We start from the raw sequence: 57,157 nt of genomic DNA on the forward strand, positions 1-57,157 counted from the left end.
CTGCCAGCCGGCGCCGTTCTCGTCCTGCGCGGCGACGAGGTCGCCTTCGGCGTCGTGGGTGTAGGCGGCGAGCTGGCGCACGGGCTGGCCGTCCTTGATTTCCCACAGGCTTTCGATGAGTCCGCTGTGGGCGTGGGGGCGAGTGCCGACATGGGCGAGCGTGGCGTCGCCCTGCTTGCTGATGATGTCGCTGAGCACTTGTTCGCCGGTGGCCGCGATCACATGGTCGTAGCGCAGGCCGATGGCAAGGCCGTTGCTGGTGTGCTGCGCCACCAGGCGGAAGTGCTGCTTGCCCTGGGTCCTGGCCTTGCCCGCCACGGTGTCGACGAGCTCGTAGGTTTCGCGCCAGTTGCTGGGCGTGCCGGCGGGCATGGGTTTGCCGAAGTCCAGCGTCAACAGGCTCGGGCTCAGGCGGGTGAGGGTGACCTCCTCGATGGAGTCGCGGTGGTGCTGTCCCACGGCGAGCAGGGGGTAGGCATGGCTGCGGCCGTCCGAGCCATGATGGATCAGGCTCAGCTTCCCGCGGCGTTTGCCCCTGGTGCTCACCGCGACATCCACGCGGGTACTGTAGGGCGTGAGCCAGCGTGCGCCGAAGCTGTCTTGGTCGAAAGCGCCGAGATTGCTGCGATAGGTGCGCGCCCATGCAATGGGCAGCGGCGCGGACAGCACGAAGTCGGTGTGTGTGAAGGTCTCGCAGCCCATCGCGAAGCTGATGGCGCCGCCGCCTTTCGCCCGCGCGGGGCAGTTCTTGCAGTCGTTGGGATCGCCCGTGACAGGCGCGTTGGTCGCCAAGGCCACATGCTCGCCGCCAGGATTCTTCTTGGCGACCTCCGCGCCTTTGACCGCCGACACATTGCCCGCCAGCTTGGCCTTGCGCTTGGCCAGGGCAGTTTTCAGGATCACGATCATCCACGCGATGCCGTACTGGAGGCCTTCGTCGGCAAGCCTCATGATCCGGTCTCTTGCCAGGCTCTTGAGGTCGGTCAGGCTGGCAATGGCTTCGTTGATCTTCGTCCTTGCGATCTCGGGCATCGCATACTTGGACGAGGTGGCGATCGCATAGTTGGCCGCAGCTCGATAAGCCAAATTGGCTAAAAACAATTCAAAAAATAAGATTATTGTTTTCAAATTGAGCTTCATGCTCACCTCCCCTTGCTCTCTTATGCAATTATTTTAAGTGTTGATTTATCGTAAGAGGCAATACCGGATTTATGAGTCAATTGCTCAAGGTAGGTTTGTTTTTCCTCGCCACAGTGAAAAAGGTCACACGAATGAGCCTCACGGCCCTCCAGGAAGAAGGAGCCGTGATCGACATCGAGGAATTGAAAAAAGCGCCAGCCGAATTGCGCTGCCGCGCATCGCGCGCGGCAAGCCGGCAAAGGCAGGCGGGGAAGCGGCAGCCCCCGGGCCTCATCTGTTCTGGATCAACCCGCGCGCGCCGTCAGCCACTGGCCAGGCGCCAGCGCAGCAGCCACCACGCGCACTTCCCCGATGTTGCCGAAGAAGCCGTCGGCCCGGGCGCCGTCCCATGAGCCGCCGCCCACCACCCAGGGCGAGCTGGCCGAGAGCGTGGCCAGTCCGGGTGCATTGCCGATGTTGCGCAGCACCGGCGCGCCTTCGACGTACATCGTGGTGTCGTGCGACACCGGGTCGTTGACGATCGCGATGTGCACCCAGCGGTCGGCAATCACCTCGCCGGACCAGTTGGTCTTGGGCGAGCGGGCGCCTGCCGCGCTCGGCACCACTTCCCACTGCACTTCGCGCAGGCTCGAGATCGCGAACAGCATGGGCGGTGCTTCCGGGTCGCCGCCCTGGTAGCCGGCGAGGTCGCCGCGCCGGCCGTCGCGCGTCATGATGTTCATCCACGCCTGCTTGTTGCTGGTCCAGCTCTTGTCGATCTTCACGAAGGCCTCGACGGTGTAGCCGCTCTCCAGCGTCTGGCCGTTGATCGGCGCAGCGGCCTCGGTGAGGAAGTAGCTCAGGCGCGGCACGTTCTTGTCGGTGTTCAGGAAACGCACCGAACCCGGCGCCGCCGAGAGATGGTGGCGGTCGTCGGTCCAGACGATGTCGCCATCCGCCGCACCCTGGATGCCGCCCTGGTTCAGCGCGTCGCGATGCAGCGGATTGGCGCCGGTCACATCGGCGATGACGGTGCCCGGCGGCACCGGCTGGTTGACGGCGCCGCCGAAGAAGCGCCAGTGCGCGAGCGTGTTCGCAACCTTGGGGTAGTCCTCGGGGTTCGCAGCCGGCCGCTGCGCAGCCACTTCGGGCTCGATGTAGTTCGCGAGGATCATGGACCTGGCCTGGTCGACCAGCGAGCCATCGATGGTGGCGCTGCCTGTACCAAAACTCTTGTTGAAACCCGCAAAACGCTGCGCAAAATCCATCTCGATGGTGACGGCCTCGTTGGGCGTGGCGAGCACGGCCTGGTCGAAGGAAGTCAGCGTGGCTGCCGGCTTCTGAGGCACCCAGGGCGAGAACGACAGCACCTTGATCTGCTTGTGCGTCAGGTCGAATTCATACAGGCGCATCAGGCCGTTGCCGCCCTGGTAGGCCATCTGGTAGTCGACCACCATCTCCTCGACCTTGCGGCCGAAATCGTTGGTCTTCGTGAGGTGCGCGGCGCCATGGTGATGGCCATTGAGCGTCATGAAGATCTGGTCGTTGTCGCGGATCAGCTTCTCCCAGAGCATCTTGCCGTAGTCGGTCTCGAGCGGGCTGGTGCCGTCGGCAGCGATGTTGAGCAGCTGGTGGTTGACCAGGATTACCGGCAGCATGGGGTTCTGCGCAATCACCTGGCGCGCCCAGGCGATGCCGGCGTCCGAGATGCGCCACGACAGCGACAGCACCATGAATTTCTGGCCCTGCGCCTCGAACACGTGGTACTCGTGAAAGCCGCTGGCGTCGCGCGCGCCGAAGGTGGCTTGGCGCCTGGCGCGCTCGGTGCCGAACCATTGCAGGTAGGGCTCGCTGGCAAGGGTGCGGGTCGCATCGGTGCCGCTGTTCGGATCGACGCTGTAGTCCACGTCGTTCAGCACGTCGTGGTTGCCTGCGAGCACGCTGTAGGGCAGCCTGGCGTCTTCGAGCACCTTCATGGCCGCATCGGCCACCTTCCACTGGTCGGGCTTGCCGACTTGGTCGACCACGTCGCCGAGGTGGATGGTGAACGGAATGTTCAGCGTCTTGGCATTGGCTGCGATCCATTTCGTCTGGGCGGCGAAGGGTGCACTGCCGAATCGCTTGTCGTATTGGTCGCTCTCGGCGGCAGTGGCGTAGCGCGCATAGAACTGGGTATCGGGCATCACGGCGAGCGCAAAGCTCGAGATTTTGGTGTCGACCGGCGCCGCGGGCGGTGGCGGTGGCGGTGCGGGCGCCGGAGCGGGTGCCGGGGCCGGCAACGGGCCGAAGCCTGGCGCACCGCCGCCTCCACCGCCGCAGGCGGCCAGCAAGGCACCGCTGCCGCCGACGGTCAGCAGGGACGCACCGAGCTTGAGGACTTGGCGGCGCGGCGGGACCGTCGGTTCGCCATGGGATTCGGGCAGGGAAGGATGGCTCGGAGTGCGCGCACCGCGCGGATCGTCGGAAACAGACATGTGGATGGCAAAGCGTTGGAAACCGCGCAGCGTAGGCAGGCGCGATGACGTGGGCATTTAGGGCCCATGACACTTTGGGCCCGCGACGTTCGCGCGCGCCGCCGAGAGAAGCTCAGGCCCTGCCCACCCGTCCCACCCGCTCCAGCCTCACCACCCGCCAGGCACACAGGCTGCCCACCGCCGCCAGCACGGCCGCCAGCGCGAACATGGCGCGGTAGCCCAGTTCCTGCGCCACCGCACCGCCCAGCAGCACACCCAGCACGCCGCCGAACCCGTAGCCGATCACGGTGAAGAGCGCCTGTCCCCGCCCGCGCAGCCGGCCTGGAAAGCGGCGCGACACCACGGCGATGCAGGTCGTGTGGTGCGCGGCGAAGCTCAGCGCATGCAGCCATTGCGCGACGACGAGCGCCGCGATCGAGCCGCCCAGCCCCGCGGTGAGGCCCAGCCGTGCCACGGCGGCAATGCCGCACACCAGCATCCAGCGCGGCATCGGCAACAGGCCGATGAGCCGCCCCTGCAGGAAGAACCAGACGATCTCGGCCACCACCGACAGCGCCCACAGCAGGCCGATGACGCTCTTGCCGTAGCCCAGCGAATCGAGGTACAGCGAGAAGAACGCGTAGACCGAGAAGTGCGACATCACCTGGAAGAACAGCGACGCGAAGAACCACCGCACCGCCGGAATGCGCAGCACCGGGCCGATCGGTTCCCGGGCGGCATCGTGCGCCGCCACCGGCTCGCGGATGTCGGGCAGCTTCATCGTTGCGATCAGCACGATGGCCAGCGTGCCCGCCGCCCAGGCCGGGAAGTGCTTCATGCCGAAGCGCTCGAACCACTCGCCCGCAAAGAACACGGTCACCAGGAAGCCGGCCGAGCCGCAGAGCCGGATGCGCCCGTAGCGCCCCCAGTCGCCCGCCACCAGTTGCGCCATGGCGGCCTCGGTGAGCGACATCATCGAACTGGTGTGGGTGAACATCACCAGCAGCACCAGCGCCAGCCACCAGGCGCCGCCGTGCCACCAGAGCCCGAACGAACTGGCGAGCGCCACCGCGGCACTGAAGCGCAGCAGCTTCACGCGCTGCCCCGTGTGGTCGCTGAGCGCGCCCCAGGCATAGGGCGCGAACACGCGCGTGATCGACTGCACCGAGGCCAGCAGGCTGATGGTGAAGATCGGCAGCCCCAGGTCCTTGAGCCACAGCGGCAGGTAGGGGTTGAAGAAACCGATGTGCGCGAAATAGCTGGCCGACAGACCAGCGAACGCCAGCAGGTGGCCACGCCCGGCGGCCACTTGTGGCGGGGCGGACACTAGAGAAAAGACGCCTGCGGGGACGCGGCTTCGGTCTTGTCGGCTTGGGCCTGCACATCACCGCACTGCGCGCGGTTGCGCAGCACGTGCTCCATGACCACCAGCGCGAGCATGGCTTCGGCGATGGGCGTCGCGCGGATGCCGACGCACGGATCGTGGCGGCCCTTGGTGACCACCTCGACCGGGTTGTTGTGGATGTCGATGGACTGGCGCGGGCTGATGATCGAACTGGTGGGCTTGATCGCGATGCTCACTTCGAGGTCTTGCCCCGAGCTGATGCCGCCCAGGATGCCGCCCGCGTTGTTGGTGACGAAACCCGTGGGCGTGATCGAATCGCCGTGCGTGGTGCCGCGCTGCGTGATGCTCTCGAAGCCGGCGCCGATCTCGACCGCCTTCACGGCGTTGATGCCCATCATCGCGTATGCGATCTCGGCGTCGAGCTTGTCGAACAGCGGTTCGCCCAAACCGATAGGTACATTGCTGGCAGTCACGCGGATGCGCGCGCCGCAGGAATCGCCGGCCTTGCGCAGGCGGTCCATATAGGCCTCGAGCTCGCTCACGTCGGCGATGGGCGCGAAGAAGGGGTTGTTGGGCACGTGGTCCCAGCTCTCGAACGGAATGGCGATTTCGCCGATCTGCGTCATGCAGCCGCGAAACACCATGCCGTATTTTTCGGCCAGCCACTTCTTGGCGACGGCACCCGCAGCCACCATGGGCGCCGTGAGCCGCGCCGAGGAGCGCCCGCCGCCGCGCGGGTCGCGGATGCCGTATTTCTTCCAGTAGGTGAAGTCGGCGTGGCCGGGGCGGAACTGCTGGGCGATCTGGCCGTAGTCCTTGCTGCGCTGGTCGGTGTTCTGGATCAGCAGCGCAATCGGGGTGCCGGTGGTCTTGCCTTCGTAGACGCCGGAAAGAATCTGCACCGCGTCGGGCTCATTGCGCTGGGTGACGTGGCGGCTGGTGCCGGGACGCCGGCGGTCGAGGTCGCCCTGGATGTCGGCCTCGCTCAGTTCCATGCCCGGCGGACAGCCGTCGATGACGCACCCGATGGCCGGGCCGTGCGACTCGCCGAAATTGGTGACCGCGAAGAGAGTTCCGAAGGTGTTGCCGCTCATGGTGGGGGATTATCCCTACAAAGCGGCGGCCACTCAGTCCGTCGTGTTTTCCATGCGCCTGGTGAGCGTGCCCAGCTGCAGTTCGATGGCAAAGAGCCGTTCGTTCAGCACGGCCGTCTGCAGCCTTATGGCCTCGACGATGGCCTTGGTCTGCGGGTCCGGGGTGTTGTCGGCCAGTTCCGCCAGGTCGTGCAGCTTCTTGCGAAGTTCGTTGCTCATGGGAGGCTCCGTTCGTCGTCTCGTCGTGAAGCCCGCAGTATGGGTCTTCGTCAGCGCTCCGGCAATGCATCCGACGGTGCCTTGGGCTGCGCGGCCTCTCCTGCGCTGCGCAGCCGCACGGCCACCAGCGCGCCCACCGCAAGCAGCACCGCCGCGCAAATCCCGGCCGTCAGCCGCAGGCCATGCAGCAAGGCGGCCCGGCCTGTGTCGAGCAGCTCGGCGCCTGCGGCGCCTCCGAGTTGGCCGGCCAGGGCTACCGCGCCGCCAAGCGTGCTGCGCGCCGCTTCCACTTCGGCAGCACCCGCCAAACCGGTCGGAACGGCATCCGCCATCGTGCTGCGGTAGATGGCCGCGCCGATGCTGCCCAGAATCGCGATCCCAAGCGCACCGCCGAACTCCGAACTCGTTTCCGAAATGGCCGAGGCGACGCCGGCGCGCTCGGGCGGCGCGCTGCCCACCACCAGGTCTGTTGCGAGCGTAAACACAGGTGCCAAACCGAGAGAGGAAATGACGGTGCTGGTCACCATCCACGCCAGACCGCCCTCCGCGGGGAGCATCACGAGCATCGCGAATCCCAAGGCCGCAACGCCCAAGCCGCCGCCCATCACAAACGCAGGCCGCATGCGGCGCACGAGCGCGGAAACCACCATGGAGCCGGCAATGAAGGCGGCCGCGCTCGGCACACTCCAAAGGCCCGCATGCAGCGGCGAGAGCCCGAGCACCAGCTGCAGGTACTGCGCGTTGTAGAGAAAGATGCCGAACATCACGAAGCAGGCCAGCATGTAGGCCGCCAGCGAAACGCTGAAGGCAGGCAACCGGAACAGGCGCAGATCGATCATCGGATCGGCCAGCCGCCCCTGCCTGCGCGCGAACGCCCACCCAAGCGCCACGCCCGCCACGATGGCCAGTGCCGACATGGCATCGGGCCCGTGCTCCGCCACCTGCTTGATGCCGTAAATGGCCGCCAGAACCGCGCCGAGCGAAAGCGCCACGCTGGCCACGTCGAGCCGCCCCGCTTCCGGGTCGCGGTATTCGGGCAGCAGGATGGGGCCGAGCACCAGCAGCAGCACCATCACCGGCACGCCGATCAGGAACACCGAGCCCCACGGAAAGAACTGCAGCAGCACACCACCCAGCACCGGGCCGATGACCGCACCGGCCGAATAGCTGGAAATCCAGACGCCGATGGCCACCGTGCGCTGCCCTGGATCGAGAAACATGTTGCGGATGAGCGAGAGCGTCGACGGCGCGAGCGTCGCGCCCGCCACGCCAAGCAGCGCCCGCGTGGCGATGAGCATGTTGGCGCTGGTGGAGAACGCAGCCAGCACCGAGGCGATGCCGAAGGCCGCCGCGCCGATGAGCAGCAGCCGACGCCGGCCGATGCGGTCGCCCAGCGTGCCCATGGTGACCAGAAGCCCGGCGACGAAGAAGCCGTAGATATCGACAATCCACAGCAACTGCGAGGCGGTGGGCTTGAGGTCTTCGCTGATCGAAGGAATCGCCAGGTTCAGCACCGTGAGATCCATCGAATACAGCATGCACGGCAGCGCGATGACGGCCAGGCCCGTCCACTCGCGCACCGTGGCGCGGGCGGGTGGCGGTCTGCCGGCAGCCTTGTCGCGCCGGCCGGTCATTCGACCGCTTTCACCAGCCATTGCTCGAGCTTGACCATGGCGCCGGTCCAGCCATGGCTGTGCCCGTCGCGCGCGGTCTCGTCGAAGAACTGTTCGTGCAGCAGCACCAGTTCGCAGCCATTGCCGTCGGGCTCGATGCGCACCGTGACGCGCGACTCGCGCTCCGGCGTGCTGCGCCAGGCCCAGCTGAAGACCAGCTTACGGTTGGGCACGAGTTCCTGGTAGATGCCGCTCACGTCGTGCGTCTCGCCGTCGGCCGCGAGCATGGCCACCCGGAAGCGGCCGCCCACGCGCAGGTCAACTTCGGCCAGCGGAACGGAAACGATTTCTTCAGGGCCGAACCAGGCCTTCAGCGCTTGCGGGTCGGTCCACGCGCGCCAGACTTTTTCGGGGGCGACGGGGTAGTACCTGCGGAGGGTGAGCGAGGGTCGCTCGGTGGCGGGGGCGGCAGCTTTTGCCATTCGGTCTCCTCTTGGTGGTAGAGAAAGCGCGCCAGTGCATCGAGGCGCCCGGTCCAGAATTTCTCATAGCGCGACAACCACACGGCAGCCTCCTGCATGGGGCGCGGCGAGAGCTCGCAGCGCACGATGCGGCCCTCTTTTGTGCGCGAGATGAGCCCGGCGTCCTCCAGCACCCGCAGGTGCTTCATGAAGCCGGTCAGCGACATGCCATGCGGCTCGGCCAGCTCGGTCACGCTGAGGCTGCGCTCGCCCAGCGTCTCCAGCACGGTGCGGCGTGTGGGGTCGGAGAGCGCGGCAAAGACGGCGTCGAGGGTGGCGTTGTCTGAGTGAACCATGTGGTTGAGTATCCTGGTGCACCGCGGGGGCGTCAAGCAGTAGCCGCATCGGCCCTTCGCAGCGGATGTCTTTGGGAACGCTTTATGCGTGCTGCGCCGCAGCACATCATCACCTGCGAAGGAGCGCCCCATGCTGGACCGAACCGCCACCCAGTTCTCCCACGTCAAGCCCGGCGACACCGCGTACGTCTCGGGCGGCCTGCGCGATTTCTTCCTCTACCGCGACCTCGGCATTGCCGAGGCCACCAACGGCAAGGTCATCGCGCACCTCGTCAAGGCCAACATGGCACCGGAAACGGGCACCGGCTGGCACCGCCACGAGGCCGACTTCCAGATCGTGATCATGCTCAAGGGCTGGGCCCGCTTCATGTACGAAGACAAGGAAACCCTCGTGGAAGCCGGCGACGTGGTGCACCAGCGCCCGGGCATCCGCCATTACCTGTTCGACTACTCGCCCGACATGGAATACCTGGAGATCGTCTCGCCGGCCGACTTCAAGAGCATCGACGTCGAGCCAGTGTGCGAGATTCCGCCGCCCACGCCGTGGGCTTAGGGGCGCTCATCCCGGAAAAGGGCGATGCAGCGCGCAGTCGGGGTTGAGCTGCACGCCGAAGCCGGACGCGGCAACTGATGGATTCAGGAAGTCACCTTGGCGGGACGAAGCACGTCCTCGTGCGCCGGAAAGATTCAGTCTTTCTTGAACCTACAGCAATTCGCAACGAAAATCTGCCGATGCCCACCGCCACCCTCCCCCCGCTCAACCGCCAGTTCGTTGCCCACTTCGGGGAGATGGGCAGCAAGTGGGGCATCAACCGCACCGTCGGCCAGATCTATGCGCTGATCTTCATTTCCGAACGTGCGCTCAACGCGGACGAGATTGCCGAGCTGCTGGAGTTCTCGCGCTCCAACGTGAGCATGGGCCTGAAGGAGCTGCAAGCCTGGCGGCTGGTGCATCTGCGCCATCAACCGGGCGACCGGCGCGAGTATTTCGAGGCGCCGGCGGATGTGTGGGAGATCTTTCGCGTGCTGGCGGAGGAGCGCCGCCGCCGCGAGATCGAGCCCACGCTCTCGATGCTGCGCAGCGCGCTGCTCGAATCCCCCGCCAGCGATGCCGAGCGCCACGCGCAGGAGCGCATGCGCGAGATGCACGACCTGATCGACCGGCTCATGAAGTGGTTCGACGACGTCCAGCGGCTCGCGCCCGAAACCGCGATGCAGCTGATGGGCATGGGCGCCACCGTGACCAAGGTGCTGGGCCTCAAGGACCGCATCACCGGCAGCACGCCCAAGAAGAAGAAGCCTGCCGCCGGCTGAGCGGCTTCGTCAGAGCCGCTCCTGCCCCTGCGGTGCTTCGGGCGTGGCGAGCTTTTCCTTGCGGATGGCGTCGTCGTCCATCAGTTCGTACCACATGGCATTGAGCACGGCGAAGGCGGCCGCCAGCGGCAGGCCGAGGATCCAGGCGAAGTACCACATATTTTTTGCTCCGTTCAGTACGCGTGTCCGCTCTCTTCGCGGATGGCCTCTTCGTCGACCTTGCCCCACAGCACGTGGTAGACCCAGGTGGTGTAGGCCACGATGATGGGAATGAAGATGGCCGTGACCACCAGCATGATGAACAGCGTGAGATGGCTCGACGATGCGTCCCACACCGTGAGGCTCGCGCGCGGGTCGATCGACGATGGCAGAATGAACGGGAACATCGATGCGCCCACGCTCAGGATGATGCCGGCAATGCCGAGCGCGGCCGCCAGCAGCGCGAGCACGGGCCGGCGCAGCAGCAAGCCTGCGAGCGCACCCAGCAGGCCTGCGAAGCCCGCCGCCGGCGCGGCCATGGTCCAGGGGTGGGCCGCATAGTTGGCAAGCCATGCGCCCGCATGCAGCTCGACGGTCTTCAGGAGCGGATTCGACGGCCCCGTCATCTGGGCGGCGCTGGTGATGCGGTAGCCGCCGATGGCCGAGGCCATCCACACGCCCGCCAGCGCATACAGCACAATGCCCGCCACGGCGGCAACGCTGCCATAGAGGCGCGCGCGCTCGGCCACCGGGCCCGCGGTCTTGAGCTGCAGCCATGCCGCGCCGTGCGCGACCATCATCGCGACCGACACCAGCCCGCACAGCAGCGCGAAGGGATTGAGCAGCGCGAAGAAGCTGCCGTCGTAGTGAATGTGCATGTCGGTCGCAAAGCGGAACGGCACGCCCTGCAGCACGTTGCCCACGGCCACGCCGCAGATCAGCGCGGGCACGAAGCCGCTGAAGAACAGCACCCAGTCCCAGCGTGCGCGCCATTGCGGTTCCTCGCGCTTGCTGCGGAACTTGAAGGCCACGGGCCGCAGGATGAGCGCCGTGAGAATCACGAACATCGCCAGGTAGAAGCCCGAGAACGACACCGCGTACAGCTGCGGCCAGGCCGCGAAGATCGCGCCGCCCCCAAGGATCAGCCAGACCTGGTTGCCTTCCCACACCGGGCCCACGCTGTTGATGACCACGCGGCGCTCGAGATCGGTGCGCGCGGCGAACGGCAGCAGGATGCCGCTTCCCAGGTCGAACCCGTCGGTGACCGCAAAGCCGACCAGCAGCACGCCGATCAGCGCCCACCAGATGATTCGAAGCGTGTCGTAGTCGATGAGTTGATGCAGGATCATGAGGAACTCCCTGGCGCCGCAATGGCGCGAACTGGCGGAACATGGGACCGGGCTTCGCCGAGATCGGGCGCATGCTCGGCCTCCGGCCCCTTGCGTATCACCTTGAGCAGCAGCTTCATCTCGATGATGAAGAGCGTGGTGTAGATCGCGATGAAGCCGCCGAGCGTGATGAGCAGCGTCTTCACGCCCAGGTTCGAGACGGCCACCGCCGTCGGCAGCACGCCCTCGATCACCCAGGGCTGGCGGCCGAACTCGGCCACCAGCCAGCCGGACTCGATGGCGATCCACGGCAGCGGGATGGCCAGCACCGCGGCCTTCAGCAGCCAGCGGTGGCGGTCGAGCCGGCGCCGCGCCGAAAGCACGAAGAAGGTGGCCGTCAGCACGATCAGCAGCATGCCGATGCCCACCATGATCCGGAACAGCCAGAACAGCGGCGCCACCTGCGGCACGGTGTCCCATGCGGCCTTGGCGATCTGCTCGGGCGTGGCGTTGCGCGGATCGTCGACGTAGCGCTTGAGCAGCAGTGCATAGCCCATGTCGGCGCCGCCGTTCTCGAAGGCGTCGCGCACGCCTTGCGGCACGGCCTGCGTGCTGCCGGCGGCGCGGATCTGCTGCAGCGCGTCGTAGGCCTTGATGCCTTCGCGGATGCGCACCTCGGCGCGCTTCACGAGCTCGTCGATGCCGGGGATCACGGTGTTGAGGGAGCGCGTGCCGATCAGCCCCATCACCGCCGGAATGTGGATGGCGTAGTGCGTCTCGCGCGCTTCCTGGTCGGGGAAGCCGAAGGCGGTGAAGGCCGCGGGCGCGGGGTGCGTTTCCCACATGGCCTCGATGGCGGCGAGCTTCATCTTCTGGTGCTCGGTCGACAGGTAGCCGCTCTCGTCGCCCAGCACCACCACCGACAGCGACGCCGCCAGGCCGAACGAGGCCGCCACCGTCATCGAGCGCTTGGCCAGTTCCAGGTGGCGGCCCTTGAGCACGTACCAGGCCGACACGCCGAGCACGAACACCGCCGCGCACACATAGCCCGCCGACACGGTATGCACGAACTTGGCCTGCGCCACCGGGTTGGTCAGCACCGCGAAGAAGTCGGTCACCTCCATGCGCATGGTCTGCGGATTGAAGGCCGCGCCCACGGGGTTCTGCATCCAGCCGTTGGCAATGAGGATCCACAGCGCCGAGAAGTTGGAGCCGATGGCCACGGCCCAGGTCGCGACCAGGTGGCCCACCTTGGAGAGCTTGTCCCAGCCGAAGAAGAACAGGCCCACGAAGGTGGCTTCCATGAAGAAGGCCATCAGCCCCTCGATGGCCAGCGGCGCGCCGAAGATGTCGCCGACGTAGTGGCTGTAGTAGCTCCAGTTCATGCCGAACTGGAACTCCATCACGATGCCGGTGGCCACGCCCATCGCAAAGTTGATGCCGAACAGCACGCCCCAGAACTTGGTCATGTCGCGCCAGATCACGCGGCCCGTCATCACATAGACGGTTTCCATGACAGCCAGGATGATCGACAGCCCGAGCGTCAGCGGCACGAACAAAAAGTGGTAGAGCGCCGTGACGGCGAACTGCAGGCGCGATAGCGCAACGATGTCGAGGTCCATGGGGTGGCTTCCTTTGTGTTCCCTGTTTCGGTCTTTGGCTTCGGTCGGTTCAGTCGGGCCGCAGCGCGTTCAGCGCGGCGTCGAAGGCGGGGCTGCCGCGCCGCAGTTCGGCAACGATGCGGCCGTGGCGCATGCATACCAGGCGGTCGGCCAGTGCTGCCTCGCGCCGCAGGTGCGTGGCGATCAGCAGCGTGCGCGGTCCGGCCTCTCTGGACAGACGCTGCAGCACGTCGTGCGCGACGGCGGCGTCCAGCGCCTCGGTGGGCTCGTCGAGCAGCCACAGCGGCACCGGGCGCAGCAGCAGCCGCGCCAGAGCGAGCCGGCGCGACTGCCCGCCTGAAAGGCCCAGGCCGCCTTCGCCCAGCGCGGTATCGAGTCCGGCGGGGAAGGAGCACACATCGCCCGCAAGGCCGGCCGATTGCAGTGCGCTCCACAGGCGGGCGTCGTCCGCGGTGGGATCGGCGAGCCGGAGGTTGTCGCGCAGGTTGTCCTGAAAGAGCTCGGTGCGTTGGGTCAGCAGGCAGGCCGGCTGTGCGCTGACGCCGCCGGCCAGCGGCGCGATTTCTCCGGCGATCACCGCGAGCAGCGTCGACTTGCCCGCGCCGCTCGCGCCGACGAGCGCCACCCGCTCGCCCGGCGCGATGGCCAGCGAGACATCGTTCAGCGCAGCAATGCCGCTGCCGGCGTGCGCCGCGCTCAGGTGGAACAGGCTCACTGCGCAAGCCGCGCCGGATTCGACAGCGGCGACGCCTGGCCGCACCTCGTCAAGCGCCATGCGCGGTGCGAGGCGCCGGACCGCGAGCCAGGTGCGGCCGGCATCGAGCGCTCCGCGCCGCAGGGCCGCGAACGGCTCCGTGGCCGTCAGCGCCACCAGCAGCCCGAGCGCCGCGGCAGGCGCGCCGATGGCGCCCTCGCCCACGAGCACACCCACCGCCAGCAGCACGCCCACCAGCGTCAGCGTGCCGGCCACGCCGTAGGCCGCGCCGGCCGACGTCTCGAGCCTGTTCAGCGCGAGTTCGGCCCTGGCCAGGTGCGCGTCGGCCTTCATCAGCGCTTCGCGCTGCGCATCGGCGCGCCCCGCCATCACCAGGTCGGTCTGGCCCGCGACGAGGTCGACGGTGCGCGCCCGCAGCGCCTCGATGCCATGCGCGCGGCGCACCGCCGGACGCCGGGCGCGCCGCGCGATGAACAATGCCAGGCCCCAGCCGGCGGCCACCAGCCACAGCAGCAGCGCGAGCCCCACGCCGGCATGCATGAACCCGAGCACCACACCCGCGAGCAGCGCCGCTCCCAGCGCCGCGGCGGCGGGCACGAGCAGCCGCAGGTAGAGCGACTCCAGCGCATCGATGTCGGAAGTCAGCCGGAACAGCAGCCGGGACGGCCGCATCGCCAGTTCGAGCGCCGCGCCGGGGCGTGCCCAGCCGCGGAACAGGCGCACGCGCAATGCCGCAAGCACGCCGAAGGTTGCGTCGTGCGTGACCAGGCGCTCGCCGTAGCGCGATGCGGTGCGTCCCAGCGCCAGCAGCCGGATGCCGGCCGAAGGCATGAACACGTCGAAGGTGAAGGCCGTGGCCGCATGCAGGCCCGCGAGCGCCGTTGCGGTGATGAACCAGCCCGACAGGCCGAGCAGGGCCATGCCGGCCAGCCCGGTGACTGCCGCCAGCAGGCCGCCCCACACCAGCGCGCGGGGCCGCGTCGCCAGGAACGGCCGCAGCACCAGCCGGAGGTCGCGCCAGCCGCTGCGGGTGCTCATTGGTGCACTCATGCGGCGCGCTCCAAGGCTGCATCGGCCGGCTCGGCGTCGAGGCGGATCAAGCGGTTCATGCGCGCCGCCAGCACCGGGTCGTGCGTGGCGACGACCAGGGTCTTTCCACGCGCCAGGGCCAGCAGCGCATCGGCCACCTGGCCGGCGGTTTCGGTGTCGAGGTGGGCGGTCGGCTCGTCCACCAGCAGCAGGTCGGCATGCGGATGGACCGCGATGCGCGCCAGCGCCAGGCGCACCGCCTCGCCGCCCGACAGGCCGATGCCGCCCTCGCCCAGCGCCACGCCCGGATGCGCCTGCGCCACCGTCTCGAGGGAGGCGAAGCGCATCGCCGCCGCAACCTGCGAGGTGCCCACGCCCGCGCGCCCGAGCGCGACATTGGACTCGACCGAGCCCGCGAACACATGCGGCTTCTGCCCCATCCAGGCGATGCGCTGGCGCAGCGCACCCACAGTGCGGTCGGACAACGGCACGCCGCCGATCGAGATTTCGCCGTGCGCGGCTGGCAGCAACCCCGCCAGCAGCGACAGCAGCGCCGTCTTGCCCGTGCCGCTCGCGCCCGTGAGCGCCACGTGCTCGCCGGCCGCAATGCGCAGGTCCAGGCCATCGAAGACCTTGCGCTCCTCGCCCGGCCAGGCGAAATGCAGGTCGCGGATCAGGACGGCGGGTGCGGAGCCTGCGCGGGCCGCGCCTGTCGCAGCACTGGCGACCGGCGCCTGCGCCCCAGGCAGGGGCAATGCGCGCCTTTGCAGCGCGTCGAGCGCCTGCAGTGCCGCCTCGCCGGCCGCGCGGTCGTGCCAGACCGCCGAGAGTTCGCGCAGCGGTTCGAAGAACGCCGGCGCGAGCAGCAGGATGAACAGCCCTTCCCCCAGGCTCAATTGCCGCCCCCAGGCACCGAAGCCCAAGGTGCCCAGCAGGTGGAAGCCGACGTAGGCCGCCACCATGGCCACGCCCAGCGCCGAGAAAAGCTCCAGCACCGCCGACGAGAGAAAGGCGATGCGCAGCACCGCCATGGTCCGTTCCCGCAGCGCCTCTGCCGCCTGCGCGAGCCGCTCGGCGGCGGCATCCACCGCATCGAGCGCGCGCAGCGTGGCCAGTCCGCGCAAGCGGTCGAGCAGGAAGGCATTCATGCCGCCCATCTCGACCATCTGCGCCTCGCTCGCGGCCTTGGCGCGCCAGCCGACGATGGCCATGAAAAGCGGGATGAGCGGGGCGGCAACCAGCAGCACGACCGCCGCCACCCACGAAAGGCTGGCCACAACCGCCAGGATGACGACCGGAACCACCGTCGCGCGCCAGCGTGCGGGCCGGTAGCGCACGAGATACGGCACCAGCGCTTCCGCCTGTTCGGCCAGCACGCTGGCCGCGCGCCCGGACGCGGCGCGCTCGCGGTCCAGCGGAGAACCGGCCGCCAGCGCCAGGGCGGTCTGGGCGCGCAGCGCCGAGAGCTGCCCCCTGGCGTGCCCGAAGATGCGCCGTGCGCCCCATGCCTCGCAAACGGCCCGCAGTACGCCCAGCAGCAGGATGCCGCAGGCCGGCCATTGCACCGCCGAGATCCCCTGCCCCAAGGCCAGCCCCTGCACGGCCACGGCCAGGAGCGCCGCCTGCGGAATCCACATGAGCGCCGCCACGCCTTGCACGAGGCTTGCGGCATCCGGCAGCGAAGAAACCTGCAGCGGCAGCCGTGGCGGAGGATGCTTGATCATTCCTTGATATTTTGTATTTTCAGTATTTACTGAATATTCGCAATCTTACCAAAGACGAAAAACCCATGAAGCAGCCGGAGCGTGACGGCTTCGGCGGCCTCTTGCAACCATTTCAGTGAAAACGGCCGGCGCCCTGCGTTGCCGGCACAGGGCGGCTCAGGTCAGGACGAGACGAGCATTCCGCTGACCAGCAGCGCCGCGAACAATGCCGCCACCGCGCGCCATGACGCCGGCCGCACCTCGACCCCGCGGTACAGCAGCAGCGCGGCGCCCACGGAAAGCCCGAAGGTGGCGGCCATGCCCAGCGCATCGATCCAGCCGGCATGCGGCCCCATCTGCGCCGCCACCGCGTTGGTGGCCAGCAGCACCGGAAAGTGGATGAGGAACAGCGAGTACGAGATGCGGCCCAGCCGCTGCAGGGGCATGGCCGCATCGGGCCAGCGCCCGAGCGAGAGCCAGCCCCGCCGCTGGGCAACGGCAATCAGCAACGCGCTCACGAGGGCGATGGCGATGCGGCTGCGCCAGTCGATGGCAAGTGCGCCCGCGCCGGTCAGCGCCAGCAGCACGACGGCACTGCGCCAGGTACTGGTTCGCGTAGCGCGTCCGATCCAGAAGGCCAGCATGCCGAGCCCGTAGGCGCCGAAGAAATAGAACGCCGTGTCGTCGAGATCGGCATTGCGGTTGAAGAGCGCGAGCGAGGTGGTGGCCACCGCCAGCACCAGCGCCACGGGAATCCAGCGCTCGCGCGAGACCGCCGCGGCCGGCACCGGCGCCCGCCGCAGCATGGCGGGAAGCCCCATGAGCGTGAGCGCCAGCACGAACAGCTGGAAGTCGATGGCCACGTACCAGACGCCCGTGGACAGCGCCTCGTAGCCCAGCAGGTCCTGCATCAGCAATCCGTGCGCGAGCAGTTGGCCGATGCTCGGCGACGCCGGCACGTCGTCGCCGAGCATCCAGGGCCGCACGAGCGCCGCCACCAGCACGCACACCGTGAGCGCCGCCAGGTAGGGCATGACGAGACGGCCGTAGCGCTGCAGGATGCGCGCCATTGGCCGGTCGACGCGCAGCACGCCGTCGGGCGCCAGGCTGGCCGCCGCAAGAAAGCCGGCAATCACTAGGAAGACCTGCACCGCGAGCCGGCCGTCATCGGCCAGCCAGCCCAGCAAGCCCGGCGCCAGGGGAAAGGCGCCCGCCGGCATCGTGCCGTAGCGCGACAGGTGGTGCCCGACGATCACCGCGCAGGCCATGCCCTTGGCGATGTCGAGCAGCGGCATCCGCCCGCGCTGCGCGGACCCTGCGGCAGGCGCGGGATTGCGCGCGCCGCTCAAAGTGCGAGCCGCTGCCTTGCCTGCTGGTATTCGCGCTTGAGCTTTTCAATGAAGGCCGCGGCGCTGGCCACTTCGGTCACGGCGCCGATGCCCTGGCCCGAGCCCCAGATGTCTTTCCAGGCCTTGGCCTTGCTACCCTCGCCGCCGCCGAAGTTCATGGTCTTGACGTCGCCTTCGGGCAGGTTGGCCGGGTCCATGCCGGCCTTGACGATGCTGGGCGCCAGGTAGTTGCCGTGCACACCGGTGAACAGGCTCGAATAGACGATGTCGTCGGAGGTGCCCTCGACGATGGCCTGCTTGTACTCGTCGCTGGCGCGTGCTTCCTCGGTGGCGATGAAGGCGGTGCCGATGTAGGCGAAGTCGGCACCCATGGCCTGCGCCGCGAGCACCGCGCCGCCGGTGGCGATGGAGCCCGACAGCGCAATGGGGCCGTCGAACCACTGGCGGATTTCCTGCACCAGCGCGAACGGGCTCTTCACGCCCGCATGGCCGCCGGCGCCGGCCGCCACGGCAATGATGCCGTCGGCGCCCTTCTCGATCGCCTTTTGCGCGAACTTGTTGTTGATGATGTCGTGCAGCGTGACGCCGCCGTAGCTGTGCACCGCATCGTTCACGTCGGTGCGCGCACCCAGCGAGGTGATGACGATCGGCACCTTGTACTTCACGACCATTTCCATGTCGTGCTCGAGCCGGTCGTTGCTCTTGTGCACGATCTGGTTGATGGCGAACGGCGCGGCGGGCTTGTCCGGATTGGCCTTGTTGTAGGCCGCGAGCTCCTCGGTGATCTCGGCCAGCCAGTCTTCGAGCTGCGCCGCGGGGCGGGCATTGAGCGCCGGCATCGAGCCGACCACGCCGGCCTTGCACTGCGCGATCACGAGCTTGGGGTTGCTGATGATGAACAGCGGCGAGCCGATGATCGGCAGCGGCAGGTTCGCGAGCACAGGGGGCAGCTTGGACATGTCTTCTCCGGGGATGGGATTCGGTTTTATATAAGAGAAAGGCCTGCATCGCCCGTCAGATGGGCGACACGGGCCGTGGGTCAGAAGGCGTCGAGCGCCAGTGCCGTGACGCTTTCCGCGCCGTCCACGATGCTGTCGCGAATGCCCGGCACCTTGGCGAGGATGTGCTCCGCATAGAAGCGCGCGGTCGCGATCTTGGCCTGCATGAAGTCCACGTCGACGCTGTGCGACGCCAGGTCTTCCGCAATGATCAGCGAGCGCGCCAGCTGCCAGCCGGCCACGAGGTTGCCCGCGAGCATCAGGTACGGCACGCTGCCCGCGAACACCGCGTTGGGCGATGCCTTGGTCTGGCCCGCGACAAAGTCGACCACTTCCACGAAGGCCTCGCGCGCGGCCTTCAGGCGCTTGAGGACAGCGGCCGCGGCGGCGCTGCTGCTCTTGGCCAACTCGACCTCGGTCCTCTCGATCTGCGCCGCAATCGCCTTGGCGGTCTGGCCGCCGTCGCGCGCGGTCTTGCGGCCCACGAGGTCGTTGGCCTGGATGGCGGTGGTGCCTTCGTAGATCGTGAGGATCTTGGCATCGCGGTAATACTGCGCCGCGCCGGTCTCCTCGATGAAGCCCATGCCGCCATGCACCTGCACGCCGAGCGAGGTCACTTCCAGGCTCATCTCGGTGCTGTAGCCCTTCACCAGCGGCACCATGAATTCGTAGAAGGCCTGGTTCTGCTTGCGCGCCTCGGCATCCGGGTGATGGTGCGCGGCGTCGTAGGCGGCGGCAGCCACCGAGGCCATGGCGCGGCAGCCCTCGGTGTAGGCGCGCATGGTCATCAGCATGCGCTTGACGTCGGGGTGGTGGATGATGGGCGCGCTCGCGTTCATCGACCCGTCGACCGGGCGGCTCTGCACGCGGTCTTTGGCGTAGGCCACGGCGTGCTGGTAGGCACGCTCGGCAATCGCGATGCCCTGCATGCCCACGGCATAGCGGGCCGAGTTCATCATGATGAACATGTACTCGAGGCCGCGGTTCTCCTGGCCCACGAGGTAGCCCACAGCGCCGGGTCCGGCGCTGTCTGCAATGCTCGCCGCCGTGCCGTCGCCATACTGCAGCACGGCGGTGGGGCTGGCCTTGATGCCCATCTTGTGCTCGATGCTCACGCAGTGCACGTCGTTGCGTTTACCGAGCGCCCCGTCCTTGCCGACGAGGAACTTGGGCACCACGAACAGGCTGATGCCCTTCACGCCTTCGGGCGCGCCGGTCACGCGGGCGAGCACCAGGTGCACGATGTTCTCGGCCATGTCGTGCTCACCGTAGGTGATGAAGATCTTGGTACCGAACACCTTGTAGGTGCCGTCGGGCTGCGGCTCGGCGCGGCTGCGCACCAGCGCCAGGTCGCTGCCGGCCTGCGGCTCGGTGAGGTTCATGGTGCCGGTCCACTGCCCGCTCACCAGCTTTTCGAGATACACCGCCTTGAGCTCGTCGGAGCCGGCCGTGAGCAGCGCCTCGATGGCGCCGTCGCTCAGGAGCGGGCACAGCGCGAAGCTCATGTTGGCCGAGTTGAGCATTTCGCCACAGGCCGCGCCGATGGTCTTGGGCAGGCCCTGTCCGCCGAAATCCGCCGGATGCTGCAGGCCCTGCCAGCCGCCCGACACGTATTGCGCAAAGGCTTCCTTGAAGCCCGGCGTGGTCGCGACCTGGCCGTCCTTGAAGGACGAGGGGTTGCGGTCGCCCTCGATGTTCAGCGGCGCGATCACATCCTGGTTGAAGCGCGCGCATTCCTCGAGCACGGCCTGCGCGGTTTCGAGGCCGGCGTCCTCGAAGCCCGGCAGCCTGGCGATCTCGCCGATGCTGGCCAGGTGCTCGATGTCGAACAGCATGTCCTTGAGGGGGGCGGTGTAGCTCATGTCTTGTCTCCAGATACAGCGGATACGAAAAGGGCATCGCGAACGATGCCCTCCGGCTCAGTGCGGCAATCGCGTCAGAGCGCCTTCACCAGTTCCGGCACTGCCGTGAACAGGTCGGCCACGAGGCCATAGTCGGCCACGCTGAAGATCGGCGCCTCTTCGTCCTTGTTGATCGCCACGATCACCTTGGAGTCCTTCATGCCGGCCAGATGCTGGATGGCGCCCGAGATGCCGGCGGCGATGTACAGCTGCGGCGCGACGATCTTGCCGGTCTGGCCCACCTGCCAGTCGTTGGGGGCGTAGCCCGCATCCACCGCGGCGCGGCTGGCGCCCAGGCCGGCGTTGAGCTTGTCGGCCAGCGGCGTCATCACTTCGGTGAACTTCTCGGCGCTGCCCAGCGCCCGGCCGCCCGAGACGATGATCTTGGCGGCGGTGAGTTCGGGGCGGTCGCTCTTGGTGACCTCGCGGCCCACGAAGCTCGACTTGCCGCTGTCGGCCACGCCTTCGGCGGTTTCGACGGTTGCACTACCGCCCGTTGCGGCCGCGGCGTCGAAGCCGGTGGTGCGCACGGTGATCACCTTGGTGGCGTCACTGCTCTGCACGGTGGCGATGGCGTTGCCGGCGTAGATCGGGCGCTCGAAGGTGTCGGGACTGACCACCAGCGTGATGTCGGAGATCTGCGCCACGTCGAGCTTGGCAGCCACGCGCGGGGCAACGTTCTTGCCGTTGGCGGTCGAGGGGAACAGGATGTGGCTGTAGTTGCCGGCGATGGCGAGCACCTGGGCGGCGACGTTCTCGGCCAGGTTCTCGGCCAGGCTGGCGCTGTCGGCCACGATGACTTTGCTGACGCCCGCGATCTGCGCGGCGGCCTTGCCGGCTTCGGCGGCATTGGCACCGGCCACGAGCACGTGCACGTCGCCGCCGCAGGCGAGCGCTGCGGTCACGGTGTTGAGGGTCGCGGGCTTGACGGTCGCGTGGTCGTGTTCGGCAATAACAAGTGCGGTCATGTTCAGATCACCTTCGCTTCGTTCTTCAGTTTGTCCACCAGCGTTGCAACATCGGGCACCTTGATGCCGGCGCCGCGCTTGGGCGGCTCGCTGACCTTGAGGGTCTTCAGGCGCGGCTTCACGTCCACGCCCAGGTCTTCGGGCTTGAAGGTGTCGAGCTGCTTCTTCTTGGCCTTCATGATGTTGGGCAGGGTGACGTAGCGCGGCTCGTTCAGACGCAGGTCGGTGGTGATGACCGCCGGCAGGCTCAGCTGGATGGTTTCCAGGCCGCCGTCGACTTCGCGCGTGACGGTGGCCTTGTCGCCCGCCACTTCGACCTTGGAGGCGAAGGTGGCTTGCGGCAGGTCGGCCAGCGCGGCGAGCATCTGGCCGGTCTGGTTGGCGTCGTCGTCGATGGCCTGCTTGCCGAGGATGATCAGTTGGGGCTGTTCCTTGTCGACCAGGGCCTTCAGGAGCTTGGCCACGGCCAGGGGTTGCAGCTCCTCGGTGGTCTCGACCAGGATGCCGCGGTCGGCGCCGATGGCCATGGCGGTGCGCAGGGTTTCCTGGCACTTGGCGTCGCCGCAGGAGACGGCGATGACTTCGGTGACCACGCCCTTTTCCTTCAGGCGCACGGCTTCTTCCACCGCGATCTCGTCGAAGGGGTTCATGCTCATCTTGACGTTGGCAATGTCCACTCCGGTGCCGTCGCTCTTCACGCGCACCTTGACGTTGTAATCGACGACCCGTTTGACAGGCACTAGAACCTTCATTGACTTGACTCCATTGGGATTGCAAAAAGGGGGCTTCGAGGGCAACCGGTCATTTTAGGGGCCGGCCTTTGCCGCACCTGCGCCCATGGCGACTGGCACCGCGGTGCAACAAAAAAGAACGACCGTGCTTTTTCGTGATTATACGGCAGCCTCGCGCGTGGCGGAAATGCCCGGCGGCAGCGACTCCACCCGCAGCACGCGCTGCGGATACGGAATGTCTACGCCCGCGCTGCGCAGGCCCTCGAGAACGGCGATGTTGATGGCCGAGCGCAGGTTGTCCTTGCCCTTGTCGGGGTCGGCCACCCAGAAGTTCAGGGTGAACTCCAGTCCGTCGGGCGCAAAGTTCATCAGGAAGGCCACGGGCGCCGGGTCGGTCATCACGCGGGCCTGGGCCTTGGCCGCCCCACACAGGATGGACTGCACCTGCGCCACGTCGCTGTCGTAGCCCACCACGATGGTGGTGTTGATGTTGAACTTGCGGTCCGCCATCGAGAGGTTCTCGACGCGGCTGGTGATGAGCGACTCGTTCGGCACGATGGCCTCGCGTCCGTTCCCCGCACGGATGAGCGTGTAGCGGGTCTTGATGTCGGTGATGCGGCCCTCGAAGGTGTCGACCTTGACGTTGTCGCCGATGCGGATGGAGCGCTCCAGCAGGATCACGAAGCCGCTCACGTAGTTGGCCGCCAGCTTCTGCAGGCCGAAGCCCAGGCCCACGCCCAGCGCGCCGCCCAGCACCGAGAGCGCCGTGAGGTCGACCCCCACCGCCGACAGCGCGAAAAGCAGGCCCACCAGCAGCAGGAAGGCGCGCACCGCGTTCGACGCCACCTTGCGCATCGAGAGATCGGTCACGGCCTCGCGCAGGATGCGCTTCTCGATGGTGGCGGCGATCCACAGCGCGATCACCAGCACCAGCCCGGCCGACAGCACGCCCTGGACGATGGTCTGCAGGCTGACGCGCGTCTTGCCGAAGGCCAGCGTGATGTCGTCGAGCTCGGCCAGCACCGGCGGCAGCAGCCCGACGATCCAGAGGATGGCGGCAATCCAGGCCAGCCACGAGATCGTGCGCTCCAGCAGCCGGACCAGGTTGGAGGTGGGAAAGACCGCCCGCATCACGCGCGCGAACAGCCGGATGACCGCCAGCGACAGGAACACCGAGACCCCGATGCGCAGCACCAGCACGGGCTGGTAGCCGCTCACCAGGCGCCGGGCCAGTTCGGCGAAGACCAGCGCCAGCAGCGGGAACAGGAGCCCGTCGAAGGTGCGCTCGCCGAACCAGATGGAATCCTTCGGCTGGTCGCGACCGAACCAGCGGGTGACCACCCAGGCGATGGCCACGCAGGCGACCAGTGCCGCCAACTCGATGCCCAGGCCGCGCGCGTCGACCTGGCCCAGGCGTTGTGTGAAATCGTTGAAATTCATCTCTTGGGAAAACATGGCGCGGTGTTCGCGCCGGCGGCTCTACAGATCGGCAAGGACACGGACATGGGCTTCGACGCTGCGCGCGAGGGCGTCCAGGTTGTAGCCCCCTTCGAGCATCGAGACGATGCGGCCGTTCGCATGGCGCCGGGCGACGTCCCGGATGCGGCCCGTGATCCAGGCGAAGTCGTTCTCGGTGAGGCCGAGCTGGCCGAGGTCGTCCTCGCGGTGGGCGTCGAAGCCCGCGCTCACGAAGACCATCTCGGGCGCAAATTCCTCGAGCCGGGGCATCCAGGCGGCCTCGATCAGCTCGCGCACATCCATGCCCCTGGTGTAGGCCGGGATCGGCAGGTTGAGCATGTTCGAGGCCGGGTGCTCGGTGCCGCTGTACGGATAGAACGGATGCTGGAAGAAGCCCACCATCAGCACGCGCGGATCGTTCGACAGGATGTTCTCGGTGCCGTTGCCATGGTGCACGTCGAAATCGACGATGGCCACGCGCTCCAGGCCGTGCACCTCGAGCGCATGCCGCGCCGCAATGGCCACGTTGTTGAGGAAGCAGAAGCCCATGGCCTGCTCGCGGCAGGCGTGGTGTCCGGGCGGGCGCACCGAGCAGAACGCGTTGTCGATCTCGCCCGCCATCACCGCATCGGTGGCGGCAATGGCGGCGCCGGCGGCGCGGCGCGCGGCCAGCAGGGTGAAGCGGTTCAGAATGGTGTCGGGATCGAGCTGCGCATGGCGGGGGCCGCCGGCCGGCTCGTCGGCCACCAGGCGCTGGTGCAACGATTCGAGGTGTTCGAGATGCGCCTCGCTGTGCGCGCGCGTGATCTGGGCCAGGGTGGCCAGCGGCACGTCGCGGTGTTCGAGGGCATCGCCCACGCCGGTGAGCAGCAGCCTGTCTTCGATGGCATCGAGCCGCTCGGGACATTCGGGATGGCCCCGGCCCATGTCGTGCTTCCAGCAATCGCGATGTGTGAAGTAGCCGGTCTTGCCCATGTCTTTGCCGTGTCTCTGTCGTATCTAGACCTCACACGGCATGGGGCCGCGCAGTCTTACGGTATCGTTTGCATATGGATACAAATATGGACGTTGCTGCGAAGCTTGCCACTTTGCTGAGTCAGCTTAACACGGTGATCGTGGGCAAGGAGCCCCAGGTGCGCGACTGCGTGGCCTGCCTGCTGGCAGGCGGTCACCTGCTGATCGAGGATGTGCCGGGGGTCGGCAAGACCACCCTCGCCCATGCGCTTTCGCACACCTTCGGGCTGCAGTTCTCGCGCGTGCAGTTCACCGCCGACCTGATGCCGGGCGACCTCTCGGGCGTGGCCATCTACGACCGGGGCCAGCAGGCCTTCGTCTTCCACCCCGGGCCGATCTTCGCGCAAGTGCTGCTGGCGGACGAAATCAACCGCGCCAGCCCCAAGACGCAGAGCGCGCTGCTCGAGGCCATGGAAGAAAAGCAGGTCACCATCGAAGGCGAGACGCGGCCGCTGCCCACGCCCTTCTTCGTGATTGCCACGCAGAACCCGCAGGACCAGCTCGGCACCTTCGCGCTGCCCGAATCGCAGCTCGACCGCTTCCTCATGCGCATCTCGCTGGGCTACCCCGACCGCGCCGCAGAGCGCGAGCTGCTCTCCGGCGCCGACCGCCGGGAAATGCTGGCCACTCTGCCCGCACTCCTGACCGCCGGCGAGCTCACGGCGCTGCAGCAGCGCGTGCAGCAGGTGCATGCGGCCGAGCCGCTGCTGAACTACGTGCAGGACCTGATTGCCGCCACGCGTTCCGGCCGCTGGTTCCTGCAGGGCCTCTCGCCGCGTGCCGGCATTGCCGTGCTGCGCGCCGCCAAGGCGCAGGCGCTGCTGGCCAACCGCAACTACGTTGCACCGGACGACGTGCAGTCGATCCTTCCGCAGACCATTGCGCACCGGCTCACCCCGGTGGGCGACGCGGGCCGGGGCGCGGTGGAGCAGGTGCGCGCGATGATCGCTGACGTGCCGCTGCCGTGAAAAAAACGAGCACGCCCGCCGGCCGCCGATGATCGCGTCGCTACGCTCGCGCATCGACGGCTGGTTCCTGTCGCGCCGGCCGCCTTCGGACACGCTGGAGCTCACGCAGCGCAACGTCTACATCGTGCCCACGCGCGCCGGCTGGACGCTGGGCGCCACGCTGCTGGTGCTGCTGATCGCGTCGATCAACTACCAGCTCAACCTCGGCTACCTGCTGACCTTCCTGCTCGCGGGCAGCGTGGCCGTCGGCATGCACGTGTGCCATGCCACGCTGCGCGGCCTGGCCATGCACATGATGCCGCCCGAAGCGCACTATGCGGGCGCGGCGGCGGTTTTTCGCGTCGTGCTGCACAACACGCGGCGCAGCGTGCGCTACGGCATCGGCATGGCCGTGCGCGGCAGCGGCCAGTGGGCCTGGACCGACGTCCCGGCCGAGGGCAGCGCCACGGTCGAGATCGCATTCAAGCCCGAGCGGCGCGGGCTCCACCCGGTGCCCGCGCTCACCGCCGAAACGCGCTTTCCGCTCGGCACCTTCCGCGTCTGGACGGTGTGGCGGCCGGCCGCGAAGATGCTGGTCTATCCCGCGCCAGAGGCGCATCCGCCGCCGCTGCCGCCGGGCGAGCCGCTGTCGGGCCCGACCGCCACGTCGGCCGCCCTGCGCCCCCAGGCCGCCGGCGAATACGACGGCCTCAGGGCCTACCGGCGCGGCGATCCGCTCAAGCTCGTGGTCTGGAAGAAGGCAGCCCGCGCGCAAGCCACCGGCTCCGAAGACCTGGTGAGCCGCGACACGCAGCAGACGCAGCGCGAAGAACTGTGGCTCGATGCCCAGGCCACCCAGCTGGCCGACACCGAGGCCCGGGTGTCGCGGCTCTGCGCCTGGGTGCTGATGGCGGACCGCCTGGGCGTGGACTACGGCATCCGCGTGGCCGCGCGCGTGTTGCAGCCGTCGCAGGGCGAAGCCCACCGAAGAGCCTGCCTGGAGGCGCTGGCGCTATGTTGAACCCGAACGCCGCTCGCTCTTCTTCAGGCCTGGAGCAGCGCGCATGAACAAGTTCATGCGCGAGATCTCGGCGCTGCCAAGGGACGCGCGGGACACGCTGTTCCTGCTGGCAGTCATCGCGCTCATCGTCCTGCCGCAGGTCGGAAACCTGCCCTGGTGGTGCACCGCCATCACGGCAATGGTGCTGGTGTGGCGCAGCACGCTCGCCGTGGAGGCCCGCCCGCTGCCGGGCAAGTGGGCGCGCGTGGGCCTGCTGGCGCTGACGCTGGCCGCCACCTTCGCCACCCACCGCACCCTGCTGGGGCGCGACGCAGGGGTGACGCTGATCGTGATCCTGCTGGCGCTCAAGACGCTGGAGCTGCGTGCGCGCCGGGACGCCTTCGTCATCTTCTTCCTGGGCTTCTTCGCGATGCTCACGAACTTCTTCTACTCGCAGTCGCTGATGACCGCGGTCACCATGCTGCTTGCGCTGCTGGGCCTGCTCACCGCGCTGGTCAATGCGCACATGCCGGTGGGCAGGCCGCCACTGATGCAGGCCGCGCGCACCGCCAGCTGGATGGCCCTGGCGGGCGCACCGATCATGCTCGCGCTGTTCCTGCTGTTTCCGCGCTTCGCGCCGCTGTGGGGCACGCCCGGCGATGCGATGGCCGGGCGCACGGGCCTGTCGAACACCATGCGCGTGGGCGCCATTGCCGAACTGGCGCTCGACGACAGCATTGCGGCGCGCATCAAGTTCGAGGACAACCGCGCGCCGCCCCAAAGCCAGCTGTACTTCCGCGGCCCGGTGCTCGCGCAGTTCGACGGGCGCGAATGGACGGCACTGCCGTCCTGGGCGCGCGGCGCGCCGCCATCGGGCAACCTGCGCACCAGCGGCCAGCCGGTGCGCTACGAAGTCACGCTCGAGCCCAACCACCGCCCCTGGCTGCTCACGCTCGATGCGGCGCAGAGCGCACCGCAGGCGCCCGGCCTCGAGGTCACGGGCACGCCCGACCTGCAATGGCTCGTGAACCGTCCCATCTCCGATCTCGTGCGCTACCGCGCCGAAAGCTACACGCAGTTCCACAGCGGTCCGGTGCGGCAGACAGCCGCGCTGCGGCCCTATCTCGCCCTGCCGCCCGGATCGAACCCGCGCACCGCCGCCCTCGCCGCCGAAATGCGCGCCCAGCCCGCGCTGGCCAACGCCGGCACGCAGGCCTTCATCCGCGCCGCACTGCAGCGGCTGCGCACCGGCGGCTACACCTACACGCTGGAGCCCGGCTTCTACGGCAACGAGACGGCCGACGAGTTCTGGTTCGACCGCAAGGAAGGCTTCTGCGAACACATCGCCTCGGCCTTCGTGGTGCTGATGCGCGGGGCGGGCATTCCGGCGCGCATCGTGACCGGCTACCAGGGCGGCGAACTCAACGGCGTCGACAACTACTGGGTGCTGCGCCAGAGCGATGCGCACGCCTGGGCCGAGGTCTGGGAGGACGGCACGGGCTGGGTGCGCGTCGACCCCACGGGCGCGGTGTCGCCGGGCCGGGTCGGCCAGCTGCAGCGGCTCGTGCCCCAGCCGGGCCTGTTCGCCGGCGCCATCGGCGCGATGAGCCCCACGCTGGCACAGAACCTGCGCGCTGCCTGGGAGGCGGTGAACAACAGCTGGAACCAGTGGGTGCTCAACTACACGCAAAGCCGCCAGCTCAACCTGCTCAAGACCATCGGCTTCAACGCGCCCAGCCTCGAGGACCTGGCCTACGTGCTGCTCTACCTGCTGGTGGGGGCGAGCCTTGCCGGCGCGGCATGGACCTTGTGGGAGCGCAGCCAGCACGACCCCTGGCTGCGCCTGCTCGGCCAGGCACGCGCGCGCCTCGCCAAGGCCGGCCTCCAGCTGCCCGACACCGCGCCGCCGCGCCAGATGGCCGCGCAGGCCGACGCACGCTTCGGCCCGTCGGCACAGGCCGTGCACGAATGGCTGTTGAAGCTGGAAGCCCAGCGCTACGCCCCGGCCTCCCCGGCTTCGCTCGCGGCCCTGCGGGCCGAGTTCCGGCGCCTGGACTGGCCCGTTGCGCCGAATCCCCGGCGCTGAAACCGCATGCGTCCCGCCAAGGCGGGCTCGCGCGGACGGCACAATCGGCTCCATGCGATCTTTTCTTCCCGCGCCGCGCCGCGCCGCCGCCGTCGCCCTCCTCGCCGCCTGCTGCGCAGGGTCCATGGCCGCGCAGGCCCAGAAAGCACCCAGCGCCCGCAGCGTGAAAACCGTGGCCGGCAGCACCCCCTACGCCACGCGCGACGACGCCATGCGCTTTGCCGACGAAGTGGCCGAGCGCCGCGGCCTCGACCGCGAATGGGTGCGCGCCACCATCGGCAGCGCGCGCTTTTTGCCGAACGTGCCGCGCCTGATGCTGCCGGGCCCGGCCGGCACGGTGAAGAACTGGCAGGCCTATCGCAGCCGCTTCATCGACGCGACGCGCATCGCCGCCGGCGTGCGCTTCTGGCGCAGCAATGCCGACACGCTCGCGCGCGCGGAAGCGATGTACGGGGTGCCGGCCGAGATCATCGTGGGCATCATCGGCGTGGAAACCATCTACGGCCGCAACATGGGCAACTTCCGCGTGATCGATGCACTGGCCACGCTGTCGTTCGACTTTCCGCAGGCCCATCCGCGCGCGGCCGAGCGCGAAGCCTTCTTCCGCGGCGAGCTCGAGAGCTTCCTGAGCACCGAAAGCCGCACTTCTGACAACCCCCTGCTGCCCGTGGGCAGTTATGCGGGCGCCATGGGCATGCCGCAGTTCATGCCCAGCAGCATCGCCAAGTACGCCATCGACTTCGACGGCGACGGCCGCATCGACCTGGTCGACAACCCCGCCGACGTGGTCGGCTCGGTGGCCAGCTACTTCAAGGCCTTCGGCTGGACGCCCGGCATGCCCGCGACCTACCCCGTGCACTTCGAGGAGGCCCGCCTCAAGAAGGCGCTGCTGCTGGCGCCCGACATCCTGCCGAGCTTCAGCGCCGACAGCTTCGTGGCGGCCGGTGCGATTCCCGAAGGCGAGGGCCTGCGCCACAAGGGCCTGCTCGCGCTGATCGAACTGCAGAACGGCGCCGACGCAGCGCCGACCTATGTGGCCGGCACGCGCAACTTCTACGTGATCACGCGCTACAACTGGAGCAGCTACTACGCGATGTCGGTGCTCGACCTCGGCCAGGAGGTCAAGGCCGCCATGGAGCAATAGCCCGATGGCGCCCGAGGCACTGCGGGACAACTGGAACGCCGCCTGGCGCGCGCTGGGCGTGGCGGCTGCCGACGAGGCGCTGTGCATCGAGCTGCAGCGCCGCTACGGCGAGCCGCAGCGCCACTACCACACGCTGCAGCACCTCGGTGAATGCCTGGCCTGGTTCGAGCGCGAGAAGGAAGCGGCCGAGCACCCCGGCGAAGTGGCGCTCGCGCTGTGGTTCCACGACGCGGTCTACGACGTGCATGCGCACGACAACGAGGCACGCAGCGCCGATTGGGCGCGCGGCGCCATGCTCTCGGCCGACGTACCGGCCGACGCCGCCCAACGCGTGCATGCCCTCGTGATGGCCACGCGCCACGATGCCGTGCCCGAAGGCCGCGACGCCGAACTGCTGGTCGACATCGATCTGTCGATCCTCGGCGCGGACCCCGCGCGTTTCGACGAATACGAACGGCAGGTGCATGCCGAATATGCCTTCGTGCCCGACGAGGTGCGCCGGCCGCGGCGCCGCGCGATCCTGCAGCGTTTTCTCGCGCGGGAGGCGATCTACGCCACGCCGCGAGTGCACGCGCTGCTGGAGGCAAGGGCCCGTGCCAACCTGGCAAGGTCGATCGCAGCGCTGGCCTGAGTCCGCGCCTGCAGGCGGCCTCCAGGTGCTTCAGGCCGGCACCAGACGCCACCATTCGGAGCGCGGCCTCTCGCCGTTGCGCTCCTCTTCCACCACGCCGACCAGCAAGCCGGCGCTTGCGGCGCCCAGCTTCGAGAGCTGCAGCAGTTGCTGTGGATCGCGGCACAGCGCAAAGCTCGCGTCGCCCTGCCATTCGAGGCACCGCCCCACCTCCGCCAGCATCAGCGCGGGCTGGCCCTGCATGAAGGTGAATGGCATCAGCATGCCGGCGTCGAGCTGCGCCAGGCCCGCATGCGTCGCGCCCCAGGCGCCGCGCAGGCTCGATACGCGCAGGCGGGCCCCCGCGGGCAAGGCCGCCTCGCCCGCGGCGTCGAGGCACTGCCGGGCCCCGAACATCGCGAGTTCGGTCCAGAGGCCGACACGCCGCGGCCGCCGGCCGAGCCGGTGCGCGAGTTGGTCGCGCCAGTCCGCAGGCAGCGGATCGGCCGCGAAGTGGGCGACGGTGCGCCATGCGGGGTCGGAACCGGCGTTCATCGGCCATCCTCCAGCACCAGCGAGGCGTGCCCGCCGCCGAACCCGACCACGTTGAGCAGGATGTTGCGCAGCCCGGCAGGCGCCCGCGTGCTCAGGGCAATGCCGAGTTCATCGTCGATGGCATAGCCCGCCGACGGCCACACGCCGGCTTCGATGCAGCCAACGAGCAAGGCCAGCTCGGCGGCACCCGAGGCGCCCAGCGTGTGGCCGATCGCCGACTTGAGCGACACCAGCGGCGGCAGCGGATCGAAGACCTGCTTCAATGCCAGCGCCTCGACCGCATCGTTGGCCGGGCTGCCCGCGGCCTGCACCTTGACCAGGCCGATGTCCTGCGGCCGCAGCCCGCTCTGCGCCAGGGCTTGATGGCACATGGCAACCACCGCGCTGGCTTCGGTGCCCGAGGGATTGCGTCCGTCGACCACGTTGGCCCCGCCCGCAATGCGCCAGCGCGCCGCGCGCGAGCCGAGGCGCAATGCGGCCACCGCCTCGCCGAGCACCAGCCCGTTGCGGCCAGCGCCGAAAGGCCGCGCGCCGTCGGGCGAGAGCAGTTGCATCGCGCCGAAGCCGGCCACCGTGAAGCGGTTGCCCAACTCGGCGCCGATCACCAGCGCCTCGTCGGCCTGCCCGCTTCGGATGAGATCGCGGGCCGCGAGCACCGCGTTGAGCGCCGAGGTGCAGGCCGTGGAGATGGTGAAGACCGGCCCCTTCCAGTCGAGCGCGCCGGCCACCAGGCCGGCAAAGTCCTGCAGATCGCCGCCGAGCCGCAGATCCTGCACCGTGTGTTCCATGACGCCGATGTCCAGCGAGGACGATGCGACGAAGAGCGGACCGGACCGCACTGCCGCCGTTCCTTCGTACGCCTGTGCGGCCACGCCGCGCACGACGCGCGTGAGCCGCTGCCGCCAGTCGCCTTCCTGCGGCGGCAACATGTGGACCGGCCACTGCACGCCTTCCGAGACAGCGACCGGCACGGGCCGTACGCCGCCGCGCGCCAGGGTGGCCACGGAGGAAGAAAGATCGTTGCCCAGCGTGCAGGCCAGGCCCATGCCGGCAAGGTACACGCCCGCTGCGCTCATGCTTTTCCCGCTTGCACCAGGTGGTCGGCCAGGTGGGCGATGGAGGTAAGCGCGCGGCGCGTTTCCTTGCTGTCGGGCATGCGCACGCCGAAGCGCTGCTGGATCGTCATCGACACCTGCAGCGCATCGAGCGAATCGAGGTCGAGCCGGGCCTCGGGCCCGAACAGCGGCTCGTCGTCGCCGAGGCCGCCCGGCGGTGCGTCCTTTTCGACGGCCTCGAGCACCATGGCCTTCAGGCTGGCGATGAATTCAGCGGAATGGGAGTGGGTCACGATGCGCGCCTGCGAAACAGAAAGACAGCGAGAAGGAACATGGCGGCCGCGAACAGCACGAGCCGGCCGACCTGCGGCAGGGTGTCGGCCACGCCGCCGCCGCGCAGCAGCACGGTGAGCAGCGCCTCCAGCCCCCAGTTCATCGGCGAGATCTCGACCAGCCGCTGCATGAAGCCCGGCATGACGAACTTGGGCACCATGATGCCGCCTGCCGCCGCCATCAGCACATTGACCATCGGCCCGATGGTGGCGGCCTGCGCATGGCTGCGCACCGCGCAGGCCAGTGCCAGCGACAGGCCCACCGCGGCCAGGCTCACGGCCGCCAGCGCCAGCACCAGTGCGCCCCAATGGATGCCTGCGAGCGAAAGCGCGTCGCCGCCGATCAGCGGCATCAGCCAGATGCCGGCGGCCAGCATCAGCACGGCCTGCAGCGCGTTGACGCCCAGGTAGGGCAGCGCCTTCGACATCAGCAGCATGACGCGCGACACGCCCAGGCTGCGCAGCCGGCCGAGCGCGCCCGAGCCGCGTTCCTGCACGAACAGGCCGGAGAGCGAGGCAACCACGAAGAACATGCCGAACACCAGCCATGCCGGCACGTTCTGCTGCACCGAAGTGGGCCGCGGCCCGGCGGTGGCAAAGCGCTCGGCCTGCACCAGCGCCTGGATCGATGCGCCCGGCGGCGGACCCGAGGTGCCGGGCACCGCCAGCGCCAGGCGCGCCTTCAGTTCGCCGGACGCGCCGACGAGTTCGGCGCGCAGCGCGTTGAACAGGTTGGCGTCGATGCCCGGTTCCGTCAGCAGCCGGATGTGGGCCTGGGTCGACAGCGCGGCCGATTCGAGCTCCGCCGACAGGCCGGGCTCCAGCACGATCACGTACTTGAGCGCGCCGCTCTTCAACTGCGCCTGCCAGTCGGCGTCGAGCGCCTTGGGCGCACCATGGCTGCGCTGCCAGATCTGCTGCAGCCATTGCGCGGGCGTTTCAGTGTCGCGCCGGTCGACCGCATAGCTCAGCTGCGCGAGCGGCGGCCGGTAGATGTCCTTCAGCGTGAGCGACATCAGCACGATGAAGACCATCGGCATCAGGAACAGCGCCGCCAGCCCGTGCATGTCGCGCACGAGCGCGAGCAGTTCCTTCTTGATGAGCGCGAAGAGCATGGTGGTTCTTCAGTCGCGCAGCGAGCGGTGGGTGAGCGCCATGAAGAGCTGCTCGAGGTCGTGGCGGCCGAACTCGGCGTGGCGCACCTCGATGCCTTCGGCCTCCAGGGCCTGCAGCACGGGACCGGGCCCGGTGCCTTCACGCAGGTGAATGCGCCAGTGCACGCCGCCCTGCTCCACCGTGCCAAAGCGCGAGAGCCTCTGCGCGTCGAGCCCGTCGGCCGCCAGCGTGAGCAGCATGGCGCTCTTCGACAGCAGTTCCTCGAGCGAGCCTTCGCGCAGCACGCGGCCATGGTCGAGGATGGCCACGCGGTCGGCAATGGCCTCGATCTCTTCCATGTAGTGCGAGGCATAGATCACCGCCGCGCCCTGCTGCGCCAGGCTCTTGATGGCGTCAAGGATGAAGGCGCGCGACTGTGGATCGACGCCCACCGTGGGCTCGTCGAACAGCATCAGCTCGGGTTCGGGCAACAGCGCGATGGCCAGGTTGAGGCGGCGCTTGAGGCCGCCCGAGAGCCGTTCGGCGCGCACGCCGGCGAACTGTTCGAGCTGCGAAAAGCGCGTGCAGGCCTCGATGCGTGCCTTCTTGCGCGCGCCGGCGAGGCCGCCCGCCGCGGCGAAGCAAGCGAGGTTCTCGGCCACCGTGAGCATCGGATAGAAGGCCTGGTCCTGCGGCGCCACCGCGATGCGCGTGGGTGCCTTGGCGCGCACCTGCTGCAGCGGCTGGCCGTCGATGCGGATCTCGCCCGACTGCACGGCGAGCGCCCCCGAGAGGTGCGAGATCAGCGTGGTCTTGCCCGCGCCGTTGGGGCCGAGCAGGCCCATCACGCAGCCCCGGGGCACCGCAAGCGAGACGTCGGCCAGCGCGGCCGCGTCGGCGTGCGGATAGCGGTAGCCGAGGTTCTTCAGTTCCAGCATCGGGCTGTGCGCTGTTGTTCTTGGCGCTGTTGTTCTTGGCGCTCTTGTTCGGGGCGCGTGCACAGGCCACCGGGTACTCCCCTCCGCGAATGTCCCCCGGGGGCTGCGCCCCCTCCTCCTTTATTTCGCCGCGGGGAGCACCCGATGCCCTGTGCACCTGGGCACGCTCTGGGTGCACAGCTGATCAACGACCGCTCTGTCCAACGCTCCCGCTGATGGGGTGCCTTGCGCAGCGAAATCAAGGAGGAGGCCGAAGGCCGGGGGACATTCGCGGAGCAAGGTACCCCGTCGGCGGGAGCGCGCCCCGAATGCCCCTCAGCGCGGCAAGCAGAAAGCCAATGCGTCATCTCAAGCAACAACAGCCCTGAGGTCGCGAAAGAAGGTTTCTTCCTGCTGCGCCTGCTCGCGCAGCTTGCCGGCCAGCGCCGCGGGATCGACCGGCTCCCGGCCCTTCACCATGCGCGCGGCCTTGAGCGCGAAGGCTCGCCAGCCGTCGCCGATGGCGATCAGCCGCTCGGACATCTGCTGCAGCTGCGGCTTGTCGAGCAGCTGCGCCGCCTCCTGCAGGAAACCCGCGTAGATGAAGCGGAAGCCCGCCCCGCCGGTGCCGATTTCTTCCTGCATGCGCACCACATGGCCGATGAAGTCGACACTGCGCGGATCGGACGGCGGCAGCTTCTGCATGCGCCTGGCCAGCGTGCGCATGCCGCGCACGCCGACGATGGGAATCGGCGCGAGCATGGTGCGCACCGTCTTGCGGATCGCCTTGGTCACCGACGCCGCATCGACCGTCTTGCGCTCGATGGCCTGCGGGTAGTACATGAGGCCCTTGGGCGCGAGCACGCCCTTGGCGAAGCGCGCACGCGAAAGATCGGCGCTGGCGCAGCGCACCGGCTCTTCGAACACCGGGTCGCTGATCAGGTAGTCGTCACCCTCCTTGCCGTACACCAGCAGGTTGTGCGCGTTGAAGTGGAAGCGCATGTTCGGCGGAAAGTACGGCAGCCAGTAGACCGAGGTCTGCAGTCCCACGATCTGCCCGCCCGCGAGCAGCGCATCGAGGCGCTGCGCGCCGGCCTCGGCGCTGCGGAAGGTCTCGAAGCGAAAGCGCGCGGCCATCGGCGCCAGCAGGCCCTTGATGATGGCCTTGGGCGGCATGCGGTACGAGATGAGCGGCAGGCCCGAGAGCTTGATGAACGGCAGGTAGGCGAAGGACAGCGCCGACGACAGGCCGAGCGCCATGCTCTCGGTCATGGGCACGCCGTGGTGGCGCATGAGGTTCGAGATGACGCCGCTTTCGCAATGCGCCGCTTGCTGGTGTTCGAATTTCACGGCAGGCCCTGCAAGGTGGAAACGGGAAGTCCCAGCGCCTCCGAATAGCGCGCCAGGTGCTTCGCGGGCAGCGCCGCGAAGTGCTTCGGCTTCAGGTGGCGCCGCACGCGCCATTGCCAGAAGCCGCTGGTCTGCGAGAGCAGCGCCACGTCCATGCGGCGCTCGTACATCCAGTATTCGAGCGGCGACGCGAGCCCCCGGGCCGCGCGCTCCTTCGCGTCCCGGGCCTGCTCGACCAGCACGTCGACCGCATGGCTGGTGACGATCTCCTCCGCCTCCCAGCCGCGCGAGCGGGTGGTGACCACGCGGCCCTGCGCATCGCGCGCGTACATGAGCTTGGCGTGGCCGTCGAGGGTGGCGTTGCCTTCCTGCGGAACAGCGTCGAGGTCCATGTCACACAGCTTCCATGTAGATGAAGCCGCTCGAGAAGCGGCCGCTTTCGGGCACGAACATCAGCAGCTTGTGGCCGGGCTTGATGCGGCCCGAGCGGAACAGTTCGTCGAGCATGATGTAGGGCGACGCCGATCCGGTGTTGCCCTTGGTCGCGAGATTGCTGAACCAGCGCTCGCGCGGAATGGCAAAGCCCATCTGCTCGAGGCAGCGGCTCACGGGTTCGACGAAATAGCCGGACGACAGGTGCGGCAGGAACCAGTCGACGTCGGCCGCCTTCAGGCCGCGCTTCCCGACGATGGCCGCGAGCGGCTCGCCCAGCGTGGCGCGCACGATGTTCTCGTTGAGCAGGCGCACGTCCTGCTTGACCGCAAAGGTGGACTCGCGCCGCCAGTCTTCGGGGTCGGTGCGGGCCCAGCCGTCGAGCCCGCCCTCCGCATTCTTGTCGGCCCCCGCGTACATGCAAACCGGCAGCTCGTGCGCGGCCGAAGACAGGTCGATCCACTCCACGCGCAGCGACAGCGGGCCGCGCGGCTCGCGCTCGAGCAGTACCGCGCCGGCGCCGTCGGAAAGCATCCAGCGCAGGAAGTCCTTCTCGAAGGCGAGCTCGGGCCGCTCCTCGAGCGCCTGGAGCTTGTGCTCGAGCTCGGCCTCGAACCTGGAGCCGCGCATCACGGCCGAGGCCAGTTCCGAGCCGGTGGCCACCGCGCGCCGCGCATCGCCCGAGCGCACCGAGAGCCAGGCGTGCTTGAGCGCCGTGGTGCCCGCCAGGCAGATGCCCGCGCAAGCCACCACTTCGAGGCGCGGCCAGCCCAGTTCGCCATGCACCATCACCGCGTGGTTGGGCATCAGCTGGTCGGGCAGCGAGGTGCCGGTGACGAGGCAGTCCACCGGGCCGATGTCGCCGAGCGCCCGGATGGCCGAGGCGGTGAGCTGCGCATTGCTCATGGCGAGCCGGCCGGTGGCCCGGTCGATGGCGTAGTGGCGCGACTGGATGCCATTGCTGCGGAGAATCAGCCGCCGCGCGCGCGACGCCTTGCCGCCGATGCGGCCGAGGACGTCTTCGATGTCTTCATTGCTGACCGGGGAAAAGGGCAGGAAGGCGGCGGTGCGGGTCAGGAAGACTTCAGTCGTCATAGAGGGGGGGAACGGTCCGTGGCCGAGCCCGAAGGGCGTTCGAAGCTGGCTGTCATTTTAGTCAGCCACCCCTTGAACAGCGGCCGCAGCAGCGCCTGAAGGCTCAGGCTCACCGGCACGACCGTGACAATGAGCACGAGCAGGAACACCACGTAGAGCAGCAGCAGCGGCTTGCGCTGCCAGGCACCGGGCCGGCCTGCCGCCATGATCAGCTTGCCCCAGAGGAAAAAGCTGCGCGTGCCGGCCTTTTCGCTGATGAGGAGCCGCGCATCGGCCTGCACCGCGCCCAGGCCCGCGAGCAGCGGCTGCGATCCGCGCTCCCGGTCGCCGTGCAGCGCCTCGCGCAGCGCCCGGCCGAAACGGCCCGCGCCCCGGATCTGTGCGTCGCTCAGGCCCGCGTCGGGCATGCCCCAGAAACCGCGCTTGCGGCCCCAGATCAGCCAGGCCGGCGTGGTGAAGAAGGTGGCCAGCGTCGGGCCGGGATCGGTGAGCACCACGTTGTCGATGAGGCGCGCGCCCACTGCGTCGAGCAGGCCCTTGAGCTTCTCGTGGGCCAGCAGCCACATGTTGCGGCAGGCGATGACCGTGACCACCGGCTTGCCCTCGAGCAGGCGCCGGGCCAGCGGATGCTTGAGAAAGGCGACGACCGGCTGCGACGGCGCCAGGAACCACACCTGGTAGGGCAGGATGACCAGGTCGAACTGCTCGTCGCCCGTGAGCGAGAGCGGCGCCAAGGGCGGCGGCTTCATGTGGGCCGACTCCGGGAACGCGTCGAAGAAGGTCAGGAAGGGCCAGGGAAACGGGAAATCCGCCTCTGGGCGCAGGGTTTCGACGTGCACGGAAATCCCCGGATCGGCCCTGAGCGGCGCGACGATCTGCTCGGCGACGCTGCCGAGCTGGCCGGTCTGCGAATAGTGGATCACCAGGACACGCTTGATGCGCGCGGCGGGGCTGGAAATGCTTGAGTTCACTTGCTGGGGCGAGGCGGGGGCCGTCGAATGTAAGCCAACCGTAGCACTGGCGCATCTGCCATTGGTCATGCCGTCGCGTCGATCCCACGGATGGACGAAAAAAAAGGCCGCACCCTCCGGCGCGGCCCTTCGTCAAACGCTGTTCGGCAAGAAGCAGCCGCTCAGCGCGCCTTGCCTTCCTTCCAGGCCGTCAGCAGCTTGCCGTATTCGATGGTCTCGCCCTTGGGCTTCTCGTTGGCCAGCTTCTTCCACGGGGCGTTCTTGTCGCTCAGCCACTTGTTCGGATCGCCCTTGGCGTTGAGCTTGGGCGCGCAATGGGCCATGCCGGCACGCTGCAGGCGGGCCATCACGTTGTCCATCTCGTCGGCCAGGTTGTCCATCGCCTTCTGCGGGGTCTTTTCGCCCGTGACGGCCTCGGCCACGTTCTTCCACCAGAGCTGCGCGAGCTTCGGATAGTCGGGCACGTTGGTGCCGGTGGGCGTCCATGCCACGCGGGCCGGGCTGCGGTAGAACTCGACCAGGCCGCCGAGCTTGGGCGCCATGTCGGTCATGGCCTTGCTCTGGATGTCCGATTCGCGGATCGGGGTCAAGCCCACGATGGTCTTCTTGAGCGAGACGCTCTTGGACGTGACGAACTGGGCATAGAGCCAGGCGGCGGCCGTCTTGTTGGCGTCATGGCCGTTGAAGAACGACCACGAACCCACGTCCTGGTAGCCGTTCTGCATGCCCTGCTTCCAGTACGGGCCGTTCGGGCCGGGCGCCATGCGCCACTTGGGCGTACCGTCCTCGTTCACCACGGGCAGGCCCTTCTTGGTCATGTCGGCGGTGAAGGCCGTGTACCAGAAGATCTGCTGCGCGATCTGGCCCTGCGCCGGCACCGGGCCGGATTCGCCGAAGGTCATGCCCATGGCTTCCTTGGGCGCGTACTTCTTCATCCAGTCGATGTACTTGGTGAGCGCGTACACGGCGGCCGGCGAATTGGTGGCGCCGCCGCGCGACACGGAGGCACCCACGGGCGTGCACTTGTCGTCGGCCACGCGGATGCCCCACTCGTCGATCGGCATGCCGTTGGGGTTGCCGATGTCGGCGGTGCCGGCCATCGAAAGCCATGCGTCGGTGAAGCGCCAGCCCAGCGACGGGTCCTTCTTGCCGTAGTCCATGTGGCCGTAGATCGGCTTGCCGTCGATGGTCTTCACGTCGACGCTGAAGAACTCGGCGATGTCCTCGTAGGCGCTCCAGTTGAGCGGCACGCCCAGGTCGTATCCGTACTTGGCCTTGAACTTGTCCTTCAGGTCCTTGCGGTCGAACAGGTCGGCGCGGAACCAGTAGAGGTTGGCGAACTGCTGGTCGGGCAGCTGGTAGAGCTTGCCGTCGGGCGCGGTGGTGAACTTGGTGCCGATGAAGTCCTTGAGGTCCAGGCCCGGGTTGGTGAACTCCTTGCCCGCGCCGGCCATGTAGTCGGTCAGGTTCATCATCTTGCCGTAGCGGTAGTGCGTGCCGATCAGGTCGGAGTCGGAAATCCAGCCGTCGTAGATCGACTTGCCCGACTGCATCGAGGTCTGCAGCTTCTCGACCACGTCGCCTTCCTGGATCAGGTCGTGCTTGACCTTGATGCCGGTGATTTCCTCGAAGGCCTTGGCGAGCGTCTTCGATTCGTATTCATGCGTGGTGATGGTTTCGGACACCACCGAGATCTCCTTCACGCCCTTCGCCTGCAGCTTCTTGGCCGCATCGATGAACCACTTCATCTCGGCGGCCTGCTGGTCCTTGCTGAGGGTGGATGGCTGGAACTCGCTGTCGATCCATTTCTTGGCCTCGGGCTCTGCGGCCCATGCACCCTGCGCGGCGAACATCGCCGCTGCCATTGCCAATGCCGTGTAGCGCATCTTCATGAATGTGTCTCCTCGGTTGAAAGCTTCCCCGGTTTTTTCGATCGCGGCTCCGGGGAGGCGGAGAGCCGGTCGCGTCTGAAAATCGTCGGGCTCAGCCCTTGCGCATCACCAGCGCCAGAAGAAACATCGACAGCACGAAGCTGATCCAGATCGAGGGCTCGGCTTCCAGGCTCATCCATTCCTGGAACTTGCCGGCCAGGCCGATGAAGACCAGGTTCAGGTAGGCCGCGGCAAGCAGCCCGATGAAGAGCCGGTCGCCGCGGGTGGTGGCAATCGGCAGCCAGCCGCGCCGCATGGTGGTGGGCGACTTGAACTCCCACACCGTCATGCCAACCAGCATGAGCGCGATGCAGATGAAGAAAACGGCCACCGGGGTGGTCCAGACCATCCAGTCGAACATGTCTTTTCGCCTCCTCTTAGACGCGGCCCATCGCAAAGCCTTTTGCGATGTAGTGGCGCACGAACCAGATCACGATCGCACCCGGCACGATGGTGAGCACGCCGGCGGCAGCCAGCGTGGCCCAGTCCATGCCCGAAGCGCTCACCGTGCGCGTCATCGTCGCGACGATCGGCTTGGCGTTCACGCTGGTGAGCGTGCGCGCGAGCAGCAGCTCGACCCAGCTGAACATGAAGCAGAAGAACGCCGCCACGCCCACGCCGGCCTTGATGAGCGGCAGGAAGATCTTGACGAAGAAGCGCGGGAACGAGTAGCCGTCGATGTAGGCTGTCTCGTCGATCTCGCGCGGAATGCCGCTCATGAAGCCTTCGAGGATCCACACCGCCAGCGGCACGTTGAACAGCAGGTGCGCGAGCGCCACGCCCAGGTGGGTGTCCATGAGGCCGACGGTGCTGTAGAGCTGGAAGAACGGCAGCAGGAACACCGCGGGCGGGGTCATGCGGTTGGTCAGCAGCCAGAAGAAGACGTGCTTGTCGCCCAGGAACGAATAGCGCGAGAACGCATAGGCCGCCGGCAGCGCCACGGTGAGCGAGATCACCGTGTTGATGGCCACGTAGATCAGGCTGTTGATGTAGCCCGAGTACCACGACTCGTCGGTGAAGATGCGCGCGTAGTTGGCCCAGGTGAGCTCGTGCGGAAAGAACGAGAAGCTCGAGACGATTTCCTCGTTCGTCTTGAAGCTCATGTTGACCATCCAGTAGATGGGCAGCAGCGCGAACAGGATGTACAGCACCAGGAAGATGCTGCGCTTGCGGAATCTTTTATCGTTCATGTCGGTTGCTCCATTTGTTTTTGTTCTTGTTGCGGTTGTTCTTGGCGCTGCCGTTCGGGGCACGTGCACAGGCCACCGGGTACTCCCCTCCGCGAATGTCCCCCGGCCTGCGGCCTCCTCCTTGATTTCGCTGCGGGGAGTACCCGATGCCCTGTGCACCAGGGCACGCCGCTGGTGTATCGCTGATCAACAACTGCTCTGTCCAACGCTCCCGTCGATGGGGTGCCTTGCGCAGCGAAATAAAGGAGGAGCCGAAGGCGGGGGACATTCGCTTCGCCGCGTACCCCGTCGGCGGGGGCGCGTCCTGAATAGGAGGGCCAGAAACAAGTCATTTCTCGACCTCCGCTTCCTGCGTCCCAACCCTCTGCATCCAGTTGTAGAGCACGAAGCAGAACAACAGGATGATCAGGAAATAGATCAGCGAGAAAGCAGCCGCCGGCCCCAGGTCGAACTGCCCCACGGCCTTCTGCGTGAGGTACTGGCTCAGGAAGGTGGTGGCATTGCCCGGACCGCCGCCCGTCAGGACGAAGGGCTCGGTGTAGATCATGAAGCTGTCCATGAAGCGCAGCAGCACCGCGATCATCAGCACGCCGCGCATCTTCGGCAGCTGGATGTAGCGGAACACCGCGAACTTGCTCGCGCCGTCGATGCGCGCGGCCTGGTAGTAGGCGTCGGGAATGGAGCGCAGGCCGGCAAAGCACAGCAGCGCCACCAGCGGCGTCCAGTGCCACACATCCATCACCAGCACCGTGAGCCACGCGTCTGTCGCGCTGCCCGTGTAGTTGTAGTCGATGCCCAGCTTCTGCAGCGCATGGCCCAGCAGGCCGATGTCGGCGCGGCCGTAGATCTGCCAGATGGTGCCGACCACGTTCCAGGGAATGAGCAGCGACAGCGCCACCACCACCAGCACCGCCGACGACTTCCAGCCCTTGGCCGGCATCGACAGCGCCAGGCAGATGCCCAGCGGAATCTCGACCAGCAGCACCGAGAGCGAGAAGCCCAGCTGGCGCCACAGCGCCTGGTGCAGCTCGTCGTCGCGCATCACCGAGGCGAACCACTCGGTGCCGACGAACACGCGCCGGTCGGGCGAGATGATGTCCTGCACCGAATAGTTGACCACCGTCATCAGCGGCACGATGGCCGAGAAGGCCACGCAGATCAGCACCGGCAGCACGAGCCACCAGGCCTTTTGATTGATGGGCTTGTTAGTAGCGTTCATGCGACCAGCTCCTCGTCCTTGTAGTAGCAGGTGTGGGTGTCGAGCACCCGCAGCCACACGGTGTCGCCCACTGCCGGCGGCTGATCGTCCGAGTGCAGCCGCACCTTGACCACGCCGCCGTCGACCTCGGCGCTCAGCATGGCGTGCGTGCCGACGTCCTGCACCTGCTTCACCACCGCGGGCACGACGCCTGCGGCGCCCGCGTTCGAAAGGCGCAGGTATTCGGGCCGGATGCCGATCTTGAGCGCGCCCTGCGGCAGTTCGCGCGTCGGCACGAGCGGCGTGCCCGCCACCTCGAGTGCGCCGTTCGCGCTCTTTGCCGAAAGAAAGTTCATGCCCGGCGAGCCGATGAAGTGGCCGACGAAGGTGTGCGCCGGCCGCTCGAACAGCGCCTCCGCGCTGCCCACCTGCACGGCCTTGCCGCGCGTCATCACCACCACCTCTTCGGCGAAGGTGAGCGCCTCGACCTGGTCGTGCGTCACGTAGATCAGCGTGAGCTTCAGCTCGCGGTGGATCTGCTTGAGCTTGCGGCGCAACTGCCACTTGAGGTGCGGATCGATCACCGTCAGCGGCTCGTCGAACAGCACCGCCGAGACGTCGCTGCGCACCAGGCCGCGGCCGAGCGATATCTTCTGCTTGGCGTCGGCCGCGAGGCCCGAGGCACGCTGGTTCAGCTGGCCGCTCATGTCGAGCATCTCGGCAATCTCGCCCACGCGCTTCCTGATCTGGTCTTCGGGCACCTTGCGGTTGCGCAGCGGAAACGCGAGGTTCTCGGCCACGGTCATGGTGTCGTAGATCACCGGAAACTGGAACACCTGCGCGATGTTGCGCTCCTGCGGCGTGGCGCGCGTCATGTCGCGGCCATCGAAGGTCACCGTGCCCTGCGAGGGCACCAGCAGGCCCGAGATGATGTTGAGCATGGTCGTCTTGCCGCAGCCCGAGGGGCCGAGCAAGGCATAGGCGCCGCCATCGCGGAAGCTCATCTTGAGCGGCAGCAGCGCATAGTCGCTGTCCTGCTTCGGGTTGGGGCGGTAGGCGTGGGCCAGGTCGAGATCGATGCGTGCCATGTCAGCTTCCTTTGCGCCATGCCGGCGCGAGCGCCAGCTTTTCGCCGGCATCGAACACATAGGCTTGCGAGGCGCTGAAGTACAGCGTGATCGGCGCGCCCAGCTCGAAGCGGTGCACGCCGGTGAGCTGCGCCACCAGTTCGCCGACCGCCGTCTCGACGTGCACGAAGGTGTCGGAGCCCGAGATTTCGGCCAACTCCACCTTGCCGGGCAAGGCGATATCGCCCTCCCCCGCGTCCACGTTCAACGCACTCGCGCGCAGGCCGACGGTGACCGCGCCCGAAACGCTTTCGGGCACGGCGAGCGCGAGCGCCGGTCCGCCTCCGAGCTGCACGCGGCCGGCCACTGCGGTGCCGGCCAGCAGGTTCATCGGCGGATCGCTGAAGGCGCGCGCCACGCGCAGCGACTGCGGCGCATGGAAGACCTCGGCGGTCGGGCCGTATTGCAGCAGTTCACCCTCGTCCATCACGGCCGTGTAGCCGCCCAGCAGCAGCGCCTCGCCGGGTTCGGTGGTGGCGTAGATCACCGTCGAATCGCCGATGGCGAACAGCTGCGTGAGCTCTTCGCGCAGGCCTTCGCGCAGCTTGTAGTCGAGGTTCACCAGCGGCTCGTCGAGCAGCATCAGCGGCGCGTTCTTGGCCAGTGCGCGCGCCAGCGCCACGCGCTGCTGCTGCCCGCCCGACAGCTCGGCGGGCAGGCGGTCCAGGAACATGCCGATGTGCAGCTTGTCGGCCAGCGCCTTCACGCGCGCCTCGACGTTCTTCTCGCCGCGCAGCCTGAGCGGCGAGGCGATGTTGTCGGCCACCGTGAGCGACGGATAGTTGATGAACTGCTGGTACACCATGGCCACGTTGCGCTCGCGCACCGGCATGCCGGTCACGTCCTTGCCGTCGACCAGCACGCGGCCGGTGCTGGGCGTGTCGAGCCCCGCCATCAGGCGCATCAGGCTGGTCTTTCCGGCCTGCGTGGCACCCAGCAGCACGGTGACCGCGCCGCTCTTGGGCGCGATGCTCTGTTCGTAGAGCCAGGTCTGCGCGCCGACCTTCTTGGTGACGCGCTCCAGAGTCAATTGCATCAGCGCTCCCCGTTGATCATGTAGCTGTTGTTGGTGGTGCGCGCCTGCAGCCAGGCGGCCACCTGCCGGCGCTCCTCGGCCGTGTAGCGCAGGCCGAGCTTCGATCGGCGCCAGAGCACGTCGTCGGCGCTCACGGCCCACTCGTTCTCCTGCAGAAAGCGCAGTTCGCGCTCGTGAAGCCCCGGCGCCACGGCTTCGCCCATGTCTTCCATGGACTGCGCATCGCCGAGCAGCTCGGCCACGCGTGCGCCGTAGGCACGTGCCAGGCGGCGCGCGAGCCGCGCGTCCAGCCATGCATGGCGCGCCTGCACCGCGGCCACGAAGCGTTCGAAATCGTCGTCGGGCCGCGTGGCGGCGCCGATCCATTCGGAAAGATCGCCGCCGGCCAGGAAGGCGCCATCGGTCCAGGGCGGACGCTGCGCGCTCGACTGGCCGAGCATCTTGCCGACCTCGTCGGCCGCGTCCTCGGCCAGCTTGCGGAAGGTGGTGATCTTGCCGCCCCACACCGACAGCAGCGGCGCCGCAGTGGTGTTCGATTCGAGCATGTAGTCGCGCGTGACGGCCGAGGGGTCGCCCGACGCATCGTCGAGCAGCGGGCGCACGCCCGAGTAGGTCCAGACCACGTCGGCCGGCTTGACCGGCTTTTCGAAATAGCGGCTCGCCTGCATGCAGAGGTAGGCGATTTCTTCCTCGGCAATGCGCGCCGCGCCGGGATCGTCGCCGTTCAGTTCGATGTCGGTGGTGCCGATCAGCGTGAACTCGTCCTGGTAGGGAATCGCGAAGATGATCCGCTTGTCGGGGTTCTGGAAGATGTAGGCATGGTCGTGCTCGAACAGGCGCGGCACCACGATGTGGCTGCCCTTGACCAGCCGCAGGTGCCGCGTGGCCAGCGGCTCGCCCTTGGCCGACTGCGCCACGCCGCGCAGGAACGATTCCGCCCACGGTCCCGCGGCATTGACCACGGCGCGCGCGCGCACCGCGCGGATGCTGCCGTCCGCAGCTTCGAGCGTGGCGGTCCAGCCGTCGGCGTCGCGCTGCGCATGGACGCAGCGGGTGCGCGTGAGCACCTCGGCGCCGCGCGCCCTGGCATCGATGGCGTTGAGCACCACGAGCCGCGCATCGTCGACCCAGCCGTCGGAATAGACGAAGCCGCGCTTGAACTGCGGCTTGAGCGGCGCACCGGCCGCATGGCTGCGCAGGTCGATGCTGCGCGAGCCCGGCAGCACTTCGCGCTTGGCAAGGTGGTCGTACATGAACAGGCCGATGCGGATCATCCAGGCCGGCCGCATCGAAGGGTCATGCGGCATCACGAAGCGCAGCGGCCACATGATGTGCGGCGCGCTCTTGAGCAGCACCTCCCGCTCCTGCAGCGCCTTGCGCACGAGCGAGAACTCGTAGTACTCGAGGTAGCGCAGCCCGCCGTGGATCAGCTTGGTGGAGGACGACGAGGTGTGCGAGGCGAGATCGTCCTTCTCGCACAGCACCACGCGCCAGCCCCGGCCGGCCAGGTCGCGCGCAATGCCGCAGCCGTTGATGCCGCCGCCGACGATCAACACGTCGCAATCGGTTGCCGGCGAAGGCGGATTGGAGGAGAAATCGCTCACAGAAGATGGGCCCGTTGGTTCATGACTTCGGTCACGGAAGGGCGCCATTGTATTTTCGCGTCTTTTCATTTGGATTCCTTTTGACGCGATTTTCCTCCGAGTTTTCCCTTAGTAAGATTCGTTTTCGTTCGTTTTAAAGTGGCACGGCCTGTACTCTCTGGGGAGTCTTCCCGCTTTCCACGACGTTTCCGTGAACTCCAATCCGCGCCAGATCAATCTTCTCGATACCGTGCGCTCGCGCGGCTCGGTCACCGTCGAGCAGCTGGCCGACATGCTGGGCGTCACGCTGCAGACGGTGCGGCGCGACGTGCAGCGGCTGGCCGACCAGGGATTGCTCACGCGTTTTCACGGCGGCGTGCGCGTGCCGAGCTCCACCACCGAGAACATCGGCTACCAGCAGCGCGAGACGCTGCATGCGGAGGGCAAGGCGCGCATCGCGCGGCGCGTGGCCGAGCTGGTGCCCAACGACTGCTCGCTGATCCTCAACATCGGCACCACCACCGAGGCCATCGCCAAGGCGCTGCTGCGCCACACGGGCCTGCGCGTGATCACCAACAACCTGAACGTGGCGACGATCCTGAGCGGCAACACCTCGTGCGAGGTGATCGTGGCGGGCGGCTCGGTGCGCCCGCGCGACCGCGCGATCGTGGGCGAAGCGACCATCGATTTCATCCGCCAGTTCAAGGTGGACATCGCGCTGATCGGCGTGTCCAGCATCGAGCCCGACGGTTCGCTGCGCGACTTCGACCTGCGCGAGGTGAAGGTGGCACAAACCATCATCGCGCAGGCGCGCGAGGTGTGGCTGGCGGCGGACGCGAGCAAGTTCAACCGGCCCGCGATGATCCAGCTGGGCACGCTCTCGCAGATCGACCGCCTCTTCACCGACGCGGAGCCGCCGGCGCCTTTTGCCGATCTGCTGCATGCGGCGCAGGTTCGGCTCGAGATTGCGCGCGACTGAAGATGAAAACTTGCTTCTCTGTTGTGTTTGAACTGCCTTGTTCAGGGCGCGCTCCCGCCGACGGGGTACCTTGCTCCGCGAATGTCCTCCGGCCTGCGGCCTCCCCCTTTATTTCGCTGCGCAAGGCACCCCATCGACGTGATCGTTATGCGGAGCGGTCGTTGATCGGCCATGCACCGGCAGCGCGCCCAGGTGCACAGAGCATCGGGTGCTCCCCGCAGCGAAATCAAGGAGGAGGCCGCAGGCCGGGGGACATTCGCGGAGGGGAGTATCCGGTGATCTGTGCACGCGCCCTGAACAAAACGCCGCGAACGCAAGTCGCATCCAGACTCCAAGGAACACTCAAACCATGACCTACCTGCTCGCACTCGACCAAGGCACTTCGAGCTCCCGCAGCATCGTGTTCGACCGCGAAGGCCGCATCGTCGCGATCGCGCAGAAGGAGCTCACGCAAATCTATCCGCGGCCCGGCTGGGTCGAGCACGACCCCATGGAAATCTGGCACAGCCAGCTTGCCACCGCGCGCGACGTGCTCGTCAAGGCCAGGCTCCAGTCTGCGGACATCCACGCCATCGGCATCACCAACCAGCGCGAGACCACCCTGCTGTGGAACCGCAAGACCGGCCAGCCGGTACACCACGCCATCGTCTGGCAGGACCGTCGCGCAGAGCCGCTGTGCGCAAAGCTGCGCGATGAAGGCATGACCGGCACCATCCAGGAGAAGACCGGGCTCGTCATCGATGCCTATTTTTCCGGCACCAAGCTGCGCTGGCTGCTCGACAACGTGCCCGGCGCACGCGCGCAGGCCGAGCGCGGCGAGCTGGCTTTCGGCACCGTCGACAGCTGGCTCATGTGGCAGCTCACCGGCGGCAAGGTGCACGTGACCGACGTGAGCAACGCCTCGCGCACGATGCTCTTCAACGTGCACCGCAACGAATGGGATGCCGACCTGCTCGAGGCGCTCGACATTCCCGCCGCGCTCATGCCCAGGGTTCAGCCGTCGAGCTCGCACTTTGCCGACACCGATGCGGCCCTGCTCGGCCGCGCGCTGCCCATCGGCGGCGTGGCCGGCGACCAGCAGAGCGCCCTCTTCGGCCAGGCCTGCTTTGCGGCCGGCATGGCCAAGAACACCTACGGCACCGGCTGCTTCCTGCTGATGCACACGGGCGGCGAATTCCAGCCCTCGCACAACGGCCTGCTCGTGACCAGCGCCGCGCAGACCAGCGCCACGCCGCAGTACGCGATGGAGGGCAGCGTCTTCGTCGGCGGCGCCGTGGTGCAGTGGCTGCGCGACGGCCTGAAGGCCATCAAGGGCAGCGCCGAGGTGCAGTCGCTCGCCGAAAGCGTGCCCGATGCGGGCGGCGTGATGATGGTGCCGGCCTTCACCGGCCTGGGCGCGCCCTACTGGGACGCCGATGCGCGCGGCACCATCACCGGCCTCACGCGCGGGACCACGGTCGCGCACATCGCGCGCGCCGCGCTGGAAAGCATTGCCTACCAGAGCGCCGCGCTGCTGCAGGCCATGAGCCGCGATGCGGTCGCGGCCGGCGGCACGCCCGTGGCCGAACTGCGCGTGGACGGCGGTGCGAGCGTGAACGACCTGCTGATGCAGTTCCAGGCCGACCTGCTGGGCATTCCCGTGGTGCGGCCCGAGGTGATCGAGACCACCGCGCTCGGCGCGGCCTACCTGGCGGGCCTGTCGACCGGCGTCTACAGCGACGCGCGGCAGCTGTCGAAGCTGTGGAAGGTGGAGCGGCGCTTCATGCCGACCATGGGCCGCGCCCAGGCCGAGGAATCGATGGCGCGCTGGGAGCGCGCGGTGCGGCAGGCCACGGCGACCTGAGGCCTGCTACCAGCCCCAGACCAGGCGCCGGGCCACCCAGCCGGTGCCCCCCCTTTCGTGCCGGACCTTGACCCAGTCGCCCCGGCGCTCGAGCGTGCGCAGCACGTCGCCATAGACCGCCCGCTTCACCACCGGACTGCGCGTGCTTGGTGATCTGCGCAGGGCGGCCACCTTCGCCTTCACCACGTGGTGCGGCGTCTTGCTGGTCATCGGGCGGTAGACCCATGCCTTGTCGTTCTCGAAGTCGCTGACCCGCAGCCAGTCGCCCTTCCTGCCGATGACGCGGAACGGGTAGCCCTTGCCCACGGTCCAGTGCGCTTCGTAGCGTTGGCCGGGACCGGTGCGCATGTTCAGCGTACCGACCGCTGCACTGACCATCTGCCGCTCGGCGGCGAATGCGGATGGCAATGCCATCCACGAGAGAACGAATGCGAGGAGCAGCGCGGGCAGTCGGCTGGATCTGAACATGGAGGGAGGGTTCCTTTCTATCGGGCTTCACGAATGTCCGGCGATGCCGGGCGAGCCCGTCTGGGCCCGCGAGGCGCAATAAGTTCCGTGGGGGATATCCCTGAGTCGCCGCGCCCGCCGTCCATCGACAAACACGCCATGGCCGATACTTGCAGGATGTTGCCGAACGCAGCGCGCCATGGCGCCCCATCCGCGTCCCCGCTCATGAGACGGGCCCTGAGCCTGCCGCTGCTTGCCTGCATCCTGGCATCAGGATGCGGCGATCGCTATCCCATCGAAGACGCGCTGGACGACAGGCGCATGACCGCATCCGCCCACCTGAAGGCGCTCAATCGCTATCTGGCAGCAGGCGCGGGGAACAGACAGCTCGCAAAACAGGACAGCTGCCATCTCGTGCTGAAGAAATCCCGCAACGCGGGCCCGGGCGAGCGCCTGGTCATCGCGCTGACGAACTCGCAGGTCGATATCGCTTCCGTCCCGGCGAATGACGGCCTGCGGGTCAAGGTGACGCAGTATCACGATGGCGTGCGCCGCGTATCGCTCAGGCTCGATGTGGAGAGCTGGTTCGACGCGGTGGCATGGCGGTCGCATTTCCAGCAACTGCAGCTCAAGTGCAGAGACGCCAGGGAGCGGGCTGCCGCACCGCCACCTGCCTGAAACAGCCATCCGGGAGTCGCAGCCGGGGACCTCGCCCCGTCGCCGGCGACGATCCCGGCCCGAGGCGCAGGCTCAGTGCGCCGGAACCAGGAAGTCCTGGCTGATCCGCCCGCCGAGTTCGTTCACCCGGTCGAGGAACTGCGTGAGGTAGGCGTGCAGCCCGGTCGCAAGAATCTCGTCGACGCGAGCGTACTGCAGGTCGGCCAGCAGCTTGCCGGCGCGGCGCTGGGTTTCGGCGCTCTGCTCGTTCTGCACCTTGGCGAGGTTGCTCACCACTTCCACCAGGCTCGCATGCAGCGAGCGCGGCATGTCGGCGCGAAGAATGAGCAGCTCGGCCACGCGCTCGGGCTTGATCACGTCGCGGTACACCTTGCGGTACACCTCGAAGGCCGAGACGCTGCGCAGGATGGCGCTCCAGTGATAGAAGTCGTACTCTTGGTCTTCTTCCGTGGCGGTGCCGAAGAACTCGCTGTTGAGCGCGTGGAACTTCACGTCCACCAGCCGCGCGGTGTTGTCGGCGCGCTCCAGAAAGGTGCCAAGGCGCGAGAAGTAGAACGCCTCGTCCTGCAGCATGGTGCCGAGCGTGACGCCGCGCGACAGGTGCGAGCGGAACTTGACCCATTCGAAGAATTGGGCCGGGTCGCGCTCGAAATCGCCGGCGCGCAGCATGCGGTTGACCTCGAGCCAGGTGGTGTTCTGGGTTTCCCAGGCCTCGGTGGTGAGCGCGCCGCGAACCGCCCGCGCGTTCTCGCGCGCGGCCTTGAGGCAGGAAAGGATCGAAGACGGATTGCTCTCGTCCTTGACCATGAATTCCATCACGTCGTGCGGCGTGATCTGCTCGTACTTCTTGTTGTACGAGGGCAGCAGCTCACTGATGGACAGCACGCCCTGCCAGCCGTACTTGGCCACTTCGGCCGACTGGGGCAGCAGCGAGGTCTGGTAGTTGACGTCGAGCATGCGGGCGGTGTTCTCCGCGCGCTCGGTGTAGCGGGACATCCAGTAAAGATGATCGGCGGTGCGTGACAGCATCGTTTGTGCTCCTACGATTGGCTTTGCGACTGCGTGGCCGCCTTGGGCCTGGGCGTGCGGTCGGCTTCGAGAATCCAGGTGTCCTTGGTGCCGCCGCCCTGCGACGAATTGACCACCAGCGAGCCCTCCTTGAGCGCCACGCGCGTGAGGCCGCCGGGCACCATCTGCACCTCGCTGCCCGAAAGCACGAAGGGACGCAGGTCGATGTGGCGCGGCGCGATGCCGGCATCGACGAAGGTCGGCGAGGTCGACAGGCTCAGCGTGGGCTGCGCGATGTAGCCGTCTGGCTTGGCGATCACGGCCTTCTTGAAGTCCTCGATCTCGGCCTGCGTGGCGGCCGGGCCGATCAGCATGCCGTAGCCGCCGGCGCCGTGCACCTCCTTGACGACCAGGTCCTTCATGTTGTCGAGCGTGTACTGCAGCTCGTCCTTGTTGCGGCACATGTAGGTGGGCACGTTCTTCAGGATCGGCTTTTCGCCGAGGTAGAACTCGACCATCTTGGGCACGTAAGGGTAGATCGACTTGTCGTCGGCCACGCCGGTGCCCACCGCATTGCAGATGACGACGTTGCCGTCGCGGTAGGCGCGCATCAGGCCCGCGCAACCGAGCGTGGACGTGGGGCGGAACACCTCGGGGTCGAGGAAGTCGTCGTCGACGCGGCGGTAGATCACGTCGACGCGCCGCGGCCCGCGCGTGGTGCGCATGTAGACGAAGTTGTCCTTCACGAACAGGTCCTGTCCCTCGACCAGTTCCACGCCCATCTGCTGGGCAAGGAAGGCATGCTCGAAGTAGGCGCTGTTGTACATGCCGGGCGTGAGTACCACCACCGTGGGCTCGGCCGTGGCAGCCGGCGCGCTGGCACGCAGCGTTTCAAGCAGCAGGTCGGGGTAGTGCGCCACGGGCGCGATGCGGTTCTGGTTGAACAGCTCGGGAAAGAGCCGCATCATCATCTTGCGGTTCTCGAGCATGTAGCTCACGCCGCTGGGCACGCGCAGGTTGTCTTCGAGCACGTAGTACTCGCCGTTGCCCTGGGCATCGGGGGCGCGCACGATGTCGATGCCCGAGATGTTGGAGTAGACGTTGTGCGGCACGTTGACGCCCATCATCTCGGGGCGGAACTGCGCGTTGTTCAGGATCTGCTCGGCCGGAATGATGCCGGCCTTGATGATTTCCTGGTCGTGGTAGACGTCATGCAGGAAGCGGTTGAGCGCCGTGACGCGCTGCACCAGCCCCTTTTCCATGCTCTCCCACTCGTGGGCGGGAATGATGCGCGGCAGCAGGTCGAACGGTATGAGCCGCTCGGTGCCGGAACCGTCCTCGTCCTTGGCGCCGTACACCGCAAAGGTGATGCCGACCCGGCGGAAGATCATTTCCGCCTCTTCGCGCCGCGATCGCATCACCTCGCCGGGTTGCTTCGCGAGCCATTGGTCGTAGCGCTTGTAATGCTGCCGGATTGCAGCCCCCGCATAGGGCAACTGCTCATACATCTCATCGAATTTGTGCATGGAACGACCAATCTCCTTGAGCCATAGCTTAGCAAGTTCGAGGCCAGTGAAAGCCCTATGTTGAGGCGGAACGCCGCGCCGCCGCCCGCTTTCACGGCAGGCGGTGGTGCCAATAGCGGGCATTGCGCTCCCGTTCGCAGCCGACTTCGGCCGGCTCCCGGCTGCGCCACAGCGCGGCGCCGCAGGGCACGCTCTCGACCAGCTTCACGCCATGCGCGGCATAGCGTTCGGCCACCTCCGGGGCCGGGTGGCCGAAACGGTTGCGGTAACCCGCCTGGACCAGCGCGATGCGCGGGCGCACCGCTTCGAGGAACAGCACGCTCGACGAGGTCTTGCTGCCATGGTGCGGCGCCAGCAGCACGTCGGCACGCAGGTCGGCCGTGCGCGAAACCAGCGCGGCCTCCTGCAGGCGCTCGATGTCGCCGGCCAGCAGCACCGTGGCGCGGCCGTTGGCGATGCGCAGCCCGCAAGAAATCGCGTTGGGCTTGGTGAAGGAAAGATAGTCGGCCGGTGCGGGGTGGAGAACTTCGAAATCCACGCCGTCCCAGGTCCAGCGCTGCCCCGCCTCGCAGCGCCGGGCCGGACGCACCGACTGCAGCGGGTGCGCGGCTTCGATCGAGCTCAACAGCTCCGCCTGCGGCTGCATCGAGAGCACCGCGGCCGCGCCGCCGGTGTGGTCGCTGTCGCGGTGGCTCAGCACCAGCGTGTCCAGCCGCTCGTCGAAGGCGCGCAGCAGGGGCACGAGCACGCGATGGCCGGCGTCGCTCTCGAGGCTGTAGCGCGGGCCGGCGTCGTACAGCAGGCTGTGCGTTGCGGTGCGCACAAGAACTGCGTTGCCCTGCCCGATGTCCGCGGCCAGCAGCTCGAACTGCCCCGCGGCCGGCCGGGGCGCGTGCCAGAGCAGCACCGGCAGCAGGAGCGGCAGGCCCAGCGTGCGCAGCGACCACGGCAGCCGCATCGCGAGCAGGACGCCGCCCGCCACGCCGCAGGCCGCCATCCACACGGGCGGCGCCGCCATCGAGAACGTGGCATACGGCAGTGCGGCCAGCCACCGCAGCAGCAGGGCCAGCACCTGCACGGCCCAAGCGGCAAGCTCCCAGAGCGGCGCCGCCACAGCCCCCAGCATCGCCAGCGGCGTGACCACCAGCGTGACCCAGGGGATCGCCACCGCGTTGGCCAGCAGGCCCACCACCGACACCTGCTGGAAAAGCAGCAGGCTCAATGGCGTCAGCGCCAGCGTGATCACCCATTGCTCGCGGAAGAACGCCAGCAGCCGGGCCGATCTGCCCGCCGCCTCCTCGGCCGACCGCATGAAGCCCGTCGCGAACAGAATGCCGACCGCCACGAAGCTGAGCCAGAAGCCGGCCTGCATCAGCGCCCACGGGTCGACGGCCACCACCACCGCCGCGATCAGCAGCCAGACATGGGGCCATGGCCAGCGCCGCCCCGTGAACCGCAGCAGCGCCGCGGTCGCGAGCATCCACACCGTGCGCTGCGAGGGCACGCCCCAGCCGCTGAAAAGCGCATAGAGCCCGGCCAGCAGCACGCCGCCGGCCAGCGCGGCCTGCGGCGCGGGAACGCGCAGCATCAGCCGCCCGCTGCGGCGCCACAGCGCGCCCACCGCATGGGCGGCAAGCCAGGCGAACATGGTGATGTGCAGCCCCGAGATCGACATCAGGTGGGCCACGCCGGTGGCGCGAAAAACGTCCCAGTCGCTGCGGTCGATGGCCCCCTGATCGCCGGTGACGAGTGCGGCGATGACGCCCGCCTGCCGGGTGTCGGCCACGCGCTCGAACACCGCATCGCGCACCGCCTCCCGTGCACGCTCGATGGGATGCAGCCATGTGGACTGCAGGCGTGCGGGTGCGGCATCGCGGGCCCCTGTTCGCACATAGCCGCTGGCATGCACGCCCTGCTCCCAGAGCCACAGTTCGTTGTCGAAACCATGCGGATTGAGATTGCCGTGCGGCGCCTTCAGCCGCACCGTGAGGCGCCAGCGCTCGCCCGCATGCAGCGTGGCTGCATCGCCGGCTGCGGCACGGCCTTCGGTCGCACGTCCCCAGAGAGCGCTGTCTTCGCGGTACCAGCCGAGCGCGATGCGCGCCGGAACGCGCGGCGCAGCCCCGGCGCGCCCGTCAGCCCAGCGCGCCGACTCCACATCGAGCCGAAAGCGCGTACCACCCTCGTTGCGCTGGGGCATCTGCGCGATCACGCCAACCACCTGCAGGTCGCGGCCTTCGAGCACCGGGTCGAGTGCGCCCCCTGCATAGGCCGCCGCGCGCCAGCCCGCGAGCCCGCCGGCGGCAAGCGCTCCGCAGGCCAGCGCAAGGGCCATCGCAAGCCCTGCCGGCATGCGCCACGCGCGAAGCGGCCGGCGCCATCGGCGCGACAGTGCCGCCAGGCCGGCCAGGCCTGCGAAGAGCAGCGCCGCATAGGCACCCGCGCTCCACAGCCTCGGCTGGTGCAACTGCAAGGCCGTGCCGAGCAGCGATCCGCCCAGCGCGGCAAAGGCCCACGACGACGCTGCGGCGCCGCCGGACGCGCGTGCCGGCCTCACCGGCAGACTCCAGAACTCATGATGCAAACCCTCCCTGTACTCACGCTCAGTGGCGCGTTAATTGCTTTGCTTCTGGGCTAGTATGCGTCTCACAAGAGACATCTTTTCGATGCAATCTCGCAGTACTGCACACAAAACGCATGTCCATTCACGCCGCACTCCACCACGTCACCCACTACAAATACGACCGCCCGGTGCAGTTGGGCCCGCAGGTCGTGCGCTTGCGTCCCGCGCCGCACTGCCGCAGCAACGTCATCTCGTATTCGCTGCAGGTCGAGCCGGCCGAGCACTTCGTCAACTGGATGCAGGACCCGTTCGCCAACTACCAGGCGCGGCTCGTGTTTCCGGAGAAGACGCGCGAGTTCAAGGTCACGGTCGACCTCGTCGTCGAGATGGCGGTCTACAACCCCTTCGACTTCTTCCTCGAGCCGCAGGCCGAGAACTTCCCGTTCAAGTACACCGCCTCGCAGGCCGAGGAACTCGCGCCCTACCTCGTCACCGAAGAACCCACGCCGCTGCTGTCGGCCTACCTCGGCAAGATCGAGCGCAAGGAGCAGCGCACCATCGACTTCCTGGTCGGCCTCAACCAGCAGGTGCAAAAGGACGTCAACTACCTGATCCGCATGGAGCCCGGCGTGCAGACGCCGGAAGAAACGCTCACCAGCGGCAGCGGCTCCTGCCGCGATTCGGGCTGGCTGCTGGTGCAGCTGCTGCGCCATTGCGGCCTGGCCGCGCGCTTCGTCTCGGGCTACCTGATCCAGCTCACGCCCGACGTGAAGGCGCTCGACGGCCCGAGCGGCACCACGGTCGACTTCACCGACCTGCATGCCTGGTGCGAAGTGTTCCTTCCGGGGGCGGGCTGGATCGGGCTGGACGCCACCTCGGGCCTGCTGGCCGGCGAAGGCCACATCCCGCTCGCCTGCACGCCCACGCCTTCGAGCGCCGCGCCCATCGAAGGCGCGGTGGACGAAGCCGAGGTCGACTTCGGCCATGAGATGAAGGTCACGCGCATCTACGAATCGCCGCGCGTGACCAAGCCCTACACCGAGGAGCAGTGGGCCGAGGTGCTCGCGCTCGGCGACGCGGTCGATGCGCGGCTGAAAGCCGGCGACGTGCGCCTCACGATGGGCGGCGAGCCCACCTACGTGGCCACCAGCGACCGCGACGCGCCCGAATGGAACACCGATGCGCTTGGCCCCACCAAGCGCGGCTATGCCACCGAGCTCGTGCACAAGCTGCGCGCCGAATACGGCCAGGGCGGCTTCCTGCACTTCGGCCAGGGCAAGTGGTATCCGGGCGAGCAATTGCCGCGCTGGGCGCTGTCGATCTTCTGGCGCGCCGACGGCCAGACACTCTGGCACGACCCCGAACTCTTTGCCGACGAGCGCGTGCCCACGCACTACACGAGCGAAGACGCGCGCCGCTTCACCACCGTGCTGGCGCACAAGCTCGGCATCACCGAGCGCTACATCCAGCCCGGCTACGAAGACGTCTATTACTACCTCTGGCGCGAACGCCGACTGCCGGTGAACGTCGACCCCTTCGAATCGAAGCTCGACGACGAGCTCGAGCGCGTTCGCCTGCGCCGCGTGTTCACGCAGAAGCTCGACGCGGTCATCGGCTACATGCTGCCGCTCGAACCCGCCAATGCCAATGCCGACGCGCCCGCACTCGAAGGCCCGGGCTGGAAGACCGG

The 57,157-nt window shown here is 67.9% G+C and carries 51 protein-coding genes (1 of these 51 cut by a window edge); 11 read left to right on the top strand and 40 right to left on the bottom strand.

What is annotated here, in order from left to right:
• From EJO66_RS27040 to EJO66_RS27075, 8 genes are all read right to left on the bottom strand, one after another.
• Positions 1-1,140: DUF6531 domain-containing protein (locus EJO66_RS27040; protein WP_240648830.1), on the bottom strand; the 1,140-nt coding region annotated here is incomplete at its 3' end.
• 284 nt (positions 1,141-1,424) lie between these two features.
• Positions 1,425-3,593: a LamG-like jellyroll fold domain-containing protein gene (locus EJO66_RS27045; protein WP_240648815.1), complete on the bottom strand. Its 2,169-nt coding sequence runs from the start codon at positions 3,591-3,593 to the stop codon at positions 1,425-1,427.
• 112 nt (positions 3,594-3,705) lie between these two features.
• Positions 3,706-4,881, bottom strand: a complete 1,176-nt coding sequence (locus tag EJO66_RS27050; RefSeq protein WP_240648816.1) for an MFS transporter — start codon at positions 4,879-4,881, stop codon at positions 3,706-3,708.
• A gap of 17 nt (positions 4,882-4,898) precedes the next feature.
• Positions 4,899-6,011 (bottom strand): chorismate synthase, encoded by a 1,113-nt coding sequence (gene aroC, locus EJO66_RS27055; RefSeq protein WP_124962218.1) that lies wholly within the window; start codon positions 6,009-6,011, stop codon positions 4,899-4,901.
• Between the two features lie 33 nt (positions 6,012-6,044).
• Positions 6,045-6,230 (bottom strand): hypothetical protein, encoded by a 186-nt coding sequence (locus tag EJO66_RS27060; RefSeq protein ID WP_124962217.1) that lies wholly within the window; start codon positions 6,228-6,230, stop codon positions 6,045-6,047.
• A gap of 50 nt (positions 6,231-6,280) precedes the next feature.
• Positions 6,281-7,864, bottom strand: coding sequence for an MFS transporter (locus tag EJO66_RS27065; protein WP_125966647.1), 1,584 nt, complete (start codon positions 7,862-7,864; stop codon positions 6,281-6,283).
• Positions 7,861-8,325, bottom strand: coding sequence for an SRPBCC family protein (locus EJO66_RS27070; RefSeq protein ID WP_124962215.1), 465 nt, complete (start codon positions 8,323-8,325; stop codon positions 7,861-7,863). The genes EJO66_RS27065 and EJO66_RS27070 overlap by 4 nt, the downstream gene beginning before the upstream one ends.
• On the bottom strand, positions 8,214-8,660 hold the full coding sequence (locus EJO66_RS27075) for an ArsR/SmtB family transcription factor (protein ID WP_018905554.1): 447 nt from the start codon (positions 8,658-8,660) through the stop codon (positions 8,214-8,216). Before EJO66_RS27075 ends, EJO66_RS27070 begins: the two co-directional genes overlap by 112 nt.
• Before the next feature lie 130 nt (positions 8,661-8,790).
• On the opposite strand from EJO66_RS27075, the gene EJO66_RS27080 reads away from it, so the two are divergent.
• On the top strand, positions 8,791-9,213 hold the full coding sequence (locus EJO66_RS27080; protein ID WP_124962214.1) for a cupin domain-containing protein: 423 nt from the start codon (positions 8,791-8,793) through the stop codon (positions 9,211-9,213).
• Positions 9,214-9,392: 179 nt separating this feature from the next.
• Complete coding sequence (locus tag EJO66_RS27085) at positions 9,393-9,974, top strand: GbsR/MarR family transcriptional regulator (protein WP_124962213.1); 582 nt, start codon at positions 9,393-9,395, stop codon at positions 9,972-9,974.
• Between the two features lie 9 nt (positions 9,975-9,983).
• On the opposite strand, the gene cydX is transcribed toward EJO66_RS27085, so the two are convergent.
• The 12 genes from cydX to EJO66_RS27145 all read right to left on the bottom strand — a co-directional run bounded on the left by cydX (position 9,984) and on the right by EJO66_RS27145 (position 24,730).
• A complete protein-coding gene (cydX, locus tag EJO66_RS27090) occupies positions 9,984-10,133 on the bottom strand; it encodes a cytochrome bd-I oxidase subunit CydX (RefSeq protein ID WP_021008013.1) in 150 nt (49 codons plus the stop codon).
• Between the two features lie 14 nt (positions 10,134-10,147).
• The gene (gene cydB, locus EJO66_RS27095) at positions 10,148-11,302 is read right to left on the bottom strand and encodes a cytochrome d ubiquinol oxidase subunit II (RefSeq protein WP_124962212.1); all 1,155 of its coding nucleotides are present in this window, start codon (positions 11,300-11,302) and stop codon (positions 10,148-10,150) included.
• Positions 11,299-12,903: a cytochrome ubiquinol oxidase subunit I gene (locus EJO66_RS27100; protein ID WP_125966648.1), complete on the bottom strand. Its 1,605-nt coding sequence runs from the start codon at positions 12,901-12,903 to the stop codon at positions 11,299-11,301. Before EJO66_RS27100 ends, cydB begins: the two co-directional genes overlap by 4 nt.
• A 49-nt stretch (positions 12,904-12,952) precedes the next feature.
• Complete coding sequence (locus tag EJO66_RS27105) at positions 12,953-14,656, bottom strand: amino acid ABC transporter ATP-binding/permease protein (RefSeq protein ID WP_125966649.1); 1,704 nt, start codon at positions 14,654-14,656, stop codon at positions 12,953-12,955.
• Between the two features lie 8 nt (positions 14,657-14,664).
• Positions 14,665-16,371, bottom strand: coding sequence for a thiol reductant ABC exporter subunit CydD (cydD, locus tag EJO66_RS27110; protein WP_125966650.1), 1,707 nt, complete (start codon positions 16,369-16,371; stop codon positions 14,665-14,667).
• 161 nt (positions 16,372-16,532) lie between these two features.
• Entirely contained in the window at positions 16,533-17,645 is a 1,113-nt protein-coding gene (locus tag EJO66_RS27115) for an acyltransferase family protein (protein ID WP_125966651.1), read from the bottom strand.
• Between the two features lie 50 nt (positions 17,646-17,695).
• Entirely contained in the window at positions 17,696-18,658 is a 963-nt protein-coding gene (locus tag EJO66_RS27120) for an NAD(P)H-dependent flavin oxidoreductase (protein WP_124962207.1), read from the bottom strand.
• An 80-nt stretch (positions 18,659-18,738) separates the two neighbouring features.
• Positions 18,739-20,559, bottom strand: a complete 1,821-nt coding sequence (locus EJO66_RS27125; protein WP_125966652.1) for an acyl-CoA dehydrogenase — start codon at positions 20,557-20,559, stop codon at positions 18,739-18,741.
• A gap of 74 nt (positions 20,560-20,633) precedes the next feature.
• On the bottom strand, positions 20,634-21,566 hold the full coding sequence (locus EJO66_RS27130; protein ID WP_125966653.1) for an electron transfer flavoprotein subunit alpha/FixB family protein: 933 nt from the start codon (positions 21,564-21,566) through the stop codon (positions 20,634-20,636).
• 2 nt (positions 21,567-21,568) lie between these two features.
• The gene (locus tag EJO66_RS27135; RefSeq protein WP_124961127.1) at positions 21,569-22,318 is read right to left on the bottom strand and encodes an electron transfer flavoprotein subunit beta/FixA family protein; all 750 of its coding nucleotides are present in this window, start codon (positions 22,316-22,318) and stop codon (positions 21,569-21,571) included.
• Between the two features lie 138 nt (positions 22,319-22,456).
• The gene (locus EJO66_RS27140) at positions 22,457-23,737 is read right to left on the bottom strand and encodes a mechanosensitive ion channel family protein (protein ID WP_124961126.1); all 1,281 of its coding nucleotides are present in this window, start codon (positions 23,735-23,737) and stop codon (positions 22,457-22,459) included.
• A gap of 39 nt (positions 23,738-23,776) precedes the next feature.
• Complete coding sequence (locus EJO66_RS27145; protein WP_124961125.1) at positions 23,777-24,730, bottom strand: histone deacetylase family protein; 954 nt, start codon at positions 24,728-24,730, stop codon at positions 23,777-23,779.
• 86 nt (positions 24,731-24,816) lie between these two features.
• Between EJO66_RS27145 and EJO66_RS27150 the strand changes: the two genes are divergently transcribed.
• From EJO66_RS27150 to EJO66_RS27170, 5 genes are read left to right on the top strand one after another with little or no spacing between them, the layout of a single operon-like run.
• On the top strand, positions 24,817-25,737 hold the full coding sequence (locus tag EJO66_RS27150) for an AAA family ATPase (protein ID WP_012748474.1): 921 nt from the start codon (positions 24,817-24,819) through the stop codon (positions 25,735-25,737).
• Positions 25,738-25,765: 28 nt separating this feature from the next.
• Positions 25,766-26,737, top strand: a complete 972-nt coding sequence (locus EJO66_RS27155; RefSeq protein ID WP_125966654.1) for a DUF58 domain-containing protein — start codon at positions 25,766-25,768, stop codon at positions 26,735-26,737.
• 43 nt (positions 26,738-26,780) lie between these two features.
• Positions 26,781-28,802 carry a transglutaminase TgpA family protein gene (locus EJO66_RS27160; protein WP_125966655.1) on the top strand — a complete coding sequence of 674 codons (2,022 nt, stop codon included), beginning with the start codon at positions 26,781-26,783 and terminating at the stop codon, positions 28,800-28,802.
• 52 nt (positions 28,803-28,854) lie between these two features.
• Positions 28,855-29,946, top strand: a complete 1,092-nt coding sequence (gene mltB / locus EJO66_RS27165) for a lytic murein transglycosylase B (protein ID WP_124961122.1) — start codon at positions 28,855-28,857, stop codon at positions 29,944-29,946.
• A gap of 4 nt (positions 29,947-29,950) precedes the next feature.
• Positions 29,951-30,577, top strand: a complete 627-nt coding sequence (locus tag EJO66_RS27170; protein WP_124961121.1) for an HD domain-containing protein — start codon at positions 29,951-29,953, stop codon at positions 30,575-30,577.
• 30 nt (positions 30,578-30,607) lie between these two features.
• On the opposite strand, the gene EJO66_RS27175 is transcribed toward EJO66_RS27170, so the two are convergent.
• The 16 genes from EJO66_RS27175 to glpD form a co-directional block, all read right to left on the bottom strand.
• Positions 30,608-31,111: a hypothetical protein gene (locus EJO66_RS27175; RefSeq protein WP_124961120.1), complete on the bottom strand. Its 504-nt coding sequence runs from the start codon at positions 31,109-31,111 to the stop codon at positions 30,608-30,610.
• The gene (locus EJO66_RS27180) at positions 31,108-32,187 is read right to left on the bottom strand and encodes a beta-ketoacyl synthase N-terminal-like domain-containing protein (protein ID WP_125966656.1); all 1,080 of its coding nucleotides are present in this window, start codon (positions 32,185-32,187) and stop codon (positions 31,108-31,110) included. The genes EJO66_RS27175 and EJO66_RS27180 overlap by 4 nt, the downstream gene beginning before the upstream one ends.
• Positions 32,184-32,462, bottom strand: coding sequence for an acyl carrier protein (locus EJO66_RS27185; RefSeq protein ID WP_124961133.1), 279 nt, complete (start codon positions 32,460-32,462; stop codon positions 32,184-32,186). Before EJO66_RS27185 ends, EJO66_RS27180 begins: the two co-directional genes overlap by 4 nt.
• Positions 32,456-33,613, bottom strand: a complete 1,158-nt coding sequence (locus EJO66_RS27190; RefSeq protein ID WP_125966657.1) for an ABC transporter permease — start codon at positions 33,611-33,613, stop codon at positions 32,456-32,458. Before EJO66_RS27190 ends, EJO66_RS27185 begins: the two co-directional genes overlap by 7 nt.
• Before the next feature lie 9 nt (positions 33,614-33,622).
• Complete coding sequence (locus EJO66_RS27195) at positions 33,623-34,531, bottom strand: ABC transporter ATP-binding protein (protein ID WP_124961117.1); 909 nt, start codon at positions 34,529-34,531, stop codon at positions 33,623-33,625.
• A gap of 348 nt (positions 34,532-34,879) precedes the next feature.
• Positions 34,880-35,860, bottom strand: coding sequence for a BtrH-related acyltransferase DarH (gene darH / locus EJO66_RS27200; RefSeq protein WP_124961116.1), 981 nt, complete (start codon positions 35,858-35,860; stop codon positions 34,880-34,882).
• Complete coding sequence (locus EJO66_RS27205; RefSeq protein WP_124961115.1) at positions 35,857-36,252, bottom strand: DarG family dialkylresorcinol biosynthesis protein; 396 nt, start codon at positions 36,250-36,252, stop codon at positions 35,857-35,859. The genes darH and EJO66_RS27205 overlap by 4 nt, the downstream gene beginning before the upstream one ends.
• A 1-nt stretch (position 36,253) precedes the next feature.
• Positions 36,254-37,387: a beta-ketoacyl-ACP synthase III gene (locus EJO66_RS27210; protein ID WP_124961114.1), complete on the bottom strand. Its 1,134-nt coding sequence runs from the start codon at positions 37,385-37,387 to the stop codon at positions 36,254-36,256.
• A complete protein-coding gene (locus EJO66_RS27215; protein WP_164547922.1) occupies positions 37,384-38,358 on the bottom strand; it encodes a dialkylrecorsinol condensing enzyme in 975 nt (324 codons plus the stop codon). The genes EJO66_RS27210 and EJO66_RS27215 overlap by 4 nt, the downstream gene beginning before the upstream one ends.
• 161 nt (positions 38,359-38,519) lie before the next feature.
• Complete coding sequence (locus EJO66_RS27220; protein WP_124961113.1) at positions 38,520-40,250, bottom strand: ABC transporter substrate-binding protein; 1,731 nt, start codon at positions 40,248-40,250, stop codon at positions 38,520-38,522.
• 91 nt (positions 40,251-40,341) lie between these two features.
• A complete protein-coding gene (locus EJO66_RS27225) occupies positions 40,342-40,650 on the bottom strand; it encodes a DUF2160 domain-containing protein (RefSeq protein WP_124961112.1) in 309 nt (102 codons plus the stop codon).
• A 16-nt stretch (positions 40,651-40,666) separates the two neighbouring features.
• On the bottom strand, positions 40,667-41,479 hold the full coding sequence (locus EJO66_RS27230; protein ID WP_018907388.1) for a carbohydrate ABC transporter permease: 813 nt from the start codon (positions 41,477-41,479) through the stop codon (positions 40,667-40,669).
• Between the two features lie 328 nt (positions 41,480-41,807).
• Positions 41,808-42,698 carry a carbohydrate ABC transporter permease gene (locus EJO66_RS27235; RefSeq protein ID WP_124961111.1) on the bottom strand — a complete coding sequence of 297 codons (891 nt, stop codon included), beginning with the start codon at positions 42,696-42,698 and terminating at the stop codon, positions 41,808-41,810.
• On the bottom strand, positions 42,695-43,765 hold the full coding sequence (locus EJO66_RS27240) for an ABC transporter ATP-binding protein (RefSeq protein WP_124961110.1): 1,071 nt from the start codon (positions 43,763-43,765) through the stop codon (positions 42,695-42,697). Before EJO66_RS27240 ends, EJO66_RS27235 begins: the two co-directional genes overlap by 4 nt.
• 1 nt (position 43,766) lies before the next feature.
• A complete protein-coding gene (locus EJO66_RS27245; RefSeq protein ID WP_124961109.1) occupies positions 43,767-44,840 on the bottom strand; it encodes an ABC transporter ATP-binding protein in 1,074 nt (357 codons plus the stop codon).
• A complete protein-coding gene (glpD, locus tag EJO66_RS27250; RefSeq protein WP_124961108.1) occupies positions 44,840-46,513 on the bottom strand; it encodes a glycerol-3-phosphate dehydrogenase in 1,674 nt (557 codons plus the stop codon). Before glpD ends, EJO66_RS27245 begins: the two co-directional genes overlap by 1 nt.
• Positions 46,514-46,634: 121 nt before the next feature.
• Here glpD and EJO66_RS27255 point away from each other — a divergent pair, with 121 nt between their 5' ends.
• Positions 46,635-47,402, top strand: a complete 768-nt coding sequence (locus tag EJO66_RS27255) for a DeoR/GlpR family DNA-binding transcription regulator (RefSeq protein ID WP_124961107.1) — start codon at positions 46,635-46,637, stop codon at positions 47,400-47,402.
• A 349-nt stretch (positions 47,403-47,751) separates the two neighbouring features.
• A complete protein-coding gene (glpK, locus tag EJO66_RS27260; RefSeq protein ID WP_124961106.1) occupies positions 47,752-49,245 on the top strand; it encodes a glycerol kinase GlpK in 1,494 nt (497 codons plus the stop codon).
• A gap of 6 nt (positions 49,246-49,251) precedes the next feature.
• Here the strand turns inward: glpK and EJO66_RS27265 are convergent, their stop codons facing one another.
• Positions 49,252-49,713 carry an SH3 domain-containing protein gene (locus EJO66_RS27265; RefSeq protein ID WP_124961105.1) on the bottom strand — a complete coding sequence of 154 codons (462 nt, stop codon included), beginning with the start codon at positions 49,711-49,713 and terminating at the stop codon, positions 49,252-49,254.
• A gap of 204 nt (positions 49,714-49,917) precedes the next feature.
• On the opposite strand from EJO66_RS27265, the gene EJO66_RS27270 reads away from it, so the two are divergent.
• Entirely contained in the window at positions 49,918-50,370 is a 453-nt protein-coding gene (locus EJO66_RS27270) for a hypothetical protein (protein WP_164547921.1), read from the top strand.
• A 72-nt stretch (positions 50,371-50,442) separates the two neighbouring features.
• On the opposite strand, the gene EJO66_RS27275 is transcribed toward EJO66_RS27270, so the two are convergent.
• The 3 genes from EJO66_RS27275 to EJO66_RS27285 form a co-directional block, all read right to left on the bottom strand.
• Positions 50,443-51,399: an alpha-E domain-containing protein gene (locus tag EJO66_RS27275; RefSeq protein WP_021008049.1), complete on the bottom strand. Its 957-nt coding sequence runs from the start codon at positions 51,397-51,399 to the stop codon at positions 50,443-50,445.
• 11 nt (positions 51,400-51,410) lie between these two features.
• Positions 51,411-52,904 (bottom strand): circularly permuted type 2 ATP-grasp protein, encoded by a 1,494-nt coding sequence (locus EJO66_RS27280; protein ID WP_124961103.1) that lies wholly within the window; start codon positions 52,902-52,904, stop codon positions 51,411-51,413.
• 91 nt (positions 52,905-52,995) lie between these two features.
• Complete coding sequence (locus EJO66_RS27285) at positions 52,996-55,461, bottom strand: DNA internalization-related competence protein ComEC/Rec2 (RefSeq protein ID WP_164547923.1); 2,466 nt, start codon at positions 55,459-55,461, stop codon at positions 52,996-52,998.
• Between the two features lie 140 nt (positions 55,462-55,601).
• Between EJO66_RS27285 and EJO66_RS27290 the strand changes: the two genes are divergently transcribed.
• Positions 55,602-57,157, top strand: the 5' portion of a protein-coding gene (locus EJO66_RS27290; protein WP_124961102.1) for a transglutaminase family protein. 1,981 nt of this gene lie beyond the right edge of the window; the window shows 1,556 of its 3,537 coding nt (coding positions 1-1,556); the start codon lies at positions 55,602-55,604; its stop codon lies beyond the right edge, outside the window.

Origin of the sequence: Variovorax beijingensis (assembly GCF_003951285.1) — a bacterium.
GTDB lineage: Bacteria > Pseudomonadota > Gammaproteobacteria > Burkholderiales > Burkholderiaceae_C > Variovorax > Variovorax beijingensis.

Coding starts and splice junctions, on each gene's coding strand:
- EJO66_RS27145 (WP_124961125.1), bottom strand. CDS start 24,730: ATGGGCAAGACCGGCTACTTCACACATCGCGATTGCTGGAAGCACGAC.
- EJO66_RS27280 (WP_124961103.1), bottom strand. CDS start 52,904: ATGCACAAATTCGATGAGATGTATGAGCAGTTGCCCTATGCGGGGGCT.
- EJO66_RS27265 (WP_124961105.1), bottom strand. CDS start 49,713: ATGTTCAGATCCAGCCGACTGCCCGCGCTGCTCCTCGCATTCGTTCTC.
- EJO66_RS27220 (WP_124961113.1), bottom strand. CDS start 40,250: ATGAAGATGCGCTACACGGCATTGGCAATGGCAGCGGCGATGTTCGCC.
- cydD (WP_125966650.1), bottom strand. CDS start 16,371: ATGATCAAGCATCCTCCGCCACGGCTGCCGCTGCAGGTTTCTTCGCTG.
- EJO66_RS27195 (WP_124961117.1), bottom strand. CDS start 34,531: ATGCTGGAACTGAAGAACCTCGGCTACCGCTATCCGCACGCCGACGCG.
- EJO66_RS27100 (WP_125966648.1), bottom strand. CDS start 12,903: ATGGACCTCGACATCGTTGCGCTATCGCGCCTGCAGTTCGCCGTCACG.
- EJO66_RS27130 (WP_125966653.1), bottom strand. CDS start 21,566: ATGACCGCACTTGTTATTGCCGAACACGACCACGCGACCGTCAAGCCC.
- glpD (WP_124961108.1), bottom strand. CDS start 46,513: ATGAAAAGACGCGAAAATACAATGGCGCCCTTCCGTGACCGAAGTCAT.
- EJO66_RS27080 (WP_124962214.1), top strand. CDS start 8,791: ATGCTGGACCGAACCGCCACCCAGTTCTCCCACGTCAAGCCCGGCGAC.
- EJO66_RS27180 (WP_125966656.1), bottom strand. CDS start 32,187: ATGAGCGCAGCGGGCGTGTACCTTGCCGGCATGGGCCTGGCCTGCACG.
- mltB (WP_124961122.1), top strand. CDS start 28,855: ATGCGATCTTTTCTTCCCGCGCCGCGCCGCGCCGCCGCCGTCGCCCTC.
- EJO66_RS27225 (WP_124961112.1), bottom strand. CDS start 40,650: ATGTTCGACTGGATGGTCTGGACCACCCCGGTGGCCGTTTTCTTCATC.
- EJO66_RS27135 (WP_124961127.1), bottom strand. CDS start 22,318: ATGAAGGTTCTAGTGCCTGTCAAACGGGTCGTCGATTACAACGTCAAG.
- EJO66_RS27085 (WP_124962213.1), top strand. CDS start 9,393: ATGCCCACCGCCACCCTCCCCCCGCTCAACCGCCAGTTCGTTGCCCAC.
- aroC (WP_124962218.1), bottom strand. CDS start 6,011: ATGAGCGGCAACACCTTCGGAACTCTCTTCGCGGTCACCAATTTCGGC.
- EJO66_RS27045 (WP_240648815.1), bottom strand. CDS start 3,593: ATGTCTGTTTCCGACGATCCGCGCGGTGCGCGCACTCCGAGCCATCCT.
- EJO66_RS27160 (WP_125966655.1), top strand. CDS start 26,781: ATGAACAAGTTCATGCGCGAGATCTCGGCGCTGCCAAGGGACGCGCGG.
- EJO66_RS27065 (WP_125966647.1), bottom strand. CDS start 7,864: ATGACCGGCCGGCGCGACAAGGCTGCCGGCAGACCGCCACCCGCCCGC.
- EJO66_RS27115 (WP_125966651.1), bottom strand. CDS start 17,645: ATGCCGCTGCTCGACATCGCCAAGGGCATGGCCTGCGCGGTGATCGTC.
- EJO66_RS27105 (WP_125966649.1), bottom strand. CDS start 14,656: ATGAGCACCCGCAGCGGCTGGCGCGACCTCCGGCTGGTGCTGCGGCCG.
- EJO66_RS27155 (WP_125966654.1), top strand. CDS start 25,766: ATGATCGCGTCGCTACGCTCGCGCATCGACGGCTGGTTCCTGTCGCGC.
- EJO66_RS27070 (WP_124962215.1), bottom strand. CDS start 8,325: ATGGCAAAAGCTGCCGCCCCCGCCACCGAGCGACCCTCGCTCACCCTC.
- EJO66_RS27170 (WP_124961121.1), top strand. CDS start 29,951: ATGGCGCCCGAGGCACTGCGGGACAACTGGAACGCCGCCTGGCGCGCG.
- cydB (WP_124962212.1), bottom strand. CDS start 11,302: ATGATCCTGCATCAACTCATCGACTACGACACGCTTCGAATCATCTGG.
- EJO66_RS27230 (WP_018907388.1), bottom strand. CDS start 41,479: ATGAACGATAAAAGATTCCGCAAGCGCAGCATCTTCCTGGTGCTGTAC.
- EJO66_RS27270 (WP_164547921.1), top strand. CDS start 49,918: ATGAGACGGGCCCTGAGCCTGCCGCTGCTTGCCTGCATCCTGGCATCA.
- EJO66_RS27140 (WP_124961126.1), bottom strand. CDS start 23,737: ATGAATTTCAACGATTTCACACAACGCCTGGGCCAGGTCGACGCGCGC.
- EJO66_RS27205 (WP_124961115.1), bottom strand. CDS start 36,252: ATGGACCTCGACGCTGTTCCGCAGGAAGGCAACGCCACCCTCGACGGC.
- EJO66_RS27275 (WP_021008049.1), bottom strand. CDS start 51,399: ATGCTGTCACGCACCGCCGATCATCTTTACTGGATGTCCCGCTACACC.
- EJO66_RS27150 (WP_012748474.1), top strand. CDS start 24,817: ATGGACGTTGCTGCGAAGCTTGCCACTTTGCTGAGTCAGCTTAACACG.
- EJO66_RS27190 (WP_125966657.1), bottom strand. CDS start 33,613: ATGCTCTTCGCGCTCATCAAGAAGGAACTGCTCGCGCTCGTGCGCGAC.
- EJO66_RS27120 (WP_124962207.1), bottom strand. CDS start 18,658: ATGTCCAAGCTGCCCCCTGTGCTCGCGAACCTGCCGCTGCCGATCATC.
- EJO66_RS27240 (WP_124961110.1), bottom strand. CDS start 43,765: ATGGCACGCATCGATCTCGACCTGGCCCACGCCTACCGCCCCAACCCG.
- EJO66_RS27210 (WP_124961114.1), bottom strand. CDS start 37,387: ATGACGACTGAAGTCTTCCTGACCCGCACCGCCGCCTTCCTGCCCTTT.
- EJO66_RS27175 (WP_124961120.1), bottom strand. CDS start 31,111: ATGAACGCCGGTTCCGACCCCGCATGGCGCACCGTCGCCCACTTCGCG.
- EJO66_RS27060 (WP_124962217.1), bottom strand. CDS start 6,230: ATGAGCAACGAACTTCGCAAGAAGCTGCACGACCTGGCGGAACTGGCC.
- EJO66_RS27245 (WP_124961109.1), bottom strand. CDS start 44,840: ATGCAATTGACTCTGGAGCGCGTCACCAAGAAGGTCGGCGCGCAGACC.
- EJO66_RS27125 (WP_125966652.1), bottom strand. CDS start 20,559: ATGAGCTACACCGCCCCCCTCAAGGACATGCTGTTCGACATCGAGCAC.
- EJO66_RS27075 (WP_018905554.1), bottom strand. CDS start 8,660: ATGGTTCACTCAGACAACGCCACCCTCGACGCCGTCTTTGCCGCGCTC.
- EJO66_RS27235 (WP_124961111.1), bottom strand. CDS start 42,698: ATGAACGCTACTAACAAGCCCATCAATCAAAAGGCCTGGTGGCTCGTG.
- glpK (WP_124961106.1), top strand. CDS start 47,752: ATGACCTACCTGCTCGCACTCGACCAAGGCACTTCGAGCTCCCGCAGC.
- cydX (WP_021008013.1), bottom strand. CDS start 10,133: ATGTGGTACTTCGCCTGGATCCTCGGCCTGCCGCTGGCGGCCGCCTTC.